Source organism: Streptomyces sp. NPDC033174, from assembly GCF_055577795.1.
The window spans coordinates 140,839-197,090 of sequence record NZ_JBVIPQ010000004.1 but is presented as its reverse complement, the minus strand read 5'-3'; the positions used below and the strand labels follow the sequence as shown (position 1 = coordinate 197,090).

At 69.4% G+C, this 56,252-nt stretch carries 51 protein-coding genes and 1 tRNA gene (1 of these 52 running past the window's edge); 23 read left to right on the top strand and 29 right to left on the bottom strand.

From position 1 onward, the window contains the following. Positions 1 to 358: 358 nt before the first annotated feature. On the top strand, positions 359 to 1,846 hold the full coding sequence (dnaB, locus tag ACZ5VC_RS14425) for a replicative DNA helicase (protein ID WP_468708916.1): 1,488 nt from the start codon (positions 359 to 361) through the stop codon (positions 1,844 to 1,846). Positions 1,847 to 1,967: 121 nt separating this feature from the next. Here the strand turns inward: dnaB and ACZ5VC_RS14420 are convergent, their stop codons facing one another. Continuing rightward, a complete protein-coding gene (locus tag ACZ5VC_RS14420) occupies positions 1,968 to 2,681 on the bottom strand; it encodes an endonuclease/exonuclease/phosphatase family protein (protein WP_469120374.1) in 714 nt (237 codons plus the stop codon). A 312-nt stretch (positions 2,682 to 2,993) separates the two neighbouring features. Between ACZ5VC_RS14420 and ACZ5VC_RS14415 the strand changes: the two genes are divergently transcribed. Next, complete coding sequence (locus tag ACZ5VC_RS14415; RefSeq protein WP_469120373.1) at positions 2,994 to 4,370, top strand: serine hydrolase domain-containing protein; 1,377 nt, start codon at positions 2,994 to 2,996, stop codon at positions 4,368 to 4,370. A 101-nt stretch (positions 4,371 to 4,471) separates the two neighbouring features. Here ACZ5VC_RS14415 and ACZ5VC_RS14410 read toward each other — a convergent pair whose 3' ends face one another. Both ACZ5VC_RS14410 and ACZ5VC_RS14405 read right to left on the bottom strand, forming a co-directional pair. Beyond that, positions 4,472 to 4,924: a GNAT family N-acetyltransferase gene (locus tag ACZ5VC_RS14410; protein ID WP_469120372.1), complete on the bottom strand. Its 453-nt coding sequence runs from the start codon at positions 4,922 to 4,924 to the stop codon at positions 4,472 to 4,474. Between the two features lie 23 nt (positions 4,925 to 4,947). Then, a complete protein-coding gene (locus tag ACZ5VC_RS14405) occupies positions 4,948 to 5,406 on the bottom strand; it encodes a MarR family winged helix-turn-helix transcriptional regulator (RefSeq protein ID WP_469120371.1) in 459 nt (152 codons plus the stop codon). Positions 5,407 to 5,546: 140 nt separating this feature from the next. Between ACZ5VC_RS14405 and ACZ5VC_RS14400 the strand changes: the two genes are divergently transcribed. Then, a complete protein-coding gene (locus tag ACZ5VC_RS14400; RefSeq protein ID WP_469120370.1) occupies positions 5,547 to 6,761 on the top strand; it encodes an MFS transporter in 1,215 nt (404 codons plus the stop codon). Between the two features lie 50 nt (positions 6,762 to 6,811). Continuing rightward, positions 6,812 to 7,243 (top strand): GlcG/HbpS family heme-binding protein, encoded by a 432-nt coding sequence (locus tag ACZ5VC_RS14395; RefSeq protein ID WP_469120369.1) that lies wholly within the window; start codon positions 6,812 to 6,814, stop codon positions 7,241 to 7,243. Positions 7,244 to 7,247: 4 nt separating this feature from the next. Here ACZ5VC_RS14395 and ACZ5VC_RS14390 read toward each other — a convergent pair whose 3' ends face one another. Together ACZ5VC_RS14390 and ACZ5VC_RS14385 are read right to left on the bottom strand one after the other, a co-directional pair. Next, the gene (locus ACZ5VC_RS14390; RefSeq protein WP_469120368.1) at positions 7,248 to 8,135 is read right to left on the bottom strand and encodes a GNAT family N-acetyltransferase; all 888 of its coding nucleotides are present in this window, start codon (positions 8,133 to 8,135) and stop codon (positions 7,248 to 7,250) included. A gap of 5 nt (positions 8,136 to 8,140) precedes the next feature. Further along, positions 8,141 to 8,668 carry a DUF2269 domain-containing protein gene (locus tag ACZ5VC_RS14385; protein WP_469120367.1) on the bottom strand — a complete coding sequence of 176 codons (528 nt, stop codon included), beginning with the start codon at positions 8,666 to 8,668 and terminating at the stop codon, positions 8,141 to 8,143. 77 nt (positions 8,669 to 8,745) lie between these two features. On the opposite strand from ACZ5VC_RS14385, the gene ACZ5VC_RS14380 reads away from it, so the two are divergent. Continuing rightward, positions 8,746 to 9,387: an HAD family hydrolase gene (locus ACZ5VC_RS14380; protein ID WP_469120366.1), complete on the top strand. Its 642-nt coding sequence runs from the start codon at positions 8,746 to 8,748 to the stop codon at positions 9,385 to 9,387. Between the two features lie 205 nt (positions 9,388 to 9,592). Continuing rightward, entirely contained in the window at positions 9,593 to 11,155 is a 1,563-nt protein-coding gene (locus ACZ5VC_RS14375; protein WP_469120365.1) for a globin domain-containing protein, read from the top strand. Here the strand turns inward: ACZ5VC_RS14375 and ACZ5VC_RS14370 are convergent. From ACZ5VC_RS14370 to ACZ5VC_RS14355, 4 genes are all read right to left on the bottom strand, one after another. Then, a complete protein-coding gene (locus ACZ5VC_RS14370) occupies positions 11,152 to 11,631 on the bottom strand; it encodes an NUDIX domain-containing protein (protein ID WP_469120364.1) in 480 nt (159 codons plus the stop codon). The genes ACZ5VC_RS14375 and ACZ5VC_RS14370 overlap by 4 nt on opposite strands. 46 nt (positions 11,632 to 11,677) lie before the next feature. Beyond that, positions 11,678 to 12,571 carry a LysR family transcriptional regulator gene (locus ACZ5VC_RS14365; RefSeq protein WP_469120363.1) on the bottom strand — a complete coding sequence of 298 codons (894 nt, stop codon included), beginning with the start codon at positions 12,569 to 12,571 and terminating at the stop codon, positions 11,678 to 11,680. 212 nt (positions 12,572 to 12,783) lie between these two features. Continuing rightward, positions 12,784 to 13,932: a cystathionine gamma-lyase gene (locus ACZ5VC_RS14360; protein ID WP_469120362.1), complete on the bottom strand. Its 1,149-nt coding sequence runs from the start codon at positions 13,930 to 13,932 to the stop codon at positions 12,784 to 12,786. Positions 13,933 to 13,937: 5 nt separating this feature from the next. Further along, positions 13,938 to 14,318: a phage holin family protein gene (locus ACZ5VC_RS14355; RefSeq protein ID WP_469120361.1), complete on the bottom strand. Its 381-nt coding sequence runs from the start codon at positions 14,316 to 14,318 to the stop codon at positions 13,938 to 13,940. A gap of 52 nt (positions 14,319 to 14,370) precedes the next feature. Between ACZ5VC_RS14355 and ACZ5VC_RS14350 the strand changes: the two genes are divergently transcribed. The 4 genes from ACZ5VC_RS14350 (at position 14,371) to ACZ5VC_RS14335 (ending at position 16,681) form a co-directional block, all read left to right on the top strand. Continuing rightward, positions 14,371 to 14,688 carry a cupin domain-containing protein gene (locus ACZ5VC_RS14350; RefSeq protein WP_469120360.1) on the top strand — a complete coding sequence of 106 codons (318 nt, stop codon included), beginning with the start codon at positions 14,371 to 14,373 and terminating at the stop codon, positions 14,686 to 14,688. 154 nt (positions 14,689 to 14,842) lie between these two features. Then, positions 14,843 to 15,061, top strand: coding sequence for a DUF5326 family protein (locus tag ACZ5VC_RS14345; protein ID WP_468708895.1), 219 nt, complete (start codon positions 14,843 to 14,845; stop codon positions 15,059 to 15,061). 276 nt (positions 15,062 to 15,337) lie between these two features. Further along, entirely contained in the window at positions 15,338 to 16,108 is a 771-nt protein-coding gene (locus ACZ5VC_RS14340) for an IclR family transcriptional regulator (RefSeq protein WP_469120359.1), read from the top strand. Positions 16,109 to 16,246: 138 nt separating this feature from the next. After that, positions 16,247 to 16,681 carry an SsgA family sporulation/cell division regulator gene (locus ACZ5VC_RS14335; RefSeq protein WP_469120803.1) on the top strand — a complete coding sequence of 145 codons (435 nt, stop codon included), beginning with the start codon at positions 16,247 to 16,249 and terminating at the stop codon, positions 16,679 to 16,681. 1 nt (position 16,682) lies between these two features. Here the strand turns inward: ACZ5VC_RS14335 and ACZ5VC_RS14330 are convergent, their stop codons facing one another. Next, positions 16,683 to 17,987: a YibE/F family protein gene (locus tag ACZ5VC_RS14330; RefSeq protein WP_469120358.1), complete on the bottom strand. Its 1,305-nt coding sequence runs from the start codon at positions 17,985 to 17,987 to the stop codon at positions 16,683 to 16,685. Between the two features lie 198 nt (positions 17,988 to 18,185). Here ACZ5VC_RS14330 and thiC point away from each other — a divergent pair, with 198 nt between their 5' ends. Then, positions 18,186 to 19,967 carry a phosphomethylpyrimidine synthase ThiC gene (gene thiC, locus ACZ5VC_RS14325; RefSeq protein WP_469120357.1) on the top strand — a complete coding sequence of 594 codons (1,782 nt, stop codon included), beginning with the start codon at positions 18,186 to 18,188 and terminating at the stop codon, positions 19,965 to 19,967. Between the two features lie 77 nt (positions 19,968 to 20,044). Here the strand turns inward: thiC and ACZ5VC_RS14320 are convergent, their stop codons facing one another. From ACZ5VC_RS14320 to ACZ5VC_RS14305, 4 genes are all read right to left on the bottom strand, one after another. Further along, the gene (locus ACZ5VC_RS14320) at positions 20,045 to 20,608 is read right to left on the bottom strand and encodes a DUF4240 domain-containing protein (protein WP_469120356.1); all 564 of its coding nucleotides are present in this window, start codon (positions 20,606 to 20,608) and stop codon (positions 20,045 to 20,047) included. A 74-nt stretch (positions 20,609 to 20,682) separates the two neighbouring features. Then, entirely contained in the window at positions 20,683 to 21,507 is an 825-nt protein-coding gene (locus ACZ5VC_RS14315) for a hypothetical protein (RefSeq protein WP_469120355.1), read from the bottom strand. Between the two features lie 148 nt (positions 21,508 to 21,655). After that, positions 21,656 to 22,729, bottom strand: a complete 1,074-nt coding sequence (locus tag ACZ5VC_RS14310; RefSeq protein ID WP_469120354.1) for a metallophosphoesterase — start codon at positions 22,727 to 22,729, stop codon at positions 21,656 to 21,658. A 158-nt stretch (positions 22,730 to 22,887) separates the two neighbouring features. Further along, a complete protein-coding gene (locus tag ACZ5VC_RS14305) occupies positions 22,888 to 23,994 on the bottom strand; it encodes a LacI family DNA-binding transcriptional regulator (protein ID WP_468708884.1) in 1,107 nt (368 codons plus the stop codon). A gap of 358 nt (positions 23,995 to 24,352) precedes the next feature. Between ACZ5VC_RS14305 and hisC the strand changes: the two genes are divergently transcribed. Next, on the top strand, positions 24,353 to 25,447 hold the full coding sequence (gene hisC, locus ACZ5VC_RS14300) for a histidinol-phosphate transaminase (RefSeq protein WP_469120353.1): 1,095 nt from the start codon (positions 24,353 to 24,355) through the stop codon (positions 25,445 to 25,447). A gap of 32 nt (positions 25,448 to 25,479) precedes the next feature. Here hisC and ACZ5VC_RS14295 read toward each other — a convergent pair whose 3' ends face one another. Next, positions 25,480 to 25,863 (bottom strand): cyclophilin-like fold protein, encoded by a 384-nt coding sequence (locus tag ACZ5VC_RS14295; protein WP_469120352.1) that lies wholly within the window; start codon positions 25,861 to 25,863, stop codon positions 25,480 to 25,482. Positions 25,864 to 26,066: 203 nt separating this feature from the next. Here ACZ5VC_RS14295 and ACZ5VC_RS14290 point away from each other — a divergent pair, with 203 nt between their 5' ends. From ACZ5VC_RS14290 to ACZ5VC_RS14275, 4 genes are read left to right on the top strand one after another with little or no spacing between them, the layout of a single operon-like run. Continuing rightward, a complete protein-coding gene (locus tag ACZ5VC_RS14290; RefSeq protein WP_469120351.1) occupies positions 26,067 to 27,575 on the top strand; it encodes a cytochrome ubiquinol oxidase subunit I in 1,509 nt (502 codons plus the stop codon). A gap of 18 nt (positions 27,576 to 27,593) precedes the next feature. Then, positions 27,594 to 28,598 carry a cytochrome d ubiquinol oxidase subunit II gene (gene cydB, locus ACZ5VC_RS14285; protein ID WP_469120350.1) on the top strand — a complete coding sequence of 335 codons (1,005 nt, stop codon included), beginning with the start codon at positions 27,594 to 27,596 and terminating at the stop codon, positions 28,596 to 28,598. A gap of 16 nt (positions 28,599 to 28,614) precedes the next feature. Then, positions 28,615 to 32,175 (top strand): thiol reductant ABC exporter subunit CydD, encoded by a 3,561-nt coding sequence (cydD, locus tag ACZ5VC_RS14280; protein ID WP_469120349.1) that lies wholly within the window; start codon positions 28,615 to 28,617, stop codon positions 32,173 to 32,175. A 20-nt stretch (positions 32,176 to 32,195) separates the two neighbouring features. Next, complete coding sequence (locus tag ACZ5VC_RS14275; protein ID WP_469120348.1) at positions 32,196 to 33,902, top strand: sensor histidine kinase; 1,707 nt, start codon at positions 32,196 to 32,198, stop codon at positions 33,900 to 33,902. Positions 33,903 to 33,964: 62 nt separating this feature from the next. Here the strand turns inward: ACZ5VC_RS14275 and ACZ5VC_RS14270 are convergent, their stop codons facing one another. Then, positions 33,965 to 34,813: a Cof-type HAD-IIB family hydrolase gene (locus ACZ5VC_RS14270; RefSeq protein ID WP_469120347.1), complete on the bottom strand. Its 849-nt coding sequence runs from the start codon at positions 34,811 to 34,813 to the stop codon at positions 33,965 to 33,967. Positions 34,814 to 34,992: 179 nt separating this feature from the next. Between ACZ5VC_RS14270 and ACZ5VC_RS14265 the strand changes: the two genes are divergently transcribed. Then, the gene (locus ACZ5VC_RS14265; protein ID WP_469120346.1) at positions 34,993 to 35,889 is read left to right on the top strand and encodes an LLM class flavin-dependent oxidoreductase; all 897 of its coding nucleotides are present in this window, start codon (positions 34,993 to 34,995) and stop codon (positions 35,887 to 35,889) included. On the opposite strand, the gene ACZ5VC_RS14260 is transcribed toward ACZ5VC_RS14265, so the two are convergent. The 6 genes from ACZ5VC_RS14260 to ACZ5VC_RS14235 all read right to left on the bottom strand — a co-directional run bounded on the left by ACZ5VC_RS14260 (position 35,886) and on the right by ACZ5VC_RS14235 (position 41,571). Beyond that, positions 35,886 to 36,344 carry a hypothetical protein gene (locus ACZ5VC_RS14260; protein WP_469120345.1) on the bottom strand — a complete coding sequence of 153 codons (459 nt, stop codon included), beginning with the start codon at positions 36,342 to 36,344 and terminating at the stop codon, positions 35,886 to 35,888. The two genes, ACZ5VC_RS14265 and ACZ5VC_RS14260, sit on opposite strands and share 4 nt — an antisense overlap. An 81-nt stretch (positions 36,345 to 36,425) precedes the next feature. Next, positions 36,426 to 36,968 carry an RNA 2'-phosphotransferase gene (locus ACZ5VC_RS14255; RefSeq protein WP_469120344.1) on the bottom strand — a complete coding sequence of 181 codons (543 nt, stop codon included), beginning with the start codon at positions 36,966 to 36,968 and terminating at the stop codon, positions 36,426 to 36,428. A 123-nt stretch (positions 36,969 to 37,091) separates the two neighbouring features. Further along, complete coding sequence (locus tag ACZ5VC_RS14250) at positions 37,092 to 38,033, bottom strand: MerR family transcriptional regulator (protein ID WP_469120343.1); 942 nt, start codon at positions 38,031 to 38,033, stop codon at positions 37,092 to 37,094. Between the two features lie 12 nt (positions 38,034 to 38,045). Then, positions 38,046 to 38,957 (bottom strand): metal-dependent hydrolase, encoded by a 912-nt coding sequence (locus ACZ5VC_RS14245; protein ID WP_469120342.1) that lies wholly within the window; start codon positions 38,955 to 38,957, stop codon positions 38,046 to 38,048. Beyond that, positions 38,954 to 40,720 (bottom strand): SDR family oxidoreductase, encoded by a 1,767-nt coding sequence (locus ACZ5VC_RS14240; RefSeq protein WP_469120341.1) that lies wholly within the window; start codon positions 40,718 to 40,720, stop codon positions 38,954 to 38,956. The genes ACZ5VC_RS14245 and ACZ5VC_RS14240 overlap by 4 nt, the downstream gene beginning before the upstream one ends. Further along, positions 40,720 to 41,571 carry a M24 family metallopeptidase gene (locus ACZ5VC_RS14235; protein ID WP_469120340.1) on the bottom strand — a complete coding sequence of 284 codons (852 nt, stop codon included), beginning with the start codon at positions 41,569 to 41,571 and terminating at the stop codon, positions 40,720 to 40,722. Before ACZ5VC_RS14235 ends, ACZ5VC_RS14240 begins: the two co-directional genes overlap by 1 nt. Before the next feature lie 240 nt (positions 41,572 to 41,811). On the opposite strand from ACZ5VC_RS14235, the gene ACZ5VC_RS14230 reads away from it, so the two are divergent. Genes ACZ5VC_RS14230 through ACZ5VC_RS14215 form a run of 4 tightly spaced genes read left to right on the top strand, consistent with a single transcriptional unit; the run spans position 41,812 to position 45,305 of the window. After that, positions 41,812 to 42,786, top strand: a complete 975-nt coding sequence (locus tag ACZ5VC_RS14230; RefSeq protein WP_469120802.1) for an ABC transporter ATP-binding protein — start codon at positions 41,812 to 41,814, stop codon at positions 42,784 to 42,786. Beyond that, positions 42,783 to 43,664, top strand: coding sequence for an ABC transporter permease (locus tag ACZ5VC_RS14225; protein WP_469120339.1), 882 nt, complete (start codon positions 42,783 to 42,785; stop codon positions 43,662 to 43,664). Before ACZ5VC_RS14230 ends, ACZ5VC_RS14225 begins: the two co-directional genes overlap by 4 nt. Then, on the top strand, positions 43,661 to 44,572 hold the full coding sequence (locus ACZ5VC_RS14220) for an ABC transporter ATP-binding protein (protein ID WP_469120338.1): 912 nt from the start codon (positions 43,661 to 43,663) through the stop codon (positions 44,570 to 44,572). The genes ACZ5VC_RS14225 and ACZ5VC_RS14220 overlap by 4 nt, the downstream gene beginning before the upstream one ends. A gap of 13 nt (positions 44,573 to 44,585) precedes the next feature. Further along, on the top strand, positions 44,586 to 45,305 hold the full coding sequence (locus tag ACZ5VC_RS14215; protein ID WP_468708863.1) for an ABC transporter permease: 720 nt from the start codon (positions 44,586 to 44,588) through the stop codon (positions 45,303 to 45,305). A 62-nt stretch (positions 45,306 to 45,367) separates the two neighbouring features. Here ACZ5VC_RS14215 and ACZ5VC_RS14210 read toward each other — a convergent pair whose 3' ends face one another. Beyond that, positions 45,368 to 46,600, bottom strand: a complete 1,233-nt coding sequence (locus tag ACZ5VC_RS14210) for a CynX/NimT family MFS transporter (protein ID WP_469120801.1) — start codon at positions 46,598 to 46,600, stop codon at positions 45,368 to 45,370. 81 nt (positions 46,601 to 46,681) lie between these two features. Beyond that, positions 46,682 to 47,362 (bottom strand): FadR/GntR family transcriptional regulator, encoded by a 681-nt coding sequence (locus ACZ5VC_RS14205; protein WP_469120337.1) that lies wholly within the window; start codon positions 47,360 to 47,362, stop codon positions 46,682 to 46,684. Between the two features lie 114 nt (positions 47,363 to 47,476). On the opposite strand from ACZ5VC_RS14205, the gene lpdA reads away from it, so the two are divergent. Both lpdA and ACZ5VC_RS14195 read left to right on the top strand, forming a co-directional pair. Continuing rightward, entirely contained in the window at positions 47,477 to 48,880 is a 1,404-nt protein-coding gene (gene lpdA, locus ACZ5VC_RS14200) for a dihydrolipoyl dehydrogenase (RefSeq protein ID WP_469120336.1), read from the top strand. A gap of 324 nt (positions 48,881 to 49,204) precedes the next feature. Then, positions 49,205 to 49,289 (top strand) — tRNA-Ser (locus ACZ5VC_RS14195). 134 nt (positions 49,290 to 49,423) lie between these two features. On the opposite strand, the gene ACZ5VC_RS14190 is transcribed toward ACZ5VC_RS14195, so the two are convergent. From ACZ5VC_RS14190 to ACZ5VC_RS14170, 5 genes are all read right to left on the bottom strand, one after another. After that, a complete protein-coding gene (locus ACZ5VC_RS14190) occupies positions 49,424 to 50,227 on the bottom strand; it encodes an HAD family hydrolase (protein WP_469120335.1) in 804 nt (267 codons plus the stop codon). Further along, positions 50,224 to 51,501, bottom strand: coding sequence for a serine--tRNA ligase (serS, locus tag ACZ5VC_RS14185; RefSeq protein ID WP_469120334.1), 1,278 nt, complete (start codon positions 51,499 to 51,501; stop codon positions 50,224 to 50,226). Before serS ends, ACZ5VC_RS14190 begins: the two co-directional genes overlap by 4 nt. Positions 51,502 to 52,211: 710 nt before the next feature. Beyond that, positions 52,212 to 53,147: a prephenate dehydratase gene (gene pheA / locus ACZ5VC_RS14180; protein ID WP_469120333.1), complete on the bottom strand. Its 936-nt coding sequence runs from the start codon at positions 53,145 to 53,147 to the stop codon at positions 52,212 to 52,214. 101 nt (positions 53,148 to 53,248) lie between these two features. After that, complete coding sequence (gene efeB / locus ACZ5VC_RS14175) at positions 53,249 to 54,496, bottom strand: iron uptake transporter deferrochelatase/peroxidase subunit (RefSeq protein WP_469120332.1); 1,248 nt, start codon at positions 54,494 to 54,496, stop codon at positions 53,249 to 53,251. A 3-nt stretch (positions 54,497 to 54,499) separates the two neighbouring features. After that, on the bottom strand, positions 54,500 to 56,252 hold the 3' portion of the coding sequence (locus ACZ5VC_RS14170; protein ID WP_469120331.1) for a copper resistance protein CopC. 206 nt of this gene lie beyond the right edge of the window; the window shows 1,753 of its 1,959 coding nt (coding positions 207–1,959); its start codon lies off the right edge, out of view; it ends in the stop codon at positions 54,500 to 54,502.

Here is a 56,252-nt window from a genome sequence, read left to right as displayed (position 1 = left end):
GCGAGGCTTCGGCTGTGCGCCGTTTGTTCTGATCTTGGCCTGGCGGGGAAAGTTTTTCTCCCCCACAGCCGGTGGACGGAAAAACACCAGGTCAGTCTAGGTGGGCGGGGACGGCTATGAGTTTGTCCACATGACTGTCCCCCGGTCCGTGCACAGGTTCCGCGCGGTTCTCCACAGCATCCCGTCCACCATCCACAGGGCCTGTGGATAACCAGATTGGCTGACGGTGCCCGCGGGCCTACCGTGGACCGGCGCCCCACGCCCCAAAAGCGGAGTAGAGCCTCTCGTTTGTCAGAGCCGTGGCGTAAGAAAGAGTCGCACGGTGAGGTCCGCGGAGCGGACGGGAGGAGGTGGCTTGGTGAGCATTCCCGAGCCCTTGGACGACCCCTGGGCCGACAGCGGTCCAGGTGACCGTCTGCCCGCCCGTCAGCGAACCGGCGAGGGTCGCGGCCGGGGGCGAGGCCGGGACGACCAGCATGACAGGGGCAGCGAGAGCGGACCGTGGGACAGCGGATCGGCCGGCTTCGAGCGGGTGCCCCCGCAGGACCTCGACGCCGAGCAGTCCGTGCTCGGCGGCATGCTCCTCTCCAAGGACGCCATCGCGGACGTCGTGGAGATCATCAAGGGCCATGACTTCTACCGTCCGGCGCACGAGACGGTCTTCACCGCGATTCTCGACCTGTACGCCAAGGGCGAGCCGGCCGACCCCATCACGGTGGGTGCGGAGCTGACCAAACGCGGCGAGATCACCCGGGTCGGCGGCGCTTCGTATCTCCACACCCTCGTCCAGTCGGTGCCGACGGCGGCGAACGCGTCGTACTACGCGGAGATCGTCCATGAGAGGGCGGTGCTGCGGCGCCTGGTGGAGGCCGGCACCAAGATCACGCAGATGGGATACGCCGCCGACGGCGACGTCGACGAGATCGTGAACTCGGCGCAGGCGGAGATTTACGCGGTCACCGAGCAGCGCACCAGCGAGGACTATCTGCCGCTCGGCGACATCATGGAGGGCGCGCTCGACGAGATCGAGGCGATCGGCTCCCGCAGCGGTGAGATGACGGGTGTGCCGACCGGCTTCACCGACTTCGACTCGCTGACCAACGGTCTGCACCCGGGCCAGATGATCGTGATCGCGGCCCGCCCCGCCATGGGTAAGTCGACGCTGGCGCTGGACTTCGCCCGGGCGTGCTCGATCAAGAACAATCTGCCGAGCGTGATCTTCTCCCTCGAAATGGGCCGCAACGAGATCGCGATGCGCCTGCTGTCGGCGGAGGCCCGCGTGGCGCTCCACCACATGCGTTCGGGGACGATGACGGACGAGGACTGGACGCGGCTGGCGCGTCGGATGCCGGATGTCTCGCAGGCCCCGCTCTACATCGACGATTCGCCCAACCTGTCGATGATGGAGATCCGTGCCAAGTGCCGCCGCCTCAAGCAGCGGAACAATCTGAAGCTGGTGGTCATCGACTATCTCCAGCTGATGCAGTCCGGCGGTTCGAAGCGTGCCGAGAGCCGCCAGCAGGAAGTCTCGGACATGTCGCGAAACCTCAAGCTGCTGGCGAAGGAGCTGGAGCTTCCGGTGATCGCGCTGTCCCAGCTGAACCGTGGCCCGGAACAGCGCACGGACAAGAAGCCGATGGTCTCCGACCTCCGTGAGTCCGGCTCCATCGAGCAGGACGCGGACATGGTGATCCTGCTGCACCGTGAAGACGCGTACGAGAAGGAGTCCCCGCGCGCGGGCGAGGCGGACCTGATCGTGGCGAAGCACCGAAACGGCCCCACGGCGACGATCACGGTGGCCTTTCAGGGCCACTACTCCCGTTTCGTGGACATGGCCCAGACCTGATCATGAGCGGGGCCAGCGTGTAGGGTCCCAGATTTTGCGGCACAATCTCAGATTCGATCGCACAACGGTGGCACTTATGCCGTCGTCGTGAGACTCGCTGCCCAGGGGCGGGGCCGGTAGCTCACATGGTGACGGTCGCGCGGACCAGATTGTGGTCGGAGAGGCCCTCCGTGCTCTCGACCGTTGCGTTGCTGACAACAGCGCCCCGCACGACCACGTGGTCGATCCACTGCGACTTCGAGCCTGACGTGCTCGGCCGTGTCGGCAGGGCGTCCGGCGGGAGGTCCGCGACGGTGAAGCCCGTACCCAGAGCCGACGTTACGGTGGCACGGTCGGTGTTGAAGTCCCCGAGGAGTACTGCTGCGTATCCCGGGGGAGAGGCAGCCAGTTCGGCCAGGCGTGCCAGCTGGCGCGTGTGCCGCTGATCGCCGCTCACGTGCGTGGCGACTATCAGCGTTCCGGCGGCCTCGACGGCGAGCGCGCCCTTCCCCGGGTCGTCCTCGAAGGACTCGGCAGTGACCTCCCGGCTCGGTCCGTCGACCAGGAGCACGAGGTACTCCTCGGGGTCGCGCAGCGAGCAGGTGCCGTGGCGCGGTGCCGGGACGCGCGGGTACCTCAACGCGTGGATGGTCCGGCCGGTCAGCGCAACTCGGAGGCTGGCCAGTTGGTCACCGCTGACCTCCTGCAGGGCGATGACGTGCTCGTCTCGTCCCGCCAGCAACGCCGTGACCGCGGCGATCCGCTCCGACTCGTCCGGGCAACGCCTCAGGACGTCCTCGCCCCAGTTCTCGGCGTGGACGCGGTGTAGAACGTTCCAGCTGGCAACCGTGATCATGCGTCGTGATGTTAGACGACAATGTCCGAGCCGTGGTCTGGTTCGACAACTGAGCGGCACGGACCATGAGCCCATCGGCTGCCTGTCGAGGAAATGCCACGGATCTGAGACTCAGGCCGCATGACACGGCGTGAGAAAGCGCGAGAACACCCAGCTCACAGCCTCGGCGCACGCTCCGCAGAGATTGAGAGCCTACAAGCGGTCCTCTCAGGTAGGTGAAGGCAGCCGCGCGCCCCTCGCGCCTGCTGCGGGATCGCGGGTGTCGCGCGAAAAGCGGTCGACGGAAGAGGGGCGTGCCGATAGATCTTGTCCATGACCTCACCCTTCGAAGCACTTCTGCCCAGCACGGAACGGGCCCTTCTGCACCGCGTCGCCACCGCCCAGAGCGATGGTCGTGCTCCCTCGGTCGTCGGAGCGGTGGCCAGGGACGGGCGCACCGTCTGGTCGGGAGCGCGCAGTTGTGTGGACGGCCATGCGCCGGATGCCGACACGCAGTACCGGATCGGCTCCATCACCAAGACGTTCACCGCCGTTCTCGTCATGCGGCTGCGTGACGAGGGGCTGCTGGATCTCGGTGATCCGTTGGAGAAGCATCTGCCGGGGACGGGCGTCGGTGAGGTGACCGTCGCTCAACTCCTGGGGCACAGCGCTGGGTTGGCTGCAGAGACGCCTGCTCCTTGGTGGGAGCGGACCCCGGGAACGCTGCGGCCCGAACTTGCCGATGTGCTCGGGGAACGGCCCCTTGTACATCCCGTGGGGCGCCGCCACCACTACTCCAATCCCGGTTACACGCTGCTCGGTTCGCTCGTCGAGGCAGTGCGAGGAGTGTCCTGGGAGGAGGCGTTGCGGGCCGAGATCCTGGAGCCGCTCGGTCTGAGCCGGACGAGTGCGCAGCCGGTGGCCCCTCATGCCGGTGGTTGGGCCGTACACCCGTGGGCCGATGTGATGCTGCCGGAGCCGACCGAGGACCTGGGACTGATGGCCCCGGCGGGCCAGTTGTGGTCGACGGCAGAGGACCTCTGCCGGTTCGCCCTGTTCCTTGCGGAGGGGGACGATCGCGTTCTGAGCGCTCAGTCAGTTCGGGAGATGCGGACGCCGTCGACGCCGTCCGAACCGGGGGACTGGGACGCCGCGTACGGTTTCGGTCTGCAGATCGTCCGGGTGAAGGGGCGCACGCTGATCGGGCACACCGGTTCGTTGCCGGGCTTCGTGGCGGGCCTTTGGGTGAGCGTGGAGGACGGGGTGGCGGCTGTCGCACTCGCCAATGCGACCTCAGGGCCGCTGACCGGGGCCATCGCCGCCGATCTCGTAGGGATCGTGGCGGATGCGGAGCCCCGCTTCCCGGAGCCGTGGCGCCCGCTCCCGGCCGTGGACAAGGACCTGTTGGAGCTCACCGGGCCCTGGTACTGGGGGACATACGCCTATGGCCTGAGGCTGACAGGCGAGGGAGGCCTGGCGCTGGAGCCCCTGCGGGGCAACGGTCGCCGTGCGCGTTTCCAGGCGCGCCCGGATGGCACTTGGGAAGGGTTGAACGGCTACTACGCGGGCGAGACGCTCTCGGTGGTGCGGGGGGAGGACGGATCGGTGACTCATCTCGACCTGGCGTCTTTCGTCTTCACGCGTGAGTCGTACGAGCAGGGGGGCGCCACGCCCGGCGGAGTGGACGAGGGAGGTTGGCGCGGCCTCTAGACGCCTGGAGATCGATGTTTCACGTGAAACCGGGCGCCGAGCACTTCCTCGGCGCCCGGGGCGCTCATTGGGCCCTCAGTTGCCAGGGAAAGCGCGGAGGGTCAGAGAGCGAGCTTGAAACCCACATGCGACGCCACGAAACCGAGCCGCTCGTAGAAGCGGCGGGCGTCGGTGCGAGTGGCGTCGGACGTCAGCTGAACGAGCCGGCAGTTCTGCCGCCGGGACTCGGCGACAGCCCACTCGATCAGCTCGGTTCCCAGGCCCCCGCCGCGCTCGTCGGCATGGATGCGAACTCCCTCGATGAGTCCCCGCGTGGAACCACGGTGGGACAGCCCGGGAATGATCGTCAATTGCAGCGTGCCGACGACCCGCTCTTGTCGTACGGCAACGACCAGATACTGGTTCGGGTCCTGCTCCAGTCGCTTGAAGGCGCTGGTGTACGGGGAGAGGTCGTCCGGCGACTCACGCGTGGCGCCCAGGGGGTCGTCGGCCAGCATGGCCACGATCGCAGGGATGTCGCTCGAGGCTGCGGGCCTGATGTCAAGATCACTCATGCTCCGCAGGCTACGCCGCAGCGTTATGCCGGGACATGGAGCTCTTCGACGACCTTGACCAGGGGCGCCAGCTCCGGGTTCTGCGCGGCCGCGTCCAAGGCCTCTCGAAGAGCGGCGTCATTGGTGGGCCGCGCCTGCGCGAGCAGTGCCAGGCCGGCCTCTGTGACGTCGGTGTAGATGCCGCGCCGGTCCGTGTCGCACAGGTAGCGGGTGAGCAGACCCCGGTCCTCGAGGCGGGTGACCAGGCGCGTCGTGGCGCTCTGGCTGAGGACGACGGCGTCCGCCACCTGCTTCATCTGGAGGTGCCCGCCGGGACCGCTGTGCTGGCGGCTGAGGACATCCAGAAGGGAGTACTCACGCATGCTCAGACCGTGCGCGGCCTCCAGTGCCCGCTCGATGTGAGCCTCGATCTTCCCGTGGAGAAGAGAGAGCGCGCACCACCCCTGCGAGAGGGCGGTGAGTGCCGGGTCGGTCGCTGTCATGGTCTCTCCTCTGTCCCGGAGCGGCTTGTCACCCAGGATAGAGGACGGGCGCAATAGCCCGCGCTTGCAATTAATCGGCGTCTGCAACTATTGTGAACGCCTGTAAGGCGCAGGCGCAATCTTCTGGGAAGGTGAAACCCATGCCACTCGCGCTCCTCGCTCTCGCCATCGGGGCATTCGGTATCGGAACCACCGAGTTCGTGATCATGGGGCTGCTCCCCGAGGTTGCCGACTCGTTCCAGGTCTCCATTCCGACCGCCGGCTACCTGGTCACCGGGTACGCCCTCGGTGTCGTCCTCGGTGCTCCGCTGATGACCGTGCTCGGCACGCGGGTCTCCCGCAAGCGGATGCTCATGCTGCTGATGGGCCTGTTCATCGCGGGCAATGTGCTCTCCGCCGTCGCCCCGTCCTTCGGGCTGATGCTGGCGGGCCGGGTCGTCGCCTCGCTCGCTCACGGCGCGTTCTTCGGTATCGGCTCCGTCGTAGCCGCCGACCTGGTCGCACCCGAGAAGAAGGCCGGCGCCATCGCGATGATGTTCACCGGTCTGACCGTGGCCAATGTCGTCGGAGTACCGCTGGGCACCTTCATCGGCCAGAGCGCCGGGTGGCGGGCCACGTTCCTCATCGTCGCCGGACTGGGCGTTCTCGGCCTCGCGGGCGTCGCCAAGCTGATCCCCGAGCAGCCCAAGCCGGAGGGGGTCCGCCTCCGCCATGAGCTGGCCGCGTTCAAGAACATCCAGGTGCTGCTGGCGATGGCCATGACCGTGCTGGGCTTCGGCGGAGTGTTCGCCGCGATCACCTACATCACGCCGATGATGACCGAGGCCGCCGGTTTCGCCGACTCGTCCGTCACCTGGCTGCTGGTCCTCTTCGGGCTGGGCATGGTCGGCGGCAACCTGATCGGCGGCAAGTTCGCCGACCGGGCGCTCATGCCGCTGCTCTACGTGTCCCTCGGCGCGCTCGCGCTCGTACTGGGTCTGTTCACGGTCACAGCCCACAACCAGATCGCCGCAGCCGTCACCATCGTGCTCATCGGCGCTCTGGGCTTCGCCACCGTGCCGCCGCTCCAGAAGCGCGTCCTCGACCAGGCCTCCGGCGCCCCCACGCTTGCCTCCGCCGTCAACATCGGCGCCTTCAATCTCGGCAACGCGCTCGCCGCCTGGCTCGGCGGCATGGTCATCGCCGCCGGCCTCGGCATCACGGCCCCGAACTGGGTGGGCGCGGCGCTCGCCGTCTCGGCCCTGGCCCTCGCCGTCCTGTCCAGCGCGCTGGAGCGCCGCGACGCCCGACGAGACAGCCGGATCGTGGCCGGTTCGGCCTCGGTCCCGGCGGCCGTGGCCGCCGCCCGGCGCTGACCCGGCCGCTTCCCCTCACCACGCTGAACCGCACGCACCACGGAGTTCTCATGAGCAGCACCGCCCCTACCGCCGTTGCCCCGCTGACCACCCAGGACGCCGAGGCCCTCGTCGAGGCAGCCCGAACCGCCGCCGAAGCAGACGGGGTCACCGTCGCCATTTCCGTCCTGGACGCGGGCGGTCATCTGCTGGCGTTCCGCCGCGACGACCGGGCCGTGCTCATCGCGGGCGAGACGAGTACCCGCAAGGCGTTCACCGCTCTTCAGCTGAACGCGACCACCGCGGACCTGGTCGACCTGGTCCAGCCCGGCGGCCTCTTCCACACACTGCCGACGGCCCTCGACCGCCCGCTCCTGTTCATCGCCGGCGGCGTACCGGTCCACCGCGACGGCTGTCTGATCGGTGCCCTCGGTGTCGGTGGCGGCGCCCCGCATCAGGACCACGGCTTCGCCGCGGCCGCGGTGGAATCACTCGCCTGGTGAACCGTCAGCCCGCCGCCACCGTCAAGGGGGCGAAGCGGCGGGTCCAGTCCCCGGGGAGACCGGGAATCGCATAGGTCATCACCGCGTTGAAGGCGATCGGCTCCAGGCCGTTCGCCTTCAACCATGTCAGCAAGTCTTCATGGCGGACGTCGACATCGGTCCGCATTGGCCGATCGGTGTTCTCGGCCAGGGAGGCCACCAGAGCCTGCGCCGTGGCCGCATCGCGTGCGATCAGTGGACCGACGACATGGGTGTCCATGTTGGGCCATGCCGCCGTGTAGCCGACGATCTCGCCGTGCTCCTCCGCCACGCGGAGCTGGTCGGCGAAGGCAGGGAGGCGAGCGATCATATGCGTCCGGTCGAGGCCGAAGACTTCCGCGTCCAGGCGCAGGATGGCCGGGAGGTCCTCCGCGCTCGCCGGGCGCGTGGGGATGGCGGGGGCCGGTACAGCGAAGCCGAAGTGACCACAGACCATCTCGGCCCGCCCCGTCACTGTGAAGCCCAGCTCCTCGTAGAGCGGGCGGCCGGCCGGGGTGGCGTGGAGGGTGAGAGGGATGTCGCCCGACTGGACCACGACATGCCTCATCAGTCGCCGTCCGATGCCCTGGCGTGCGTAGCGCTCGGCGACCAGGACCATGCCCACGGCGCCGAGGCCGAGGTCGGCGCCGGCGCCCGTACCCGCCCCGTAGGACGTGACCACGCACGCGGTGACGAGACCCTTGCCCGACGGGTCGTCGATGCCGTAGCCGGTGCCGGCAGCGAGAAGCAGTCCCCACTTGTGCTCTTCGCGCGACCATCCGCGGTCTTCGGAGAGGTCGGCGCAGGCGGTGAGGTCGTCCAGGGACAGACGCCTGATCGGAAGCTCGTATACGGCGGGAGGGGGTGTCGGCATGACGATCAGGCTGGCTGACGTGGAGATCGCCCGTCCACTGTTTTACGCGCGGTTGCCAGGGCGCGCAGGCGCCGTCCCCGCCGGGTCGGCCCCCAGGGCTTGAGCACCGAGATCACAGTCATGAAGAGATAGGCCGTCGTGGACACAGAAGGCGCTGCGATCAGGCTGGCGTCGGGCACTCCGGAAGCCGCAGCGTGGTTGATCTCCGGCCGCAGAGCGAAGATCGTCGCTCCCGCCGTGATCAGCGTCAGCCAGAACTTGATCCAGACCCAGTGGTAGCGCGTGAGACCCCACGGTGTGCCGAGGGACAGAACGAGACCGCTGAGCAGGGTCACCAAAGCGATCGGCGCGAGCAGCCAGTCGCCGAACACTTTCATGGCGCGGTAGGCCGCCTCCGTGAGTGACGCGTCTTTGGTCGCGTACGCGGTGATGCCGAGCGTCAGAAGACCCAGAGCGAGCCCCAGCCAGCTCACGGAGACGGCGACATGGACGACGAGGAGGGCCCGGCGGGCGGGACGCGGGAGTTGTTTCACGTGAAACACCGTCCCGCGCGACTGCCTCGTCCGGCGTCTGACGGGAGGAGTAACCGCTCGTACTAGCCTCGGCGTACATGGCGCCCTCTCCCAGACTTCATCTCTTCGATCTCGACGGCACGCTGATCCGGGGCTCCGCGGCTGCCGTGGAGATCTCTCGGCAACTCGGTGTGAGCGCGGAGATCGCTGAGCTGGAGCGCGCCTTCCTTCTCAAGGGGCTGGATCCGGCCGACTTCGCCGAACAGGCCAGGGAACTGTGGGCCGAGCTGACCGAGGCGCACGTGGCGGCGGCCTTTGAAGGGGCGCCCTGGCTCGAGGGCATCCGCGAAGTGTGGGCGGACATCGAGGGGGTCGGCGACTACTGCGCGGTCATCTCGCTGTCGCCGGATTTCTTCGTGGAGAGGCTGCTGACCTGGGGCGCGCACGCAGCTCACGGGTCCCGCTGGCCCGCCGTCCCCTTCACTCAGCCGGTGAATCGCGCCGGTATTCTCAACGCCGCCGCGAAAGTGAAGATCGCGCACCGGCTGCGTGCAGAATTTGAGGTGAGTCTGGACGACTGCGTTGCATACGGTGATTCCATGTCCGACGCGGAGCTCTTCGCGGCGGTCCCTGTAGCGGTCGCGGTGAATGCAGACCATCATGTGTCCGGGCTGGCCACGCACGCTTATACCGGGGGCGATGCGCGAGAGGCCTACGGGCTGGTACGCAGTGACCGGTAACTCGTCAGACACACGACCGGCATATGTCCGGACGCTCTGGACAGAGACATGGAGGGCAGGCAGCTTAACGGGAATGCGGGTGCGAATGCCCGGGATCTCCGCTTTCTGTCCGATGCGAAGGCCCGGAATGGCATGCTGCGAAGACGGCAGGCCTGGGCACTGTCACAAACGGTCCGACTGAAAGATGTTCGAGGCGAGGCACACGATGGACGCTCCGACCACCACGTCGGCCGACAACGGCACTCTCGACAACAATCACGGCAACGGCAGTAACAGCGACGGTGCGAGCAGTACGAGCGCCAGTGGCAGCACCACCAGCACGAACGGTTGGTTCACCCCGCGAAAACCGCCCCGGGCGGCGGAGGGGGAGGCTCAGGACACCCCGCCCCGGATAGCCACCCCGCGTCGTCCCTTCACCGCCATACGGCCGGTGGGGACCGTCGCGGACCGAGGGAACCCCGCACCGGACATCCCCAGACAGGGCGCTCCCGAGCACGGGAGCGCGCCGCACGGTGAGCCCCGCCCCGAGGCAGAGCCCCAGCCCCTGCCGGTCGAACCGCAGGCTTCGGGAGCCGTGCCCCAGCCGCCCCGTGCCGAGTCACTGCCGCCGCAGGCCGGACCCCGCGCCGAGCCGCAGCCCGTCGAGACCGGTTCGCCCGACGCGATTCTCATCCGGCGCTCGCTCGCCGAGGTCGCCCCCGTGGCCGACAAGGTCACCTCGTACTTCTACGCGCTGCTCTTCGTCCGCCACCCCGAGCTGCGGTCCCTCTTCCCGGCCGCCATGGACGCCCAGCGCGACCGGCTCCTCAAGGCGCTGCTGACCGCCGCCGAGCACATGGACAACGCTCCCGTGCTCACCCAGTACCTCGAGCACCTGGGCCGGGGTCATCGCAAGTACGGCACTCAGCCCTCGCACTATCCGGCGGTCGGCGAGGCTCTCATCGGCTCGCTCACCCGGTATGCGACGAGCACCTGGGACGAGGAGACCGAGGCCGCCTGGATCCGTACCTACACGACCATCTCGCAGATCATGATCGACGCCGCCGCGGAGAACGAGCGGCACGCCCCCGCCTGGTGGCACGCCGAGGTCGTCTCGCACGATCTGCGGACCCCCGACATCGCCGTTGTCACCGTCCGGCCCGACCAGCCGTACCCCTTCCTGGCCGGCCAGTACACGACGCTGGAGACCCCCTGGTGGCCCAGGGTCTGGCGGAACTACTCCTTCGCGTCGGCGCCGCGCCCCGACGGGCTGCTGTCCTTCCACGTCAAGGCCGTTCCCGCCGGCTGGGTCTCCAACGCGCTGGTGCATCACGCGCGGCCCGGGGACACCCTGCGCCTGGGACCGCCCGCCGGCTCGATGACCGTGGACCACTCGACCGACAACGGGCTGCTGTGTCTGGGCGGCGGCACCGGTATCGCGCCCATCAAGGCGCTGGTCGAGGACGTCGCCGAGCATGGCGAGCGGCGCCCCGTCGAGGTGTTCTACGGAGCGCGCAGCGATCACGACCTCTACGACATCGACACGATGCTCCGCCTCCAGCAGGCGCACCCCTGGCTCGCAGTGCGCACGGTGATAGACGACCGGGCGCACCAGGGGCAGCTTCCGCACGCCGTGCGCGAATTCGGTCCGTGGGACGAGTTCGACGCGTACCTCTCCGGCCCGGTCGGCATGATCCGCAGCGGGGTCGACGCGCTCAGGGGAATCGGGATGCCGTCCGACCGCATCCGCCACGACTCCCTCGAAGAACTCGTGGCAGCGGCGGATTAACCCAGGTCGGGGGCGTGCATCGCGCGCACGCCCTCGATGTTCCCGTCGAGGTAGTGGCGCAGGGACAGCGGTACGAGGTGGACGGCCGCGATGCCGACGCGGCTGAAGGGCACGCGGACGATCTCGTACTCACCGCACGGTTCCTCGACCTCAGGACCGTGTCGCAGCGACTCGTCCATCGATTCGAGCCTGCAGACGAAGAAGTGCTGCACCTTCACGCCGGACACGCCGCCGTCCACGATGTGCTCGACGGTGTCGACGAAGCACGGCACCACGTCGGTGATCTTGGCGCCGAGCTCTTCGTGGACTTCGCGGTGGAGGGCGTCGACGACGGTCGCGTCCTCGGGCTCGACTCCGCCGCCCGGGGTGAGCCAGTACGGATCGATCCCCGGCTTGGTGCGCTTGATCAGGATGAGGTCGTTGCCGTCGAGGAGGATGGCACGGGCGGTGCGCTTGACCACTGGACGTTCGGTCATGGCAAGAAAATGGCCCGTGGAGCGCCGTCTGAAACCCACTACGCCCTCACCAGTCGGCCGCCGCCCGCAACAGCCACTCATGTGCCCGTGCGATATGCGGCAGGGCCAGCGTTCCTGTGCGAACGACCAGAAAATAGGTGCGCAGGGGCGGGACCGGCGGATCGAGCAAGGCCACCACGCGCCCCCTCTCCAGCGCTTCCTCGCACAGATAACGGGGCAGTACGGCGAGACCCGCGCCCGAGGCCGCGGATTCCAGGACGGCCCGCAGATCGGGGGCGACGACGGTGGCGGCGGCAGCCGGCTTGCTCTCGAAGACCGCGGCCCAGTAGCGGGCGACGAAGGGCAGCGACTCGTGCACCTCGACGACGGGCAGCTGTTCCAGCACGACGGCGCCTCTGCGCAGCAGTACGCCGGGGGCGAGTCGAGCGGCCCAGCGGGGCGAGGCGATCAGGACGTGTTCCTCGTCGCAGAGCGGCGTCGCGGTCAGAAGCCCGCCGCGGGGCCGCCCCGTGGCGATGGCCAGGTCGTGGTGCCCGGCGGCGAGTCCCTCAAGGGCCTCCTCGGTGTTGCCGAGGAAGGAGGTCCGTAACGCCAGGCCCTGGGAGATCAGCGGAGTGAGCGCGGGCAGTGCGCGTAAAGAGGTGAATTCCGGGGGGCCGGCCAGATGCAGGGTGCGGACACCGCTCTCGTCGGCTCCCGCCTCCGCGATTTCGACGAGGGCGTCCAGGTGGGGTGCGGCCCGGTGCGCGAGTTCGTCGCCGATCGTGGTGGGAGTGACGCCGCGGGCGCGGCGGAGGAAGAGCGGACGGCCCAGCTGCCGTTCCAGGGTGCGTATCTGGCTGGTGACGGCCGGCTGGGAGAGACCGAGGAGCGCGGCGGCGCGGGTGAAGGAGCCGGCCCGGTGCACCGTGACGAACGTGCGCAGTAGGGCCAGATCCATGCCCGCCCCTCTCCTGGCTCCACGGTCTGACGACTGACGACGTCTCAGGACGTCCAACTATAAATAAGTCGATAGGTCTCTGTCGCTACCGTGATTGGACACTGACGCACAGTCAACTAGCCTTGGTCAGGCGGCTGTCCGCGCCGACAGCCAGGACGGTCCGAGCCATGAGGGGGGAGGCTCGGACCGTCCCTTCCGCCTTTCCGGGCGCCCTATGACCGGGCTGCGTCGAGAGCGCGCAGCACGTCGGCCACCAGGTCTTGGGGGTCCTCCGCTCCGACCGAGAAGCGGATGAAGCCCTCCGGTACGGCGTCGCCGCCCCAGCGTCCGCGCCGCTCGGCGGTGGAGCGCACTCCTCCGAAGCTGGTCGCGTCGTCCACGAGCCGAAGCCCGTCGAGAAACCGCTCCGCCCTTGCGCGGTCCGCCAGGACGAAGGAGACCACGGAGCCGAAGCGCCGCATCTGCCCCGAGGCCACCTTGTGGGAGGGGTCGTCCGGCAGGCCCGGGTAGCGCAGGCCGGAGACGTCCTCGCGCTCTCTCAAGGCCTCGGCGAGGGTCAGCGCGGTCCCGCACTGCCGGTCGATCCGCAGCTGAAGGGTGGCCAGCGAGCGGTGTGCCAGCCAGGCCTCCATCGGGCCGGGGATCGCGCCGACGACCTTGCGCCAGCGCCGTACCTCCGCCATACGCAGCGGATCGCGGCCGCTGACATGGCCCAGGAGGATGTCGCCGTGCCCCGTCATGCCCTTGGTGTCGCTCGCCACCGAGAAGTCCGCGCCCAGATCCAGCGGACGCTGTCCGAGGGGTGTGGCCAGGGTGTTGTCGACCGCGACCAGTGCGCCGGCGTCATGCGCGACACGGGTCAGCCGCCGGATGTCGCACACGTCGAGACCGGGGTTGGACGGCGTCTCGATCCACAGGAGCCGGGCCCCGTCCAGGACCTCCAGCTGCGCGTCGCCGCCCGTCGGCGCGGTGCGGACCTCCACGCCGTACGCCTCCAGGCGCTCGCGCACCAGGGGAAGGGCCTGATAGCCGTCGGACGGCAGGACGACCGCGTCGCCGGCCCGCAGCTGAGAGAAGAGGACCCCGGAGATCGCGGCCATGCCCGAGGCGAAGGTGACCGTCTCGACCCCTGGCTGCGCGGACGGCTCCCCCGGTGACGTACCCGGGGCCTCCAGCTCGCTGATGGCGCGTTCGAGATGAGTCCAGGTCGGGTTCTCGTCGCGGCCGTAGGTGTAGGGGCCCGTCGGGTCGCCGGGCAGATGGAAGTGGGCGGCGAACACCGGCCCGGGCAGCGTCGGCTCGTACTTGAGGGCCTCGGGCAGCCCGGCCCGGACGGCCCGGGTGCCGTCTCCGATGGTCATGTGGCTCAGTCCTTGGGATCGGGGAGTACGACGTTCATTGCCCACGACACGATCGAGATGATCAGGCCACCGAGCACCGCGGTCCAGAAGCCCTCGACATGGAAGCTCAGGTCGAGCTTCTCGGCGAGCCAGGAGGTGAGCAGCAGCATCAGGGCGTTGACCACGAGAGTGATCAGCCCGAGCGTGAGGATGAACAGCGGCAGCGTGAGCAGTTTCACGAGCGGCTTGACGAGGAAGTTGACCAGGCCGAAGACGAGGGCGACGAGGACGAGCGTCAGCGCCTTCTTGCCGGTGCTGTCACCGGTCAGGGTTATGTCGTCGAGGAGCCAGATCGCCACCGCGAGGGCTGCCGCGTTGGCGATCGTCTTGACTACGAAATTCATCATGTGTCTGATCGTGGCAGACATGATCGGGCCAAGTGCAGGGGGCGGACGGACGATGAAGGCATTCCGACTGGACGAGCTGGAGGCGGAGCGTGCCGCCAACAAGGGCGCTTATCTGCAGTTTCTGCGGGAGCGCAACATGTCGGCGGGTCTCTACGCGCTGAACGCGGGCGAGCTCGACCCGCAGCAGCCGCACACCGAGGACGAGGTGTACCTCGTCATCAGCGGCCGGGCCTCGATCACAGTCGGGACGGAGACGACACAGGTGGGCCGGGGCAGCGTCGTGTACGTACCCGCCGGAGTGCCGCACAAGTTCCACCACGTCACCGAGGATCTCCGGGTGATGGTGGTCTTCTCGCCGCCCGAGAGCTGAGGGTCCGAGCCCCCGAGTCCCTAGGGGGCGCGTCAGGGGAGATCAAGGGCTGCGAGGCCCCCGTCGGCCCCCTGCCGCCCCCTAGCATCGGGAGTGTTCGCTACGGAACAACCGGGCGGAGCACTCGAAGACTCATGGAGACGAGGTAAGGACAATGGCGGTAAAGGAGATTCTCGCGGGGATGCCCTGGTGGGTGAAGTGGGTCGCCATACCCGTCATCGCGCTGGTCGTGTTCGGCGGAATGATCGCCAGCGTGGTCGGTTTCGTCATCGGGTTGCTCTTCAAGGTCCTGGTCTTCGCGGCTCTGGTCGGCGGACTGATCTACGTCGTACGAAAGTTCATGTCGTCGTCGTCCTCCCGCAGCGACTGGTAACGGCCGAGCCGAGGCTGGGCTGCGCGCGACGGGCCGTGCGTGCGGGCGTTAGCCCGGCCGAGGGAAGCCCCCGGATAAACGACGTGGGGAACCGGGGCTCCCAATAGAGTGAAATGGCTCTGCCGCCCTGGTCCAGGGCGTCGACACCTGCCCTGATCAGTGTTTGCACGACGGTCTTGGCAGGTCCTCACCTCGGCCACGGGACGCGGCGGGCGCGCGGGGGCGGCCCCTGCGGGCGGGTGTGTCGCACCCGTCGACACGCCTTGGGGGTGACCTTTGGCCACGGCTCCACAGACCTCTGCCCCTACCCTGATCGGCTCGGTCCAGCGGGCTCTGAGACTCATGGAGGCCGTCGGCTCCCATGAGGACGGGGCCCCCGCCAAACAGCTCGCGCGCGAGGCGGGGCTCCCTCTTCCCACTGCCTACCACCTTCTCCGCACCCTGACTCATGAGGGCTATCTGCGCCGCGAGAAGGGCGTGTTCGTGTTCGGGGACGCGGCGGGCCGACTGGCCGGGGGACAGACCGCGCAGAATCGTCGCACCACGATCGAGGACGCGCTGGCGCACTGGCGCGATGCCATCGGTGTCCCGGTGTACTTCGCGATCTACCGCGACGGTGAGATCGAACTCGTGGCGGTCGCCGACACCCCCACCGCCCCCGCCGTCGATGAGTGGGCCGACTTCCGGGAGACCGGTCACGCCCATGCCATTGGGCAGTGTCTGCTGAGTCAATTGGACGATAAGAGCCGTCAAGACCACCTCAGCCGCCATCCGGTCCAGGCCATCACGCCGTATACGGTGCGTAACCGCCGAGTGCTTTTGGAGCGGTTGGGATCCATGGGGCGAATGGAACCCCTGGTGGAGCGTCAGGAGTACGCGCTCGGCACGGTCTGCGCGGCAATTCCCATTACCGCGGGCTCCACAGCGGCCGCGATGGCCATTTCCCTTCCGCTTCATCAACAAGATCGACTGTTGCCCGCAGTCGATCGGCTGCGCAACGACATCGGAAGACTCTTCAGTTCGTTCGCGTTCTCTATCAGTATCTGAAAAATCACTCCTTGTGATCTGCTAGCGCGTCCAGGACGATTGCGTCAAGAGGGTCATGGGGATCATTCCTGGCCGTTTTGATCAGAGCTTGTAGCAGGGTGTCTTTCCACATCTGCTTCATCTACTGCGGGGTACATGATGCGCGAGTCGGTTCAGGCCGAGGTCCTGATGAGTTTCCTCGTCTCCGAGGAGCTCTCCTTCCGAATCACGGTGGAACTCCGTTACGAGACCCGAGATCCCTATGCGGTGCGCATGACGTTCCACCTTCCCGGCGACGCGCCCGTGACCTGGACCTTCGGCAGAGAACTGCTGGTGGACGGAATCAACGGCCCGAGCGGGGAAGGGGATGTGCACATCGTCCCGACCGGCTCGCGGCCGTTGTCCGACGTCATCATCCGGCTCCGGGTGGGAAGCGACCGGGCCGTGTTCCGGGCCAGCGCTCCTCCGCTGGTGGCCTTCCTGGATCGCACGGACAGGCTGATGCCGTTGGGGCAGGAGCGCGCACTCGGGGACTTCGAGGAGCACTTGGAAGCGGCGCTCGGCCGGATCCTCGCGGAGGAGAACGCCGGCTGAGTCACTTCGCGCGGCGGCGCCTGCCGCCGCGTTTCGCCTGGGCTTCGGCGGCACCCGGCCGGTCGGCGGAAACGACCAGGGCCGCCAGCGCGGTGGTGACGGGCACCGAGGCGACCAGTCCGATCGAGCCCACGAGCGTCCGCACGATCTCCACCGCCACCAACTCGCTGTTGGCGACGGTGCCCACGCTGCTCTGCGCGATCGAGAAGAGCAGCAGGAGGGGCAGGGCGGCACCGGCGTATGCGAGGACGAGCGTGTTGACCACGGACGCGATGTGGTCCCGGCCGATACGGATGCCGGCCCGGTACAGCCCGCGCGGACCCATCGTCGGATCCGCCTGATGAAGCTCCCACACCGCCGATGTCTGAGTGACCGTCACATCGTCGAGCACACCGAGCGATCCGATGATGACGCCGGCGAGGAGCAGACCAGACATGTCGATGTCCGGGTACAGGCCGTGGATCAGGCCGGTGTTGTCATCGGTGTTGCCGGTCAGGGAGGCCCAGCCGATGAACAGCGAGCCGAGCAGCCCGATCAGCAGCAGCGAGATGAGCGTTCCCAGAACGGCGACCGAGGTGCGGGCCGAAAGGCCGTGACACATGTAAAGGGCGATCAGCATGATGGCGCTCGCCCCGACCACCGCCACGACCAGCGGATTCGAGCCCTGGAGGATGGCCGGGAGGATGAAGAGGGTCAGTACGCCGAAGCTCACCGCGAGCGCGATGAGCGCCATCACACCGCGCATCCGGCCCACGACGACGACCGCCACCGCGAAGATCGCGGCGAGCAGCGCCATGGGGAGCTTCCGGTTCACGTCGCTCACGGAGTACTGCAGGTCGCGAGGAGCGTCGGGGGCATAGGCCACTACGACGTCCTGGCCCTCGTGCAGCTGCCTGGGGGCGTCCGGCTGCACGATCTCGATGAACGTACGGCCCTTGTCCTTGCCGGTGGTGACCTCGACGGTCGCCTTCGCGCACTGCCCCTTCTGGGCATTGACCGCCTCGCGCCCCTCCGGGGTCGACGTGTCGCCGGTCGGCGGGACCTGCGCGGCGTTCACGTCCTTGCAGTCGACCCAGTCGACCCGGGTGACCTTCGCCTGCTGGGTCTGCCGGTCGAAGCCGACGCCGGTGCGCTCGTGCGCCGGGGCGCCGCCCGGCCACAGGACGGCGAGCCCTACGAGGACGGCGGTGGCGAAGGGAATCAGCACGGCGGCGATGACCTTGCGCAGATGCCGGGACACAGGCGCCGCGGGGCCGTGGTTGTGCGAGTGGCCGTGGGGTTCTGGGGTCCGCTGCGTGGAAGTCACCAGCCGATCATCGCAAGAACGGAGGGGGCCCACTGTTCAGCACGCCAGGAATGACGCTAGCGTGGTGACACCTTTGCACACGCGGGAGCTCGGAGCACCGGGCTGAGAGGGCGCTGATCACCGTACGTCCGTACGGGAAGAGGCTGCGCCGACCGCCGAACCTGTTACCGGGTAATGCCGGCGTAGGGAGTAGGTCTCATGACCATTCAGGATGCACGCACGCCTGCCACCAGCCAGGACGGCCAGGCAGAGCGCACGCCGGGCTGGCACAAGGGGTATATCGAGGGTTCGCGCCCCGACCTCCGTGTTCCGGTCCGACAGGTGCACCTCACCAACGGCAAGGACGTGACGCTGTACGACACGTCCGGGCCGTACACCGACCCGACCATCGAGACCGATGTCCGCCGCGGCCTTCCGCCGCTGCGGGAGAACTGGATCATCGGTCGCGGCGACACGGAGGAGTACGCGGGCCGGCCGGTCCGCCCCGAGGACGACGGGATCAAGCACACGTCGCCCCGAGGCGGGCTCAAGAACCTGGACGCGGTTTTCCCCGGCCGCCCGCGCCAGCCCCGCCGGGGCCGTGGTGGCCAGGCGGTGACGCAGCTCGCGTACGCCCGTCGGGGCGAGATCACCCCGGAGATGGAGTACGTCGCGATCCGCGAGAACGTCTCCCCCGAGGTCGTGCGCGAGGAGATCGCGGCCGGTCGCGCCGTCCTTCCGGCGAACGTCAATCACCCGGAGATCGAGCCGATGATCATCGGCAAGCGGTTCCTGGTGAAGGTCAACGCCAACATCGGCAACTCCGCCGTCACTTCCTCGATCGAGGAGGAGGTGGAGAAGATGACCTGGGCGACCAAGTGGGGCGCGGACACGGTCATGGACCTTTCCACCGGCCGTAACATCCACACCACGCGCGAGTGGGTGCTGCGCAACTCCCCCGTGCCGATCGGCACCGTGCCCCTCTACCAGGCCCTGGAGAAGGTCGACGGCAAGGCCGAGGAGCTGACCTGGGAGATCTACAAGGACACGGTCATCGAGCAGGCAGAGCAGGGCGTCGACTACATGACGGTCCACGCGGGTGTCCTGCTGCGGTACGTGCCGCTGACGGCGCGCCGTAAGACCGGCATCGTCTCCCGTGGCGGCTCGATCATGGCCGCGTGGTGCCTCGCGCACCACAAGGAGTCGTTCCTGTACGAGAACTTCGAGGAGCTCTGCGAGATCCTCGCCGCCTACGACGTGACGTACTCCCTCGGTGACGGGCTGCGGCCCGGCTCGATCGCGGACGCCAACGACGAGGCGCAGTTCGCCGAGCTGAAGACGCTCGGGGAGCTCAACACGATCGCCAAGCGGTACAACGTGCAGACGATGATCGAGGGTCCGGGCCATGTCCCGATGCACAAGATCAAGGAGAACATCGACCTTCAGCAGGAGATCTGCGAGGAGGCGCCGTTCTACACGCTCGGACCGCTGACCACCGATGTGGCACCCGCCTACGACCACATCACCTCGGGCATCGGTGCCGCGATGATCGCCTGGTGGGGCACCGCGATGCTCTGCTACGTCACGCCCAAGGAGCACCTCGGCCTTCCGAACCGCGACGACGTGAAGACCGGTGTCATCACGTACAAGATCGCGGCGCACGCGGCGGACCTGGCCAAGGGGCACCCCGGGGCGCAGGAGTGGGACGACGCGCTGTCCGACGCGCGCTTCGAGTTCCGGTGGGAGGACCAGTTCAACCTTGCCCTCGACCCGGACACGGCGCGTGAGTTCCATGACGAGACGCTGCCCGCCGAGCCGGCCAAGACGGCGCACTTCTGCTCGATGTGCGGCCCGAAGTTCTGCTCGATGAAGATCTCGCAGGACATCCGGCGCGAACACGGCGGTGACCTCAAGTCCGACGAGATCCAGGCCGGTATGGCGGAGAAGTCCGCCGAATTCGCCGCGTCGGGGAACCGGGTCTATCTGCCGCTGGCCGACTGATCCGACGAATGAGCCGGCTCGCGACCCTCACGGGGGGAGTCGCGAGCCGGCCCCTCGTGCTCAGAGCTCCATCGCGTTCACGGGGCGAGATACAGCCGGGCCAGGCGCGGCAGCCGACGGTGCATCTCATCCGCGTCGTCGAAGTCGAAGTCGTCACCCATGTCCATCGGTTCGGAGTCCTGCGCTGGTGCCGGCCGGTACTGTGCCCAGGCCTTGTAGAAGGCGTCGGCATCTCCAGTAAGGCGTTCGTACGCCTCCGCGGCCACGTAGTTCATCTCTTCGTAGAACAGAGCCTCGTCGCGGTGCACCTTGGCGACCGCCATGACGACAGGGTGCTGAGCGAGACTGTCAGGGTCCGCGGCGGTGCGCTCGTACCACTCGCGGCCGAGCGCGATCACGCCCGCACGGAAGTCGATGAAGCTGTCGTCGGAGCATCCACCGCCGATGAGGTACGCCGCGGCCCACACGTCCCAGCGATACAGGGCGTCGTGCGCCTCGTCGAACCGCTCCGCGTACTCAAGGATCTCCTGCGGTGGTCGGTTGGTGAGCAGGTTCACCAGAGCCTCGTCGAAGGGCTCGCCCTTCGTCGCCGCTGAGACGCGGGCGGATTCGATGATCTGCCAGAACCGGTCGATGTCCATGGGCGGCACTGTGCCAGCCCGGTCTGACAGACGGCCTCGGAATGTTTCACGTGAAACGGTGAACCGAGATTCTGTTACTCGGGCTGGTGCTCGGGGCCGCCGAAGTCCGGGCTGGTGAAGTCCGGGCTGGTGAATCTGGGGCGATTGCCCGAGGCGCCTTCGTTCGGGCTCGAGAAGTCGGGCCCGCTGTAGCCCACCTTGGGGATCCGGCCCGCCGGTCGCGGGGGAGTCGATGAAGCCGGGTCGGAGCTGGGGTCGGTCAATGCGGCTCTCAGAAAGGGCAGGATTCCGCGCTCCAGCAGGGCGTGGCGCCACGCCTCCCTGGCTCTGGAGACCTCCTCGGGCAGCTCGCCGCCTGGTTCCTGGGCGGCCACTTGGGTCGCGCCGTTGCGCAGGGCGGTGACGAGCAGCCCGATCGCCGCCACCAGGATGCCCGCCGCCGTCACCGCACCGAAGAACCAGCCGGCGGTCAGCAGGGTCTCGGCGAAGGACGGCGCCGGGGTGAGGGCCTTCAGGATGTAGCCGACGAGCAGGAATATCAGCGCCGCCGTACCCGAGAGGAGGGGGGCCAGCACGGTGACGACCGCGGCGAGCCCCGCGCCCGTGCCGTCCTTGGCCACGGCGCCCGACGGCGACAGGACGGCGTCCATGACGCTCGCCCCGGACGGCGAGCGCAGCTCCTCGCGGACCTTCACGAAGTGGTCGTACTCGGCGGCGGCCGAGGAGGTGATCAGGGCTGTCGCGTTCAGAGCCATGGTGCGTAGCTGTTCGGTGTTCAGTCGTTCCCCGACCCCAGCGAGATCCGGACGGTCGGGCGCGGTGCGGAGTGCGTCGTCGAGGATGCGCTCGAACTCTGCGCGGTCCTCGGTCAGCAGGTGCGGAGCCACGTTCATGTGCATCCCCCGATGCTCCGTAGGGCCTGTCTGCCAGCGGACAGCGGGCAGTTGGGCGGAAACGGAGGAGAGCCTGCTACGGATACGCCGATGGTAGAGCGGTTCCGGCACGGGGTGACAGGGGGTTTCCGGAAATCGCCTGCGTCGGCTCCGCTCAGTGAGCCAGGGGGAGTTGGACGACGAGCAGCTTTCCGGCCATGGTCACCCCGCCGTCCATCGCGATCGCGAGTCCGTCCGCGTAGACGTGGGGTCCTTCCACGACGGGCCTGGTGGCCTCGCCGTCCGCGTCCTCGGTGCCGACCTCGCCCAGCAGGTAGGGGATGGGACTGTGGCCATGGACCACACGGCCTCCGCCGTAGGTGGAGAGCAGCTCCCGTACGGCCTGCGGGCCGGACTCGTCGCGGAAGGCGAAGCGCTTGGTGAGCTTGCGGAACAGGTCCCAGCACTCGTCGGCGTCGCCCCGGTTGAGGATCTCGTGGACGGTGTCGTTGACGTCCTCGATCGTCGAGCCGTAGTCGAGATACGCCGTGGTGTCGGAGTGCATCAGCAGATGCCCGTCCTCCTCCATCATGGCGTCGAGCCGGGACATCCACTGCAGATGGACGTCCTGGAGGCGGTCCATGTCGTACTTCTGCCCGCCATTGAGCAGCCAGGCGGCCTGGAAGGTGGCGGTGCCGGCGCCGGAGTTCACCGGGGTGTCGGCGAACCGCTTGGCGCCGATCAGCAGCAGCTCGTGGTTGCCCATGAGCGCCTTGCAGTACCCGCCTGCTGCCGCGGCCTCCGCGGACAGCCGCATCACGAGGTCGATGACGCCGATGCCGTCGGGGCCCCGGTCGGTGAAGTCGCCGAGGAACCAGAGGCGGGCGTTGCCCGCCGCCCAGTTGCCCTCGGCGTCGATCAGGCCCTGCTCACGGAGCGCGGCGAGAAGTTCGTCGAGATAGCCGTGGACGTCACCGACGACATAGAGCGGGCCGAGGCCGTCGGCCACGGGCATCTCGGGAGTGTCGACCCGGACCTGCACGGTGTCTCCCCGGTTGATCACGGGGAGGTCCCGTTCGGTGGGGGTGTAGCCCTCTGGAAGTTCGTCGTTCGGCACCGCGTTGCCGGGGTGAGCGGCGTGACCCTGCACGGGCACCCGCGCGTACGGCGGCACGCGGAAGTCACGCAACGTCGCCGTCCGCACCACGGGTTCCTGCCCGGCCCCCTGAGTCATCGACCCCTCCACCACCGTCGCGACGCCCTACACGCGCGGACCGACCTGGTCGGGGAGGTCCACGGTGTCGTGCGCCCATCATAGGAATGAGGCTCCTCCTGTGTGACGCACCAGGGGTGGCGAATCCCGGTCCACCCCTGGTTCACCGGTCGTTTCGCCCCAATTGAGAAGGTCTAGTCCTGCGAGGGCGACCGCGGTGGACTGACCGTCGTCCGGGGAGAGCGCCTCTGGGAGGACGTCCGGACGATGAGTTCGGTCGGTATCACCTGCTCCACAGGGCCGTCCGTTTCCACCCCTTCGATGGCGTCGATGAGGAGTTGGACGACGGCCGTGCCGATCCGGCGCGGTTTGAGCGAGAGCGTGGTGATGGGCGGCTCGGTGGTGGCGTAGACCGTGGATTCGCTGCAGCAGACCAGCAGCAGATCGTCTGGAACGCGCAGCCCGTACCGCCGTGCGGCGGCGAGCAGATCGGTGCCGTTGGGGTCGAAGAGACCGTAGACGGCGTCGGGGCGGTCGGGGCGGGCGAGGAGCCGGTCGGCGGCGACGGCGCCCGCGCACGGGTCGTGGGCGGGATAGGCCTCGTAGACGGGGTCCTGACCCACCCGCTCGCACCAGTTCAGGTACGCGGTGGTGGACAGTCGGGTGTACGTGTCGGTGGTGGTACCGGTGAGCAGACCGATCCGGCGGGCGCCGGCGGCGGCGAGATGGTCGAGAAGATCGAGTACGGCGGCTTCGTGGTCGTTGTCGACCCAGGCGGTCACCGGCAGGGTGCCGGCGGGGCGCCCGTCGGAGACGACGGGCAAGCCCTGGCGGACGAGCTCGGTGACGACCGGATCATGGTCGGAGGGGTCGATGACGACGGTGCCGTCGAGGGCGACGTTCGACCAGACGTCATGGCGTGAGGTGGCGGGCAGGATGACGAGGGCGTAACCGCGGGCGAGCGCCGCGGAGGTCGCCGCTCTCGCCATCTCGGCGAAGTACGCGAATTCGGTGAAGGTGAAAGGTTCATCCCCGTAGGTCGTCACGGTCAGGCCGATGAGTCCCGACTTGCCGGTACGGAGCGTTCGGGCCGCGGCGGATGGGCGGTAGCCCAGCCGGTCGGCGACCTCGCGGACATGGCGGCGGGTGGCGTCCGGGAGCCGGCCCTTGCCGTTGAGCGCGTCGGAGACAGTCGTGATGGAGACTCCGGCTGCGGCGGCCACGTCCCGGATGCCCGCTCGCCCCTGCCGGCTTCCCCGGGTCTGTGCCCGGCTCACCTGGTGCTTCCCTGCTGCTGTCATGGCGAGCCGATAGTAGGGCGAGGGCGGGTGCTTGGGCCGGTCGCATATTCACTCGTTGACAGGCACGTTTCTGCATGATCCAAAACCATTAAACGCCTTGGAAGGTAAGGGAGTTGTGGGCTCTCGCTTGCGACCCACGGTTGTCCACCCATGCGCGCCTGTCGTATGACCGATGTTTCGAAGAGACCTCAACTCACCACTACGGGGGATGCGCGCCACGGCGCTCGCCACCGGCGCGCGCCAGGGAAAGGAGCGCTCCCCCCTTCCCCAGGTCTTCCTGGCGCCAGCCATTCGCAGCGGCGGCGAATCCTCATAAGGTGAGCAGTATTGGTGGTACGCACGGTCGAGGAGGACCACAGTGAGCGAGACGAGCCCGAGCGGGACCAGCCCCAAGCTGCGCACCGAGCTGGACGGCATCCCCACCTACAAGCCGGGCAAGCCCGCGGCGGCCGAGGGCCCGGTCGCGTACAAGCTGTCCTCCAACGAGAACCCGTACCCGCCGCTGCCCGGTGTGATGGAAAGCACACTGGCCGCGGCCGCGGCCTTCAACCGTTACCCCGACATGGCCTGCACCGGCCTGATGAACGAGCTGGCGGAGCGTTTCGGCGTGCCCGTGTCGCATCTGGCGACCGGCACCGGTTCGGTCGGGGTCGCCCAGTCGCTGATCCAGTCGACCTCGGGCCCCGGTGACGAGGTCATCTATGCCTGGCGGTCCTTCGAGGCCTACCCGATCATCACCCAGATCTCCGGTGCCACCTCGGTGAAGGTCCCTCTGACCGAGGGGGACGTGCACGACCTGGACGCGATGGCGGACGCGATCACCGACCGCACCCGGCTGATCTTCGTCTGCAACCCGAACAACCCGACCGGCACGGCGGTGCGCCGGGCCGAGCTGGAGCGCTTCCTGGACCGGGTGCCCTCCGACGTCCTCGTGGTGCTGGACGAGGCGTACCGCGAGTTCGTCCGTGACGCGGACATCCCCGACGGCATCGAGATCTACCGCGACCGCCCGAACGTTGCCGTGCTTCGCACCTTCTCCAAGGCATACGGGCTGGCCGGCCTGCGGGTCGGCTTCGCGATCGCCCATGAGCCGGTGGCCGCGGCACTGCGCAAGACGGCGGTGCCGTTCGGCGTGAGCCAGCTCGCGCAGGACGCGGCGGTGGCCTCGCTGCGTGCCGAGGACGAACTGCTGGGCCGGGTCGGCTCGTTGGTCTGCGAGCGGACCCGGGTGTACGAGGGCCTCGTGGGCCAGGGCTGGACGGTGCCCGACACGCAGGCGAACTTCGTGTGGCTGCGGCTGGGTGAGCGGACCGTCGACTTCGCGGCGGCCTGCGAGCGGGCCGGTGTGGTGGTGCGGCCGTTCGCTGGCGAGGGCGTGCGGGTCACGATCGGTGAGTCCGAGGCCAACGACATCTTCCTGAAGACGGCCGAGAACTTCTTCAAGGAGATGTGAGCCCCGAGGAGCCCGGGCCGGCTGGGAGGGCGCTAGTCGTCCTGGCCGGCGACGAGCTCCACGCGGATCGGGTCCCCGTCACGGACGGTGGCCAGCCGACGCGGGTCGCCGTCGATCCGGCCGAGCAGATTGCACGGGCTCGCGAGGCGGCATTCGTCGCCGCGTGAGATGGGCGTGGGGCCGTAGGGAAGCGCGAGCGCGTCGCCGTCGGTCCAGAAGGCGACCGTGCCCGGTTCCACGACCTGCTGGGCGTCGGCTTCGAGCGCGACGGACACCGGAGTGTCGAAGTACACCTCCTCGCCCCAGGTCCGGGCGGTGGAGATGAGTGGGAGAACCCCTGCGAGCGACTTGCTCGTGGGGGTTTCTTCGAGGGCGGCGGTGAGGTGGCCCGCAGGCCAGGAGATTCGGATCTTCATGGGCCGGATTCAACAATATGTTGAAGTTCTTGGGAAGAGGTACCCGCCGGTAGTGGCACCCCCCTTGCAGGTGCGGATTTCGTATGAGTAATAATGCTTGTGAATGTGAACGCGTTCACAAGCTCGTCTTGATCCTCCCGACATGGGTGGGTTTAACGGGGCAAACGGCCGATGCGACCACGGCGATGTAAGGAGAAGAGGACGTGAACCTAGCTCTGGCGCCGGAAACTCTGGCGCGCTGGCAGTTCGGCATCACCACCGTCTACCACTTTCTCTTCGTCCCCCTGACGATCTCGCTCGCCGCGCTCACCGCCGGCCTGCAGACCGCTTGGGTACGGACGGAGAAGGAGAAGTACCTCAAGGCGACGAAGTTCTGGGGCAAGCTGTTCCTGATCAATATCGCCATGGGCGTGGTCACCGGCATCGTCCAGGAGTTCCAGTTCGGCATGAACTGGTCCGACTACTCGCGGTTCGTGGGTGACATCTTCGGAGCCCCGCTCGCCTTCGAGGCGCTGATCGCGTTCTTCTTCGAGTCCACCTTCATCGGCCTGTGGATCTTCGGCTGGGACAAGCTCCCGAAGAAGATCCACCTGGCCTGCATCTGGATGGTCTCCCTCGGCACCGTCCTGTCGGCGTACTTCATCCTGGCGGCCAACTCCTGGATGCAGCACCCGGTCGGCTACCGCATCAACGCGGAGCGCGGTCGGGCGGAACTCACCGACTTCTGGCTGGTGCTCACGCAGAACACGGCGCTCACCCAGTTCTTCCACACCATCACGGCCGCCTTCCTGGTCGGTGGTGCGTTCATGGTCGGCATCGCGGCCTTCCACCTGGCGCGCAAGAAGCACATCCCGGTGATGCGGACCTCGCTGCGACTCGGCCTGATCACCTTGATCATCGCCGGAATGGGCACCGCCATCAGCGGTGACCTGCTCGGCAAGGTCATGTACAAGCAGCAGCCGATGAAGATGGCCGCCGCCGAGGCGCTCTGGGACGGCGAGGCACCCGCGCCCTTCTCCGTCTTCGCGTACGGCGATGTCGAGAAGGGCCACAACAAGGTCGCCATCGAGGTGCCGGGCCTGCTGTCCTTCCTGGCCAACGACGACTTCACCTCGTTCGTCCCGGGCATCAACGACGTCAACAAGGCCGAGCAGGAGCAGTTCGGTCCCGGTGACTACCGGCCCAACATCCCCGTCGCCTACTGGGGATTCCGGTGGATGATCGGCTTCGGCATGGCGTCCCTCTCGATCGGGATGCTCGGCCTCTGGCTGACCCGGAAGAAGTTCCTGCTGTCGCCCGGTCTGCGGACCGGCGACGACGAGGTCCCGAACCTGGTCCTCTTCAGGCGGAAGGCCCTGAGCCCGAAGTTCACGACTCTCTACTGGATCGTCGCGCTCTGGACCATGGGCTTCCCGCTGATCGCGAACTCATGGGGCTGGATCTTCACGGAGATGGGCCGGCAGCCGTGGGTCGTCTACGGCGTGCTCCGCACCCGCGACGCGGTCTCCCCCGGCGTCTCGCAGGGCGAGGTCATCACCTCGATGGTCATCTTCACGCTGCTCTACGCCGTCCTCGCCGTGATCGAGGTCAGGCTGCTCGTGAAGTACGTCAAGGCCGGACCGCCGGAGCTCACCGACGCCGACCTCAACCCGCCCACCAAGATCGGCGGGGACGACCGTGACCCCGACCGGCCGATGGCCTTCTCGTACTGAGGCTGAGGAGATCGATCGATGGAACTCCACGACGTCTGGTTCGTGCTCATCGCCGTCCTGTGGATCGGCTACTTCTTCTTGGAGGGCTTCGATTTCGGGGTCGGTGTCCTGACCAAGCTGCTGGCCCGTGACCGGGCCGAGAAGCGCGTGCTGATCAACACCATCGGACCCGTCTGGGACGGCAACGAGGTATGGCTGCTCACGGCCGGCGGCGCCACCTTCGCGGCCTTCCCCGAGTGGTACGCCACGCTCTTCTCCGGCTTCTACCTCCCGCTGCTGATCATCCTGGTCTGTCTGATCGTGCGCGGTGTCGCCTTCGAGTACCGGGTGAAGCGGACGGAGGAGAGCTGGCAGCGCAACTGGGAGACGGCGATCTTCTGGACCTCGCTCATCCCCGCCGTGCTGTGGGGCGTGGCCTTCGGCAACATCGTGCGCGGCGTGAAGATCGACGCGCAGATGGAGTACATCGGCAGCCTCGCGGATCTGCTCAACCCCTACGCCCTGCTCGGCGGCCTGATGACGCTCTTCCTCTTCACCTTCCACGGGACGGTGTTCGCGGCGCTCAAGACGGTCGGGGACATCCGCGAGCGGGCTCAGAAGCTCGCTCTCCGGCTGGGGCTCGCCACGGCCGTACTGGCTCTCGGCTTCCTCGCCTGGACCCAGACCTCGAAGGGTGACGGTACGAGCCTGATCGCGATGGCCGTCGCGGTGGTGGCGCTCGTAGGGGCGATCGGGGCGATCAAGGCCGGGCGTGAAGGATGGTCGTTCGCGCTGTCCGGTGTCACGATCGCGGCCGCCGTCGCGATGCTGTTCCTGACGCTCTTCCCGAACGTCATGCCCTCCTCGCTGAACCCCGCGTGGAGCCTCACGGTCACCAACGCGTCGTCGAGTCCGTACACGCTCAAGATCATGACCTGGTGCGCGGCGATCGCCACGCCGTTGGTCCTGCTCTACCAGAGCTGGACGTACTGGGTGTTCCGCAAGCGGATCGGCACCCAGCACATCGCCGAGGCCGCTCACTAGCTGGGGAATGTTTCACGTGAAACCGATCGACCCGCGTCTGCTCCGGTACGCCCGGGCCACCCGCCGCTTTCTGGCGGCGGTGGTCCTGCTCGGCCTTGCCGGGGCGGCGTTGGTCGTCGCCCAGGCGATGCTCATCGCCGAGGTGGTGGTGGGCGCCTTCCAGCGAGGTCTTCCGGTTTCCGAGCTGCGGACGGCGCTCCTGCTGCTGGCGACGGTCGCCGTGGGCCGCGGCCTGGTGTCCTGGCTGACGGAGCTGGCGGCCCATCGGGCGAGCGCGGCGGTCAAGTCCGAGCTGCGAGGGCGGCTGCTGGAACGGGCCGCCGGGCTGGGTCCGGGGTGGCTGAGTGGGCAGCGGGGCGGCTCGCTGGTCGCCCTCGCCACCCGGGGCGTCGACGCCCTCGACGACTACTTCTCGCGCTATCTGCCCCAGCTGGGGCTGGCGGTGGTCGTGCCGGCCGCCGTACTCGCGCGAATCGTCACCGAGGACTGGGTGTCGGCGGCCATCATCGTGGTGACCCTGCCGCTGATCCCGCTCTTCATGGTCCTCATCGGATGGGCCACGCAGTCCCGGATGGACCGCCAGTGGAAGCTGCTGTCCCGCCTCTCCGGCCACTTCCTGGACGTGGTGGCCGGACTGCCGACGCTGAAGGTCTTCGGGCGGGCGAAGGCGCAGGCGGAGTCGATCCGCGCGATCACCTCGGAGTACCGGCAGGCGACGCTGCGGACGCTTCGGATCGCCTTCCTGTCGTCGTTCGCGCTGGAACTCCTGGCGACCCTGTCGGTGGCGCTGGTCGCGGTCGGGATCGGTATGCGTCTGGTCCACGGCGACCTCGACCTGTACACGGGGCTGGTGATTCTGATCCTCGCGCCCGAGGCGTATCTGCCGATCCGGCAGGTCGGGGCGCAGTATCACGCGGCGGCGGAGGGACTCGCGGCCGCCGAGGAGATCTTCGAGGTCCTGGAGATCCCGGTGCGGGAAGGCGGCGCGCGGGAGATTCCGGCGTCGCTCCGGCTGGAGCTCGACGCGGTGACGGTACGCCACGCCGGACGGGCGGAGCCGGCGCTGGACGCGGCCTCCCTGAAGGTCGAGGAGGGCGAGGTCGTCGCCCTGGTCGGGCCGAGCGGTGTCGGGAAGTCGACCCTCCTGGATGTGGTGCTGGGCTTCGCGGAGCCCGACCAGGGGGCGGTACGGGTCGGGGGCGCCGATCTCGCGTCGCTGGACCTGGAGCGGTGGCGGGAGCGGATCGCGTGGGTTCCGCAGCGGCCGTACCTCTTCGGGGACACGATCGCGGAGAACGTCCGCCTGGCCCGGCCGGACGCCTCGGACGAGGCGGTGCTCCGGGCACTCGAGGACGCCGGGGCAAAGGAGTTCGTCGACGCACTGCCGCAGGGGCCACTGACCCGGCTCGCCGAGGACGGCGCGGGTCTGTCGGCCGGCCAGCGTCAGCGGCTGGCGCTGGCCCGGGCCTTCCTCGCCGACCGGCCGCTGCTGCTGCTCGATGAGCCGACGGCGGCGCTGGACGGGACGACCGAGGCGGCTGTCGTGGACGCGGTCCGCCGACTGGCCGTGGGCCGGACCGTGCTGCTGGTGGTCCACCGGCCTGCCCTGATGGCGGTCGCGGACCGGGTGGTGACACTCAGCCCTTCCGGCGCGAACTCCCCCGTGGGCCCGTCCCTCGCAGGAGGGTCCGCGATGGTGCCCGCGTCGAGGGCAGCGCGGCCGGAGGCCTCCGGGTCCGAGGAGCCGCGAGCCACTGACCCGGGTGCTCACACAGGCACGCATGGCGGTGCGCTCGCGCGGGTGCGCGCGCTGGCCGGAGGGCTGAGGGGGCGCCTTGCGCTCGGGCTCCTGCTGGGAAGCCTGGCCCTGGGGTCGGCCGTCGGGCTCATGGCCGTGTCCGGCTGGCTCATTTCGCGTGCCTCCGAACAGCCGCCCGTGTTGTATCTGATGGTCGCCGTCACCGCGACGCGCGCGTTCGGGATCGGGCGGGCCGTCTTCCGGTACGCCGAGCGGCTGGTGTCGCACGACGCCGTGCTGAGGATGCTCGCCGAGCTGCGGGTCGCCGTCTACCGGCGACTGGAGCGCATCGCCCCGGCCGGGCTGCGGCAGGTGCGGCGTGGGGATCTGCTGTCCCGGCTGGTCTCGGACGTGGACGCCCTGCAGGACTACTGGCTGCGGTGGCTGCTCCCCGCCGGGACCGCACTGGTCGTGGGGGGCGCGGCCGTGGGCTTCACCGCGTGGCTGCTCCCCGAGGCCGGCGTCGTCCTCGCCGTCGGGCTTCTGGCCGCCGGCGTGGTCGTTCCCATGGCCGGTGGCGCGCTGGCGCGGCGGGCCGAGCGGCAACTGGCCCCCGCTCGCGGGGCGCTGGCCACTGCCGTCGTCGATCTGCTGCGCGGATGCGCCGAGCTGACGGTGGCCGGCGCGCTCGCCACCCGAATCGGCGAGACGCGCGACGCCGATCGCCGACTCACCCGTATCGCCTCGCGGCAGGCTGCCGCCACCGCCCTCGGCGCCGGACTCTCGGCGCTGGCCTGCGGCGTCACCGTGGCCGCCGCCGCGGTCGCCGGCGTCCAGGCCGTGCGGGACGGGCGGCTGGAGGGCGTCGCCCTCGCGGTCGTCGTCCTTACTCCGCTCGCCGCTTTCGAGGCCGTCACCGGGCTTCCGCTCGCCGTCCAGTACCGGCAGCGGGTCAAGCGCAGTGCCGAGCGTGTCCACGAAGTGCTGGACGCGCCCGCTCCCGTCCAGGAGCCGGAGCACCCGGTCGAGCCGCCGAGCGGCCCCTTCCCCCTGGAGCTGCGGGATCTGTCCGCCCGGTACGCCGGGCAGGAGCGGGACGCGCTCGGCGGTATCGACCTGCGGATCGAGGCGGGGCGGCGCATCGCCGTACTCGGCGCCTCCGGGTCCGGGAAGACCACCCTCGCCCAGGTGCTGCTGCGGTTCCTGGACGCGCGGCAGGGGACGTACCGGCTCGGCGGCGTGGACGCCGCCGAGCTGGAAACCGATGCCGTCCGCCGCTTGGTCGGGCTCTGCGCGCAGGACGCGCACACCTTCGACAGCACCCTCCGGGAAAACCTGCGTCTCGCCCGTACCGGTGCGACCGAGGACGAGCTGCGCAGCGCACTGGCCGGGGCCCGGCTGCTGGAGTGGGTGGACTCGCTGCCCGCCGGCATCGACACCCCCGTCGGCGAGCACGGCGCCCAGCTCTCCGGCGGCCAGCGTCAGCGTCTGGCTCTGGCCCGCGCGCTGCTCGCCGACTTCCCCGTGCTCGTCCTCGACGAGCCGGCCGAACACCTCGACCTGGCCACGGCGGACGCGCTCACCGACGATCTGCTGCGGGCCACCGAGGGCCGGACGACCGTGCTCATCACCCATCGGCTCCACGGGCTCGACGCGGTCGACGAGGTGGTCGTGCTCGACGGGGGCCGGACCGTGCAGCGGGGCCCGTACGAGGAGCTCGCGGCCGAGGACGGGCCGCTGCGGCGGATGCTGGAGCGGGAGCAGGAGAGCGACCTGCTCGGCGCGGCTGCCACTCCCGGTGAGGCTGGAAAGCGACAGCCGACTTTCCTCGCCAAATAGGACTTACTAGTCTCAAGGGCATGACAGTGCCCGAACGCAAGGATGCCGTCGAAGCCACGAGACGGGCGACCCACAGCCTCCAGGGCCTGTCGACCGAACTGACCGCGCGCGTCCCCCAACTCCTGGAAGCCATGCGCTCGGTCGGCACAGGACTCGAACTGCACGCGACGCTCGATCGGATCTGCGAGACCGCCGCCGAGCTGACCGGCGCGCGCTACGCCGCGATCGGCGTGGCCGACGCGGAGGGCCAGGGTCTCTCCGACTTCGTCACCTACGGGGTCTCCGAGGAGATCGCCCGGTCGATCGGACGGCGGCCGGACGGGCGGGCGGGGCTGCTAGGCGCGCTGACCCACCATCCCGAGCCGATGCGGTTCACCGATCTGACGAAGGACCCGCGCGCGGTCGGATTCCCGGCCGGGCATCCCTCGATGCGGACCTTCCTCGGAGTTCCCATCCGGGTCCAGGGCGAGATCTTCGGCAATCTCTATCTCTCCGAGAAGATCAACGGCGGCGAGTTCAGCGACGACGATCTGCACATGGTGAGGGTGCTCGCCACCGAGGCCGGGATCGCCATCGGCAACGCCCGTCTCTACGAGGCGGCGCGGCAGCGCGAGCGCTGGATCGACGGCTCCGTCGCGGTCACCACCGCCCTGCTGTCCGGCGGAGACGCCGACGACGCGCTCGCCGTCGTCGCCGAACAGGCCCGCCGGCTCGCCGACTCGGCCGCCGGCATCGTCCTGCTGCCGGCGCGGGAGGGAGGTCTTGAGATCGTCGCCGTCTCCTCCGACCAGCCGTCGGAGTCGCTCGGGATCGTCATGCCCCCGGAGAGCCCGGTCGTCCAACGGGTGCTCGGGGGAGAGCCCGTCTTCGTCTCCGACGCGGCCACCGACCTCCGGATGCTCACCAGGCTGGCGGAGCGGTACGGGCCGAGCATGATCCTTCCGCTGCACAGTGGCGGGCGGGTGCTGGGAGCCTTGGCCACGCCCCGCGCGCGTGGTGGCAGACCGTTCCCCGAGACCGAGCGCACGCTGGCCACCCAGTTCGCCTCGCAGGCCGCGCTCGCGCTGATGATGGCGGACGCCCAGCGGGACCGGGAACGCCTCGCCGTCTTCGAGGACCGCGACCGGATCGCCCGTGATCTCCATGACCTGGTCATCCAGCGGCTGTTCGCCACCGGGATGATGTTGGAGAGCGCGCAGCGGACCTCGGTCGTCCCTGCCGTCCAGGAGGGTGTCGGCAAGGCCGTGGACGAACTGGACGTGACCATCCAGGAGATCCGCACGGCCGTTTTCGCGCTTCAGCAGGGGCCGGCCGAGGCGCCGTCCGGACTCCGGACCCGCATCCTGCGGGAGATCAACATGGCGTCCGTGCCCCTTGGCTTCAAGCCCACGCACCGCTTCGTCGGACCGATCGACGCGACCGTCGGCGACCTCTCCGGCAAGAACCTCATCGCGGCCCTGCGCGAGGCGCTGTCCAATGCCTTCCGGCACGCGGGAGCGAGCCGTATCGAGGTCGCCGTCGACGCGACCGCGCGGCTCCCCGACGGCACCGAGGCGGTCCGGCTGTCGGTGGCGGACGATGGGGTGGGCATCCCGGAGGGCGGCCGGCGCAGCGGACTGCGCAATCTGGCGCGGCGGGCCGAGTCGCTGGGCGGGTCGAGCTGGTGCGGCCCAGGCCTCGGGAAGGACGGCGCAGGCACCACCGTCTTCTGGCAGGCCCCGCTGTAGCCCTTGGCGCGGTCGCTCCCCTACGGCTCCGTCCCCCCGCGTCTTCTCGGAGTCCCCGCTTCTCAGAAGTCCTGGAGGATGCGCTCGATGACGACCGCGACGCCGTCCTCGTTGTTGGCGACGGTACGGCCGGACGCTGCGGCGAGCACGTCCGGATGTGCGTTGCCCATCGCGTACGAGGTGCCCGCCCAGGTCAGCATCTCCACGTCGTTGGGCATGTCTCCGAAGGCGACGACCTCTTCGGCGGAGATACCGCGCTCGGCACAGCAGAGCGCGAGCGTCGACGCCTTGGAGATGCCCAGGCCGCTGACCTCGAGCAGGGCCGTGGGGCTGGAGCGGGTGATGGAGGCATGCTCGCCCGCTGCCGTACGGGCCAGGGCGAGGAAGTCGTCCGGCACCAGCTCGGGGTGGTGGGCGAGCAGCTTCAGTACGGGGGTGCCGGCTCCCGGCTCCTCCTCGTACAGCAGCTTCTCGGCGGTGGCGACGGTCGCGCCCGGGTCCAGATGGAAGGGCGGGTAGTGCGGCTCGTAGTGGATACCGGTCGCCAGCTCGACCGCGAACGAGGTGCCGGGGGCCGAGGCGCGCAGGGTCCGCACGACGTGCAGGGCGGTGTCCCGGTGCAGCGGGCGTACCTCGATCAGCTTGCCGCCCGCGTGCAGATCGACGACCGCGGCGCCGTTGGCGCAGATCGCGAGGCCGTGGCCGTGGACATGGTCGCTGACGACATCCATCCAGCGGGCCGGCCGGCCCGTGACGAAGAAGACCTCGATCCCCGCCTTCTCCGCGGCGGCGAGGGCGGCGATCGTGCGCTCCGACACGGACTTGTCGTCGCGCAGCAGGGTGCCGTCCAGGTCGGTGGCGATCAGCCGGGGCTTAGGGGCAGGGGGACGCGGAGAGCGGGATGAGGTCACGAGTTCATTCTCCCGTACGGAGCGCACGGGCGTGCGGGAGGGCGCACATTTGAGTGCACGGATGCTCGCTGTGCGTGCCCGGGGCGTGGAGCGGTCGTGCGGTGACCGCGGACGGCCGGGACCGACGGGTGCTGGATGGGCGGACGCACGTTGTCAGGGGGGCAGCGTAGGGTCGGTCCATGCGCCTGAGCACCGTGATTCTCCCGTCCCGCCGTTGGCACGCTGGTGGCCGCGACGAGTGGGTCCGAGCCGAGCGGCTCGGTTTCCACGCCGCGTACACCTATGACCACCTGTCGTGGCGGACCTTCCGCGACGGCCCGTGGTTCGGTGCCGTCCCGACCCTGACCGCCGCGGCAGCCGCCACCGAGCGGATGCGTCTCGGCACGCTGGTGACCTCGCCGAACTTCCGGCACCCGGTCACGCTCGCCAAGGAACTGATCTCGCTGGACGACATCTCCGGCGGCCGGATCACGCTGGGCATTGGCGCGGGCGGCATCGGCTTCGACGCGACGGCCCTGGGACAGGAGCCGTGGACGCCGCGGGAGCGCGCGGACCGGTTCGCCGAGTTCGTGTCGTTGCTCGACCGGCTGCTGAGTGAGGACACCGTCTCCGAGCGCGGAACGTTCTACTCGGCGGAGGAGGCGCAGAACATCCCCGGGTGTGTGCAGCGTCCGCGACTGCCGTTCGCCGTGGCCGCCACCGGCCCGCGCGGTCTGAAGCTGGCGGCGCGGCACGGCCAGGCATGGGTGACGACGGGGGATCCGAAGCTGTTCGAGTCCGGGACGCCCGAGGAGTCGCGCGAGGCGATCCGGGGGCAGATCGAGAAGCTCGGCAAGGCGTGCGCGGATGTGGGCCGGGACGTGGCCGAGCTGGACAAGATCCTGCTTACCGGGTTCACCCCGGACCGTCCGCTGGAGTCCTTCGACGCGTTCGTCGACTTCGCGGGCCGTCACTACGAGCTGGGCTTCGACGAGATCGTGCTGCACGCTCCGATCGCGGATTCGGTCTTCGCCGCGGACCAGGCGGTCTTCGAGCGGATCGCCACGGAGGGGCTTGCCCAGCTGGGCGGCTGCTAGCGGCGCACCCGGCTGCTGAGCCAGCGGGTGAGTGTGCCGGTCAGGACGAGTTCCTTGTACGTCTCGTCTCCGGGCAGCGGCACGATCAGCCACCACCCGGGCGGGAAGAATCGGCCCTTCACATGGGCGAGGCCTCCGTAGACGGAGCGGAGGAACGCGGGGACGGAGTCCCGGGGTACGTCGTCGAACTCCGCGCCGTCGACCTCGATCTTCGCGTCGTCCTCCGGGAAGAGCCGGACGGTGAGCCGGGGTGAGCCACCGAGCTCGATGAACGCCTCGTGCGGAAGGGTGCCGTCCGGGTCGAGGACCGTGAAGGCCCCGGCCGATGTGCGCCGGGAGGTCCGGTCGGCCCCGATGTCATCGGTGACGACCATCTCCCGCCCGTGCTCCTCGGCGATCTCGCGGATCGCGCGGACGGCGGACTCGGTGGTCGGCAGATGCGGGTGGTGTCCCATAGGGACGATCATGCCCCACGGCCCGCTCCTGCCCGTGGGTTCGCGAGGCGGTACGGGGGAGGACCGAGCCCGGCTCCCGGCTCAGCCCGGGAAGCGAAGGTACTTTGGCGGTACGACGTCGGTGAGCCAGACGCCGTTGGCGCTGACCCGGAAGACATGGCCCGCGCGGTACATCGCTCCGGCGTCCACGGACAGCACGATCGGGCGGCCCCGGCGGGCCCCCACGCGCGTGGCGGTCTCTCGGTCCGGGGAGAGGTGAACGTGGTGCCGGGCCATCGGGCGCAGGCCCTCGGCGCGGATCGCGTCCAGCGAGCGGGCGACCGTACCGTGGTAGAGGTACGCGGGCGGTTCGGCCGGTGGCAGGTCCAGGTCCACATCGACCGTATGGCCCTGGTTGGCGCGGATGCGGTCTTTGTCGATCGTGAACCGTTGCTTGTCGTTCGTGGTGACGACATGGTCCAGCTCGTCGCGGGTGATCACGAAGCCGTGCGCGGCCGTCGCCCGCAGGAGCTCGTCGATCCGCACCCAGCCGTTCGGGTCGAGGACGAGTCCGATGCGCTCGGGCTGGTGCCGCAGGTGTTTCGAGAGGTATTTGGACACCTTCACGGTGCGTCGCTCGTCCATCGGGTCAGGATGCCCGACGCCGGCTCGACGGACGATTCATTTTGGAGCCGGATGTTTGATCCACAACCAAGTCGGGTTATCCACAGGGGAATTGGCGATTCTGTGGACAACAGGCCATGTATTTCAAGCCTTTTGGCCAAGTTGACTGTCATGAACGCGGTTTGAGGCAAGTGCGTCCAATGTCCTTGCTTGGACTTCTCGTTCCGTGGCGGCGGTGATGAACGCGGACGCGTTCGCCCGCCCAACCAGGCTGTCCACCGCGCGGATCGTGCCCGCGGGGAGTGTCACCTGGCGTGGCTCGTCGTCCCGGGGTGCCACCGGGTCGGACGTCAGGTGCTGCTGAAGGTGCCGGGTGGCGAACAGCCGCATGGCGCGGGCGAGTTCGGCGTCCACAGTCTGCTGGGCGAGCGGCCGGAGCCGCCGCACCATCGACGCCGCCTCGGCGGCGTCCGCGTCGGTCGGAGGCCGATGCTCCAGATAGCGGGCGAAGACATGCTCGGTGGTGAACTCCAGGAAGCGCGAAGCGATGTGCTCCACTTGGCCGCGAAGCTCCTTGAGGTGCCCGGAGATTGCCATCAGCGGAACGCCCGCCGCGTACAACTCGGCTGCCACCGCCAGCTCCTGCGGGCTGGGCACCAGGAACTCGTCGTCCTTTCCGGGAATCCGCTCCAGAACACCGAGCTCGACGGCCTCCCGCACGGCGTCCTCGTCCGGCGTGCCGCCGAAGGTCGCGTCGAGCTCCGTGCGGGAGATACGGTCCGCCTTCTCGTCGGTCCAGGGACCGTCGACCTCGGCCACCAGGCCGAGGACACCGCCGAGGCCGCGTCCGGCATCCCAGGCCTCCAGCAGCTCCTTGATGGAGGCCAGGGTGTAGCCCCGGTCGAGGAGATCGGCGATCTGGCGCAGCCGCGCCAGATGCGAGTCCCCGTACACATTCGCCCGGCCGCGCCGCTCCGGCTTGGGCAGCAGCCCGCGGTCCTGGTAGGCGCGGATCGTCCGGACCGTGGCGCCACTGTGGTGTGCCAGGTCCTCGATCCGGTATTCGGCTGTCGTCTGGTCGGACAAGACCGCTCCCTACTACCCCATCGCGGCACGGCCCACCACGCCCGCCGCGGTCCGGGCCGCGGGCGAGGACGCGAGGTACTCGACGGCCTTGCGCAGCGAACCCTCCTGCGAGGGATGGTACGACCGCCGCAGGTAGCGGGGTATGGCCGCACCGATCTCGCGCCAGCTCGGCAGCAGGCCCTTGGCGACCGCCCTGTTGTGTTCACGGAGCGAATAGCGCAGCCGGCCGGCCAGTTGGGGGTCGTGCCGGATCAGGTACGAGGCGCCCCAGGCCCACAACCACAGCAGGACGGGAGCGGTGACGGCCATGCCCTCGACGCGCCGGGCGTAGCGCGACAGCCCCGTGCCGCCGCAGTGCTGGTACATGTCGAAGGCCACGGCCCGGTGCTCGACCTCCTCCGCGCCGTGCCAGCGCAGCAGGTCCAGCATGATCTCGTCAGTGCCGGACCGGTCGAGTGCCTCGGCGTGCAGCACCCAGTTCCCGAGGACCGCCGTGAACTGCTCGATCGCGGCGATCAGCGAGAGCCGGAAGCGCAGCCACTCCTGCGTCGGTATCGGGGCGCCGAAGGGCGGTGTCTCGCCGAGCAGTTTCTCGAAGAGGAAGTCGACGTGCTTCGTGTACGCGGCGGTGTCGAGCCGCTGCGCGGCCAGGTGGTCCAGCACATACGCGTGCTGGACGCTGTGCGTCGCCTCCTGGCCCATGAAGCCCTTGACGTCCTTGAGCAGCTCCGGGTCGTCGACCAGTGGCAGAGCCTCCTTGAAGACCTTGACGAACCACCGCTCCCCGGCCGGGAGTAGCAGATGCAGCACGTTGATGACATGGGTGGCGGTGGGCTCGCCCGGTATCCAGTGCAGTGGGGTCGCGTCCCAGTCGAAGGACACCCGGCGAGGTGAGATCGCGTGGCGCTCCCGCTCCCCGCTCATGCCGGCGGCTCCAACCGCGCTATGGCACGCAGGGCCCTGGGTGTGAAGCGGGACAGCAGATGGGCGCCGCGAGCCTCCGGGGTCACGGGGACGACCGCCTGGTTCCTCACGACCGCGCGAAGGATCGCGTCGGCGACTCTCTCCGGCGGATAGTTGCGCAGCCCGTACAGCCGGGAGGCCTGCTTCTGCTTGCGCTTCTGCTCCTGTTCGTCGGTCCCGGCGAACCGCGCGGTAGCGGTGATGTTGGTGTTGACGATTCCGGGACAGATCGCGCTCACGCCGATGCCCTGGCCGGCCAGCTCGGCCCGCAGGCACTCGCTCAGCATGAGCACTGCCGCCTTGGAGGTGGCGTAGGCGGGAAGCGCGCGTGAGGGCTGGAAGGCGGCGGCGGAGGCTGTGTTGACGATGTGGCCGCCCTGGCCGCGATCGGCCATCTGCTTGCCGAAGATCCGGCAGCCGTGGATGACGCCCCAGAGGTTCACGTCGAGGACGCGCTTCCAGTCCTCGCTGGTCGTCTCGAAGAAGGAGCCGGTCAGGCCGATACCGGCGTTGTTCACCAGGACGTCGACAATGCCGTATTCGGTGGCGACCTTCTCGGCGAGCTTCTCCATCGCCTGCTCGTCGCTGACGTCGACGGCCTCGCCCCACGCCTCCGGGGAGCCGATCAGCCGGGACATCTCGGCCGTACGGGCGGCCCCCTCTGCGTCCCGGTCCACGGCGACGATCCGCGCGCCCGCCTCGGCGAACGCGAAGGCCGTGGCCCGGCCGATTCCGCTGGCGGCGCCCGTGACCAGGACCAGCTGCCCGGCGAAACGGTCGGCGTGCCTGCCCTTCGGGGGTGCGGCGGGTGCCCTGGCCGCCGGGTCCTCGTGCGTCGTGACGAAGTCGGTGATCCAGGCGGACAGCTGGTCCGGGCGGGTGCGCGGCACCCAGTGCTTGGCGGGCAGCGACCGGCGCGTCAGCTCGGGCGCCCAGTGCGCCAGGTCGTCGTAGAGGCGCTCGGACAGGAAGGCGTCACCGGTCGGTGTGATCAGCTGGACCGGTGCGTGCGCGTAGGCGTCGGCGCGGGGCCGGCGCAGCCGGGCCCGGACGTTGTCGCGGTACAGCCAGGCGCCGTGGGCGGCGTCCGTCGGCAGCGACGGCGTCGGGTAGTCACCGGCGGGCACCTTCTCGATCCGTTGGAGAATCGCGGGCCACCGCTTGCCGAGCGGCCCGCGCCAGGCGAGCTCCGGCAATACCGGCGTGTGCAGCATGTACACGTACCAGGACTTGGCGCCCTGGCCGAGCAGCTGGCCGATCCTGCGCGGTGTCGGCCGGGTCATCCGCTGCTTGATCCAGTGCCCGAAGTGGTCGAGCGAAGGCCCGGACATCGAGGTGAACGAGGCGATGCGGCCCTCGGTGCGGGGGACCGTGACGAATTCCCAGGCCTGTACGGATCCCCAGTCGTGCCCGACCAGGTGGACCGGCTTGTCCGGGCTGACCGCCTCGGCCACCGCCAGGAAGTCGTCGGTGAGCTTCTCCAGGGTGAAGCCGCCGCGCAGTGGGGTCGGCGCGGTGGAGCGGCCGTGTCCCCGGACGTCGTACAGCACCACATGGAACCGCTCGGCGAGTCGGGTGGCGACCTCCGACCAGACCTCCTTGGAGTCCGGGTAGCCGTGCACCAGCATCACGGTCGGCCGGCTCTCGTCCCCCAGCTCCGCGACGCACAACTCGATGCCGCCCGTACGCACCCAGCGCTCCCGCGCCCCCGTCAGCCCCGCCATCACACGCCCTCCGCCCAGCGCCGCACATGCGGCAGATCGTCGTCCAGCCAGAACGCGCCCTGTTCCGGGTCCTTGGAGTCGGTGACCACCAGGATCTCCTCGAACTTCGCGCCCGTACCCCGGAATCCGAGGTGCGGCTCGACCGCCCAGAGCCCCGGCCGGGGCGGGTGGTCGGAGAACTTGTACGGCGACCAGAGCGGCGACCAGCCGTCCCGGTGACCGTGGACCGCGTCGCTCGCGAGGCCCTTGAGCGACTGGGTGCCGAAGCCGAACAGCGTCGGTGACCAACGGCGCTCCTTCACCCGGTCGATCTTGTGAGCGATGACGCCGAAGGGGTACGCGCGGTGTCGGTTGGCGTACCCCTGGCGGACCATGAGCCGGTCCACGTCCTCGTAGATCTCCCGCAGCGTGCGGCGCTCGCGCACCTCGCGCAGGATCAGCTCCCGGTGCGCCTGGAGATCGGCGAGCAGCTTGTCGTGCACCGGGTTGAGGCCGAGGCAGCCCGAGTACCCGATGTCGGCGGTGTAGCCCTTGTGGACCGGGGCCATGTCGAGGATGAAGGGCATCCCCGCCTCCAGCTTCCGGTTCGTCGGGAAGAACTGCAGCGGTATCCGGAAGTTCACGAACGCCGTGCGGTCCCCGAACCAGGCGAACGGCATGTGGAACCAGTCCCGCACGCCCCGCTCCCGCAGCCAGTCGCGCTGCATCCGAGCCGCCTCGCGCTCGGTCACGCCCGGCTTGAGCTGCGCCGCGACGGCCTCCGCGCAGGCATAGGCGAGGCGCTGCACTTCTCTGAACCCTCGCAGCTCCGCGTCGAGTTCGGTGTTCAAAGCTGAGACCGCTGAGGCCATGCCACCCGTCCGTCCCGTGTGTGCGGTACGCGTTCGTAACTTGACACTGATGAATGTGACAATGCCCGGCGGCTACGTCAAGGGGCGTGCGCGGGCCTGTGGAAAACGCGCTGCGTGACGAGGCGGCCAACGACTTTGGTCGCGACTCCCTTACGGGTCTGTACGCCTGGAGTCGGACACGGGTCGAGCCGTTGGGCTGACGACCGGTGTGTTCCGCGCCACTACCGTCGAAGCGTGACTGTGATCGCTACCGAAAGCCTCAGCAAGCGGTTCCCCCGGGTGACCGCTCTTGACCGGCTCTCCCTGGACATCGGGCCCGGTGTGACCGGACTGGTGGGTGCCAACGGAGCCGGCAAGTCAACCATGATCAAGATCCTGCTGGGTCTGTCCCCCGCCACGGAGGGCCGCGCCGAAGTGCTCGGCCTCGACGTCGCCACCTCCGGCGCCGCCATCCGGGAGCGGGTCGGGTACATGCCCGAGCACGACTGCCTGCCGCCCGACGTCTCGGCCACCGAGTTCGTCGTCCACATGGCGCGGATGTCCGGACTGCCCCCCACCGCCGCACGCGAGCGGACCGCCGACACCCTGCGCCACGTCGGTCTCTACGAGGAGCGCTACCGCCCCATCGGCGGCTACTCGACGGGTATGAAGCAGCGCGTGAAGCTGGCCCAGGCGCTGGTCCACGACCCGCAGCTGGTCCTCCTCGACGAACCCACCAACGGTCTCGACCCCGTCGGCCGGGACGAGATGCTCGGCCTGATCCGCCGCGTCTGGACCGACTTCGGGATCTCGGTCCTCGTCACGTCCCACCTGCTCGGCGAGCTCGAGCGCACCTGTGACCATGTCGTCGTCATCGACGGCGGCACGCTGCTGCGCTCCAGCTCCACCAGCGACTTCACCCAGACGACGGCGACGCTCGCGGTCGAGGTCACCGACACCGACGCCCGGCCCGACGGCACCGGGGCCCTGCGCGAGGCTCTCGCCGCGGCCGGGATCACGCTCCACGCGGGGGTGGAGGAGGGGCTGCCCGGCGCGGGCCACATCCTGCTCCTCGAAGCCACCGGCGAGGAGACCTACGACATCGTCCGGGACACCGTGGCCGACCTCGGCCTCGGGCTCGTACGGATGGAGCAGCGCCGTCACCACATCGCCGAGGTCTTCCGCCCCGAGGCGGACCAGGCAGCGGCCCAGGCCATGGAGGTGCGGGCGCGATGAGCACCGAGACCACCCAGATCCACAACATCGGCTACCGCACCTACGACGGGCCCCGCCTCGGCCGCGCCTACGCGCGCCGGTCGCTCTTCTCGCAGTCACTGCGCGGCGCGTACGGCCTCGGCCGCTCGGCCAAGTCCAAGGTGCTGCCGATGATTCTCTTCGCCGTCATGTGCGTGCCGGCGGCGATCATCGTCGCCATCGCGGTCGCCATGAAGAGCAACAGCCTTCCGGTGGACTACACGCGGTACGCGATCCTCACCCAGGCGGTCATCGGCCTCTACCTCGCCGCGCAGGCACCCCAGTCGGTCTCTCGCGACCTGCGGTTCAAGACGGTTCCGCTGTACTTCTCGCGCCCGATCGAGCGCATGGACTACGTCCTCGCGAAGTACGGCGCGATGACCTCCGCGCTGTTCATCCTCACCGCGGCGCCGCTGATCATCCTCTACATCGGTTCGATGCTCGCGAAGATGGACTTCGGCGACCAGACCGAGGGATTCGGCCAGGGCCTGGTCTCGGTGGCGCTGCTCTCCCTCCTCTTCGGCGGGATCGGGCTGGTGATGGCTGCGCTGACCCCCCGGCGGGGCTTCGGCGTCGCCGCCGTCATCGCCACGCTGACGATCTCGTACGGCGCCGTCACCACCCTGCAGGGGATCGCGTACGGGACGGACAACGTCTCGGCCATCAAGTGGCTGGGGCTGTTCTCGCCGATCACCCTCATCGACGGCGTACAGACCGCCTTCCTCGGCGCCGACTCCGCGTTCCCCGGCGGAGCCGGACCGGGCGCGGGCCCCGGCGCGGTCTATCTGCTGGTCGTCCTCGCGCTCATCCTCGGCTCGTACGCCGTCCTGATGCGCCGCTACCGAAAGGTCGGGCTGTGACCACGCTCAACATCGACCACACCTCACGGTGGTTCGGGAACGTCGTGGCCGTCAACGACGTGACCATGACCATCGGCCCGGGCGTGACCGGGCTCCTCGGTCCCAACGGCGCCGGGAAGTCCACCCTGATCAACATGATGGGCGGCTTCCTCGCTCCCTCGACCGGAAGCGTCACGCTCGACGGACAGACGATCTGGCGCAACGAGTCCGTCTACCGGCAGATCGGTGTCGTGCCCGAGCGGGAGGCGATGTACGACTTCCTCACCGGATACGAATTCGTCGTCGCCAACGCGGAATTGCACGGCCTGGGCAAGAAGGAGGCCCAGCGGGCGCTCGCCACGGTCGAGATGGAATACGCGCAGGACCGCAAGATCGCCACGTACAGCAAGGGCATGCGGCAGCGCGTGAAGATGGCGTCCGCGCTGGTCCACGACCCGTCCGTGCTGCTGCTCGACGAGCCCTTCAACGGCATGGATCCGCGCCAGCGGATGCAGCTCATGGATCTGCTGCGGCGCATGGGCGCGGCGGGGCGCACGGTGCTCTTCTCCTCCCACATCCTGGAAGAAGTCGAGCAACTGGCCTCGCACATCGAGGTGATCGTGGCAGGACGGCACGCCGCGTCCGGAGACTTCCGCAGGATCCGCCGTCTGATGACGGACCGGCCGCACCGCTATCTCGTACGGTCCTCCGACGACCGGGCGCTCGCCGCCGCGCTGATCGCCGACCCGTCCACGGCCGGTATCGAGGTCGACCTCGCCGAAGGCGCCCTGCGCATCCAGGCGGTGGACTTCGGCCGGTTCACGGAGCTGCTGCCGCAGGTCGCCCGGGCGCACTCGATTCGGTTGCTGACGGTCTCGCCCTCCGACGAGTCCCTCGAATCCGTCTTCTCCTACCTCGTAGCGGCCTGAAAGGAGCTTCGCGATGTACAACCCGACAGTCGCCCGGCTCACCTACCGGGCCCTCCTCGGCCGCCGACGCGCCGCGATCATGTTCGCGCTGCCCGGACTTCTGCTGCTGATCGCGGCGGCGGTGCGCGCGTTCAACGGTGCGGACGACCAGATCGCCGCCGACGTCCTCGGCGGCTTCGCGCTCGCCACGATGGTGCCGCTGATCGGTGTCATCGCCGGTACGGGCGCGATCGGACCGGAGATCGACGACGGCTCGATCGTCTATCTGCTGGCCAAGCCCGTGAAGCGGTCGACGATCATCTTCACGAAGCTCATCGTGGCCATCGCGGTCACCATGGTCTTCTCGGCCCTGCCCACCTTCGTCGCGGGCATGATCCTCAATGGCAACGGGCAGCAGGTCGCGGTGGCATACACCGTCGCGGCGCTGGTCGCCTCGATCGCGTACAGCGCGCTGTTCCTGCTGCTCGGCACGGTCAGCCGGCACGCCGTCGTCATCGGCCTCGTCTACGCCCTGGTGTGGGAGGCGCTCTTCGGCAGCCTCATCGCCGGCGCGCGCACATTGAGCGTTCAGCAGTGGTCGCTCGCCGTGGCCGAGAAGGTCGCGGGCGAGGGACTGGTCGCCTCCGACGTGGGGCTGCCGGTCGCGACCGCGCTGCTTGCGGCCGTCACGGTCGTGGCGACCTGGTACGCGGGACAGAAGCTGCGGACGCTGACGCTGGCCGGGGACGAGTAGCCCGGCGGGGGACGGCGGAGGGACGGTGGAGGGGCGGGGTGATTCCCCGTCCCTCGTTCGTCTCAGACCTTGCGGTCCCCGGCCGCCGGCAGGCCGACCCCCAGGGCCGTCGCACAGACGCACAGCACGAGGGCGAGGGGGACCGTCCAACTGCCCGTCGCCTGGTGGACCGCGCCGGCCGCGAGAGGGCCGGCCGCCGCCAGGAGGTAGCCGACGGTCTGAGCCATTCCGGAGAGGCGGGCCGCCGTCGGGGCGTCGGGGCTGCGCAGCACGATCAGCGTGAGGGCCAGGCCGACCGCTCCGCCCTGGCCGATGCCGAGCACGGCCGCCCAGAGCCAGGCCCCGGACACGGGCGCGATCATCAGGCCCGCGTAACCGCTTGCCACCAGGGTGGTGACGAGCACGACCAGCGGCCGCTGGCTGCGCATACGGCCTGCCAGCAGGGGGACGGCGAAGGCGCCCGCGACCTGGATGAGGTTGTTGAGGGCGAAGATGACGCCCGCGGTGGAGCGGCTCATTCCGTGGTCGGTGAAGATCGTCGGCATCCAGGCGATCAGGACGTACGACCACAGGGACTGCAGGCCCATGAAGAGCGTCACCTGCCAGGCAAGCGCGGAGCGCCAGATGTTGCGGGCGGGCGCCGGGGCGGCCGGGACGGTGAAGCCGGGACCGCTCCGCGCGTTCCGTACCTGCGGCAGCCAGGCCACCGCCGCCACGACGGCGAGCAGGGACCAGGAGGCGAGCGAGGCCTCCCAGCTCCCGCCGAACGCCTTCTCCAGCGGCACGGACGTGGCCGCCACCACCGTCGCCCCTGCGATCATGGCACCGGTGTAGACGGAGGTCATGGAGGCCGCCCGGTCCGGGAAGTCACGCTTGATCAGACCGGGCATCAGGACGTTGAGCAGGGCGATCGACGTGCCGACGAGCACACCGCCGCCGTACAGCGCCCACACCGACGGCAGGACGCGCACCAGGATGCCGACGGCGAGCAGCAACAGCGCGCCGAACAGCACCCGTTCGCTGCCGAGGCGGCGCCCCAGCCAGGGCGCGGCCAGGGCCCCGAGACCGAGGAAGAGCACCGGTACCGAGGTGACCAGCGAGGTCGCCGTCGACGACAGACCGAACGCGGCGCCGATCTCGCTCACCAGGGGCGACACACTCGCCAGCGCCGCCCGCATGTTCAGTGAGGCCAGCACGATCCCGGCCAGCAGCAGCGCGGGCCGGGCCGGCAAGGCCCGTCGTACGACCGGCCCCCGGGTGCTCGTCAGCGGCAACCGGCCTGCGCGGTCGGCGATGTCCGGGCGTGACACGGCGGTCACCTTTCTCACGAGGGCGGGCCACGGGGCCCACGAGCGGGAAGGAAGGGGCGGGAGGCGTCAGCGGGTGGTGGCGGACAGCGCGCTCACGGTCTCGATCGGGACGCGCAGCAACTCACGCGCCGCCGCCTCGGCCGCGTCCGGGTCGCCCGCCTCGACCGCCGCCACCAGCGCCTCGTGTGCGTCGATGTCGACCGGCGGCATCTCCTGGTCGCCCAGGGCCTCCACCAGCACCTCGTGCACCTGGGTCGAGAAGAAGCGGTAGACCTCGGTGAAGGCGCGGTTGTGCGTGGCCTCCACCACCCCGAGGTGGAAGGCCATGTCCGCGTCCGCGTCCCGGTCGCCCTCCTCGCGGAGCGTCGCCAGCGCCGCCCGCAGCCGCAGCAGGTCGTGCGTGTCCCGCCGCACGGCCGCCAGGCGCGCCGCCTCCGCCTCCAGGGCCACCCGCAACTCCAGTACGTCGAGCGCGCCGGCGTGACGCATCCCGCGCAGGACGGCGGACGGGTCGGCCGTCGACCGGACGAACGTGCCGTTGCCCTGTCGCGACTCCAGGAGCCCCGCATGGACCAGCACGCGGATCGCCTCGCGGACGGTGTTGCGGCCGACGCCGAGCTGCTCCGCGAGCTCGTGCTCGGTCGGAATGCGGTCGCCCACGGCCCATTCCCCGTCCGTGAGCTGGGCGCGGAGCTGGTCCCCGACGGAATCCACCAGGGAGGTCCGTCCCGCTGCCTTCAGCGCCATGCCAGCCACTCCTCTATTCGCCCGGTTGCCCAGTCATCCTACAACTCGCCCGCCCGATTAATGTGGGCACGTGTGCGGCTACACCCACCACACTTACAACTTGGGGAGTCAGTCATGTCAGACCGCTTCGACGTTGTTGTGCTCGGAGCAGGCCCCGGCGGCTATGTCGCCGCCATTCGCGCCGCCCAGCTGGGCAAGCGGGTCGCGGTCGTGGAGGAGAAGTACTGGGGCGGTGTCTGCCTGAACGTCGGCTGCATCCCCACCAAGGCGCTGCTGCGCAACGCCGAGCTGGCGCACCTCTTCACCCACGAGGCCAAGACGTACGGCATCAAGGTCGAGGGCGAGGTCTCGTTCGACTACGGCGAGGCGTTCCGGCGCAGCCGCACGGTCGCGGAGGGACGCGTCAAGGGCGTCCACTTCCTGATGAAGAAGAACAAGATCACCGAGTTCACCGGCCGGGGCACCTTCCTGGACGCGAACACCATGCAGGTGGCGCTCTCGGACGGCACCTCGCAGACCATCACCTTCGACAACTGCATCATCGCCACCGGCGCCACCCCGCGTCTGCTGCCCGGCACCAGCCTCAGCGAGCGCGTGGTGTCCTACGAGGAGCAGATCCTCGCCGAGGACGTGCCGCGCTCCATCGTGATCGCCGGCGCGGGCGCGATCGGCATCGAGTTCGCGTACGTCCTGCACAACTACGGTGTGAAGGTCACGATCGTCGAGTTCCTGGACCGGATCGCGCCGCTGGAGGACGCGGACGTCTCGGCCGAGCTGGCGAAGCAGTACCGCAAGCTGGGCATCGACGTCCTGACCTCCACCCGGGTCGAGTCGATCGACGAGTCCGGGCCGCAGGTCCGGGTCACCGTCACCGCCAAGGACGGCACCCAGCGGGTCCTGGAGGCCGACAAGGTCCTGCAGGCGATCGGGTTCGCGCCCAATGTGACCGGCTACGGCCTGGAAGCCACCGGCGTGGCGCTCACGGAGCGCGGCGCGATCGACGTCGACGGCCGCAGCCGTACGTCCGTGCCGCACATCTACGCCATCGGTGACGTGACGGCGAAGCTGATGCTCGCGCACACCGCCGAGGCGATGGGTGTCGTCGCCGCCGAGACGATCGCGGGCGCCGAGACCATGGAGCTCGACTACCCGATGATCCCGCGCGCCACGTACTGCCAGCCGCAGATCGCCAGCTTCGGCTGGACCGAGGCGCAGGCGAAGGAGAAGGGGTTCGACGTCAAGGTCGCCAAGTTCCCCTTCATGGCGAACGGCAAGGCGCACGGTCTCGGTGACACGACCGGATTCGTCAAGATCATCAGCGATGCGAAGTACGGCGAGATCATCGGCGCGCACCTCATCGGGCCCGATGTCACCGAGCTGCTCCCCGAGCTGACGCTGGCCCAGCAGTGGGACCTGACGGTCCACGAGGTGGCGCGGAACGTGCACGCGCACCCGACCCTGGGCGAGGCCGTCAAGGAGGCCGTGCACGGCCTCGCGGGACACATGATCAATTTCTGAGGTCATACGACGCACGGGCGTGAGGTCTCCGCGGGGGACCCCACGCCCGTGCGCTCGGCTCCATGCCCTGCGCTCGGGCGCACGCGCCTGCGGTCGGCCTCATTCCCTGTCCTCGGGCGTACGCGCCGAAAACCGGTGGCGGTCGAACACCGGTCCGATGCACAGTGGTTGAGGCCACACCGCGACACGGCGGTGGGCAGACCGGGGAGGAGTGGGACGTTGACCGAGAAGAGTCCGAGTCCGTCGCGCTCCCAGCAGGGCGGTGTGTGAGAACCGCCCGGGCGGCCGCTTCGAGCGCGCGGTGATCTGCGCGGGCCGCCCCCCGGAGGATTGGCCGAGTGGTAAGGCACCGGCTTGCTAAGCCGTGGTCGGGGTCAGCCCCGCGCGCGTTCGATCCGCGCATCCTCCGCGTAACCCTGAGCGGGCGGCAGACCCGCTTCGACGCACCAACCCGTCACCGGAACCCGTCACCGGACCGGTCACAGAACCGGTCACCGCAACCCGTCCAGGACGGCGGCCCGGACGGCCCGCACCCGCCCGGGCTCAGCCCCGGAGCAGCCGCTCCAGCACCACCGCGATGCCGTCCGCGTCGTTCGATGTCGTGACCTCGTCGGCCACGGCCTTCAGGTCGTCATGGGCATTGGCCATGGCCACGCCGTGCGCCGCCCACCCGAACATGGGGATGTCGTTCGGCATGTCGCCGAACGCGATCGTCTCCGCCGCCTTCACGCCGAGACGGCGCGCCGCCAGGGAGAGGCCCGTCGCCTTGCTCAGGCCCAGCGGCAGGATCTCGACCACCCCGGCGCCCGCCATGACCACGTCGACGAGGCTGCCCACCGTCTCGCGCACCACCTGGGCCAGGGCGTCGTCGCTCAGGTCGGGGTGCTGGATGTAGACCTTGTTGAGCGGAGCCGCCCACAGCTCGGCCGGGTCCTCCATCGGCCGGGTCGGCAGGGTGCCCTCCAGGAGGCGGTAGCCGGGGCCGACCAGGACCTCGCCGTCCAGCCCGTCGCGGCTCGCGGCGAGGGCCAGCGGTCCGATTTCCGCCTCGACCTTGGACAGCGCCAGCCCGGCGAGCTGGCGGTCCAGGGTCACGGACGTCAGCAGCCTGTGCTCGCCCGCGTGGTAGACCTGCGCGCCCTGGCCGCACACCGCGAGACCGTCGTAGCCGAGGTCGTCGAGGATGTGCCGGGTCCAGGGCACGGCCCGTCCGGTCACGACGATGTGGGCCGCGCCCGCCTCCGTGGCGGCGGCGAGCGCGTCACGCGTCCGGGCCGAGACGGACTCGTCGGCCCGCAGCAGCGTGCCGTCGAGGTCCGTCGCGACGAGACGGTACGGAAACCTCACTTGGCGATCGGCTCCAGCACCTCACGGCCGCCCAGGTACGGGCGGAGCATCTCCGGCACCCGCACCGAGCCGTCGGCGAGCTGGTGGTTCTCCAGGATCGCCACGATCGTCCGCGGTACGGCGCACAGCGTGCCGTTCAGCGTCGCCAGGGGCTGGACCTTCTTGCCGTCCCGCATACGGACGGACAGGCGGCGCGCCTGGAAGCCGTCGCAGTTGGACGCGGAGGTCAGCTCGCGGTACTTGCCCTGCGTCGGGATCCAGGCCTCGCAGTCGAACTTCCGCGAGGCGGACGCCCCGAGGTCGCCGGTCGCGACGTCGATGACCTGGAACGGCAGCTCGAGGCCGGTCAGCCACTGCTTCTCCCAGTCCAGGAGCCGCTTGTGCTCGTTCTCCGCGTCGGCCGGGTCGACGTACGAGAACATCTCGACCTTGTCGAACTGGTGGACCCGGAAGATGCCCCGGGTGTCCTTGCCGTACGTGCCGGCCTCGCGGCGGAAGCAGGGCGAGAAGCCCGCGTACCGCAGCGGCAGCTTGTCGGCGTCGATGATCTCGTCCATGTGGTACGCGGCGAGCGGCACCTCGGACGTACCGACCAGGTAGAAGTCGTCCTTCTCCAGGTGGTACACGTTCTCCGCCGCCTGGCCCAGGAAGCCGGTGCCCTCCATGGCGCGCGGGCGGACCAGCGCCGGGGTGAGCATCGGGATGAAGCCGGCCTCGGTGGCCTGCGCGATCGCCGCGTTCACGAGCGCGAGCTCGAGAAGGGCGCCGACGCCCGTCAGGTAGTAGAAGCGCGAGCCCGACACCTTGGCGCCGCGCTCGACGTCGATGGCGCCCAGCGCCTCGCCGAGCTCCAGGTGGTCCTTGGGCTCGAAGCCCTCGGCGGCGAAGTCACGGATGGTGCCGTGCGTCTCCAGGACGACGAAGTCCTCCTCGCCGCCGACCGGAACGTCCGTGTGGACGATGTTGCCGAGCTGGAGGAGCAGAGCCCTGGCGGCCTCGTCGGCCTCGTTCTGCTCGGCCTCGGCGGCCTTCACGTCGGCCTTGAGCTGCTCGGCCTTCTTGAGCAGTTCGGCGCGCTCCTCGGGAGAGGCCTTGGGAATGAGCTTGCCGAGCGACTTCTGCTCGGAGCGGAGCTCGTCGAAGCGGACGCCGGACGACCTGCGCCGTTCATCGGCGGAGAGCAGGGCATCGACGAGCGCGACGTCCTCTCCACGGGCGCGCTGGGAGGCGCGAACACGGTCGGGGTCCTCACGGAGCAGGCGAAGGTCAATCACCCCACCAGGCTACCGGTGCGGGCTCGCGCCACCCCAACCGATATCGGCCCACGTGTCGCTTTGCCCCAATTGCCGGAGTTAACGAATGGTGGCGGTGAATCGACCGGAATCCCGCCCGGTCATCTGTCAATAAGTCGACCGCTATTCCCTGAAATGGGGCGGAAGGCTGGCGTGATCTTGACCGCCCGACCCTGCGAACGGGCCGTACACGCCTCAGCCGTGGAGTGCTTGTCCACAGATGTGTTCGGCTCGGCAGAGTTATCCACAGGCTGTGTGGAAGAGTTGGGGTCCCTGGAATAGATCATTCCGAAAGCCGTGGAAGATCGCATGAGGGACGATGGATTCCCCGGCCAAACGTGCTTCGCGCACTCATTGGAGTGGGAATTCATCGCTCTAAAGAGTTGATCGACGGAATGGGGTGGACATGCGGTGACGTGGGGCTTCGTACCGCGCTGTGGACGGATGTAGGACGACTGGAGCGATTTGTCGACGATGTCGGCTCGGGTTGTCGACTTGTCCCCAGGTCGAGAAGCGGCCTGTGGATAACTGCTGTGGGTAACGAAAAGTGTGCTGGTAGGGCTGGTCGCGCCCCTGGGGATGACCGCCCGCGACGCCCAGGCCACCCTCGACGCCCCGTGCCCTCGACGCCCCGCTGCCCTCGACGCCCGGCTGCCCCGCCGTCACCGCGCGCCCAGCCACGACGTGAAGCGTCAGGCCCTGCCGTCCTGGCAGCGCGCCAGCCAGTCAGAGGCGGCGGTGAAGTCGGCATCCGACGTGCCGGCCCGCAGCTGTCGCACGTCCTCCACCGCCACACCCGCCCGTGGGTACGACCCCAGGAACCGCACGTTCGGGCAGATCCGCTTCAGCCCCATCAGCGCCTCGCCCACCCGGCGGTCCGAGATATGGCCCTCGGCGTCCACGGCGAAGCAGTAATTACCAATACCCGCGCCCGTGGGCCGCGACTGGATCAGCATCAGGTTGACGCCACGCACCGCGAACTCCTGAAGCAGTTCGAGCAGTGCACCCGGATGGTCGTCGCCCAGCCAGAGGACGACGGAGGTCTTGTCCGCCCCGGTGGGGGCGGCGGGCCGGGCGGGCCTGCCGACGAGGACGAACCGCGTCTCGGCGTTCTCCGCGTCGTGGATCTCGGTGACCAGCGCTTCCAGGCCGTAGGTCGCCGCGGCGAACTCGCCCGCGAAGGCCGCGTCGAAACGGCCCTCCTGGACCAGCCGCGCCCCGTCCGCGTTCGACGCGGCCGACTCCCACACCGCGTCCGGCAGATGTGCCCGCAGCCAGTTCCGGACCTGCGGCTGGGCGACCGGGTGGCCGGTGACCGTCTTGATCTCGGACAGCTTGGTGCCCGGCCGCACGAGCAGCGCGAACGCGATCGGCAGCAGTACCTCGCGGTAGATCATCAACGGCTCGCCGGAGGCCAGCTCGTCGATGGTCGCGGTGACCCCGCCCTCCACCGAGTTCTCGATCGGGACGAGAGCGGCGGCGGCCTCACCATTGCGCACCGCGTCCAGCGCGGCCGGCACGGAGAGCATCGGAACGAGCTCCCGGGTGGCGGCTTCCGGGAGCGTCCGCAGGGCGGCCTCCGTGAAGGTGCCCTCGGGGCCGAGATAGGTGTAGCGCGTGGCCGACATACCGTCACCCTAATGGGCCCGCGACGTGACGGGCCCGACTCTCCTACGACTCCAGGGTCCCGCCCCCGGGCCCGCGGCGCGAGCGCCGCCCTTTGCCGTTCTTACGACTCCAGGAGCCGCTGGCCGACGTACTCGCCCTCCGCCGGGCCTCCCGGAACCGCGAACAGCCCGCTGGCCTCGTGGCGGAGGAACGGCGAGAGCGCGTCGCCCCGGTCGAGCTTCCGCTGCACCGGGACGAAGCCCTTGAGGGGATCGGCCTGCCAGCAGATGAAGAGAAGACCCGCGTCCGGCGTACCGTCCGGGCCGATTCCGTCGTGGAAGGAGAAGGGCCGGCGCAGCATCGCCGCCCCGCCGTTCTGTTCGGGGGCGGAGATCCGGGCATGGGCGTTGCCGGGGATGACGAGCTTCCCGTCCGGTCCGGTCTTGTCCAGATCCGGCTCGGTGGTCTCGGTTCCGCCCGTCAGCGGGGCGCCGTCCGACTTCCGGCGGCCGATGACCTGCTCCTGCTTGTTCAGCGGCAGCTTCTCCCAGTCGTCCAGAAGCATCCGGATGCGGCGGACCACGGCGTACGAACCGTCCGCCATCCACGCCGGCGCCCCGCCCGAAGGGACGAAGATCCGGCGGTCGAAGTCCGGATCGGACGGCTTCGGATTGCCCGTGCCGTCGACCTGGCCCATCAGATTGCGGGCGGTCATCGGCCGCGGGGTGGCACCGAGTGAACGGTTGAAGCCGTTCATCTGCCAGCGCACCCGCGCCGCGTCGCCCGCGTCCTTCTGCAGGGCCCGCAGCGCATGGAACGCGACCAGCGCGTCGTCCGCACCGATCTGCGCCCACAGGTCGCCGTTCGACCGCTTGGCATCCAGGGCGTCGGCGGAGAACGCGGGCAACGCGTCCAACTGCGCCGGGCGCTGTGCCGTCAGGCCCGTACGGCCGAAGAAGGAGTGTCCGAAGCCGAAGGTCACGGTCAGCGAGGACGGACCGGCGTCCAGTGCGACACCGGTGTCGTCGGCGGTCGGCTCCCCCGCCATCAGCGCCTTCGCCGTGACCGACCAGCGCCGCAGCAGGGCGGCCGCCTCCTTGCGGCCCGCGCCGGGCACGAGGTCGAAGGCGATCAGATGTCCCCTGGCCTGAAGCGGAGTGGTGATCCCCGCTTGATGTTTCCCGTGAAACATCACCTCCGAGGAACCGACGCCGGCCAGGGCCGGGGACCCTTCGGAGCCCGCGGACTCGCCCGAGACCGCCGCGTACACCCCCGCGCCGCCGGCCGCGCCGAGCGCCAGCCCTGCCGCGCCCGCCGCGCCGACGGTGCCGAGCATCCGCCGCCGCGAGATTTCGAGGTTCTCAGTCACGGGTCAGCCGATCTTCACGTTCTTGTCGATGGTCGTCTGGTCGATGTCCGAGGTGCGTACGGTCACCTGGATCTGCCACTCCCCGGGCATCGGGATCTGCACGTTGCTCGCGCTCCAGTGTCCGGTCTGGATGCGGTCGGGGAGGGCGGGCAGAGGCCCGATCTCCTTCGCCTTGAGGGTGAAGGAGACCTTGATCTCGGGAACGTCGAGGGGCCGCCCATTGGGCCGGTCCACAAAGATGTGCAGCGCGTTGCCGCCGGAGCGGCCCGGGTCGAGGGTGAGCCGTACGGTGCCCTTTCCGTCCCGGCCGCCGGTGTCGAAGGGCATCCGGATGTCGACAGGGCGGTCGGGCACGGCGGTGGCGGTCGTCGAGGACTGGGCCCTGGCTGCCTCCTCCTCCGTACGGCCCGGCTCCGTCGAGGTCAGCACGGTCGTCACGGCCAGCAGGACCACGGCGACACCGGCTTCGGCCATGACCGAGCGGCGCAGGCCGGTGCGGCAGGGGTCGGCGTCGCGAATCCGCTTCTTGCGAGCCGTGGCCATGGCGGCCTTCTGACGGGCGAGCTGAGCGGCCCTCTCCGGATCCTCGGGAACGGTGACCTTCTCGGCCTCCGCCTCTTCCGCCTCCTCGGCCTCCTCGGCATCCCGCTCGGGCTCGTCCGCCTCTTCGGCCTCTTCGCCTTCGGTGTCCGCCGTGGCCGTGGCTGTTGCCGCCAGCCGCTGCGTCCAGCGCCGGGAGATCCACGCGATGCCGACCAGTACGACGACCAGCCCCACCTTGAGCAGCAGCAGCTGTCCGTACGAGGTGCCCGTCAGCGCCGACCAGGAGCCGACCTGCCGCCAGGACTGGTAGACGCCGGTCGCCGAGATCACGACCACCGACCAGAAGGCGACCGCGGAGAACCGCCGTACGGCCGTCCCCTCGATCGTCGGCGCCCGGTGCAGCGCGACCAGCAGCGCGGCCAGGCCGCCGAGCCAGGTGCCGACGGCCAGCAGGTGCAGGATGTCGACGGGCATCGCGACGCCGGGCTGCAGGCCGGTCGAGGCGTGTTCGGCGAGCGCCCAGGTCCCGGCGATCCCGGCGGCGACCACGGTTCCGCCGACGGCGAGCCCGAAGGTGAGGTCCTTCTTCTCCTTCTCGTCCTCGCGCTTCGCGTACGCACCGAAGAGAACGGCGACGAAGAGGGCGGCCGCCCCGAGCAGCAGCAGCCGGGAGACCAGCGACGCGCCGGTCTTGGTCTCCAGTACCGACTTGAGGCCGCCGAGGTCGAACGCGTCCGCGAGATTTCCCGAGTCCGTGTAGGGATGGCGCAGCAGCAGCATGGCCAGGGTGCCGGCCGTCAGGGCCAGCCAGCCGCGCACGACCAACCGCTGCACGGGCCGTACGGACGCGCCGCGCGGCCAGCAGGTGAGGACGAACGCGGCGCCGCCGACGAGCACGATGAAGCCGGCGTACGAGAGATAGCGCGCGATGTCGTAGAGCAGGCCGACGAGACCGCCGCCGGCCTCTTCCTTCGGCAGGGCGACCGCGGTCGGGGAGGGGGCGCCGACTGAGAAGGTGAAGGCGCCGGAAATGGGGTGGCTGTCGGCGGAGACCAGCCGCCAGGCCACCGTGTACGTGCCGTTCGGGAGCCCTGAGTGGAGGGCGACGGCGTACTTCACGACGGATCCGCTGCACAGATCGCGCAGTTCACCGGTGTCGGCGCGCTTGCCGCTGGGGTCCATGACGCGGATGGCGTCGTCTCCCAGGGCGACC

Coding starts and splice junctions, on each gene's coding strand:
- cydB (WP_469120350.1), top strand. CDS start 27,594: ATGGAACTCCACGACGTCTGGTTCGTGCTCATCGCCGTCCTGTGGATC.
- ACZ5VC_RS14350 (WP_469120360.1), top strand. CDS start 14,371: ATGAAGGCATTCCGACTGGACGAGCTGGAGGCGGAGCGTGCCGCCAAC.
- ACZ5VC_RS14370 (WP_469120364.1), bottom strand. CDS start 11,631: ATGACCGAACGTCCAGTGGTCAAGCGCACCGCCCGTGCCATCCTCCTC.
- ACZ5VC_RS14235 (WP_469120340.1), bottom strand. CDS start 41,571: ATGGCCTCAGCGGTCTCAGCTTTGAACACCGAACTCGACGCGGAGCTG.
- ACZ5VC_RS14375 (WP_469120365.1), top strand. CDS start 9,593: ATGGACGCTCCGACCACCACGTCGGCCGACAACGGCACTCTCGACAAC.
- ACZ5VC_RS14265 (WP_469120346.1), top strand. CDS start 34,993: ATGCGCCTGAGCACCGTGATTCTCCCGTCCCGCCGTTGGCACGCTGGT.
- ACZ5VC_RS14400 (WP_469120370.1), top strand. CDS start 5,547: ATGCCACTCGCGCTCCTCGCTCTCGCCATCGGGGCATTCGGTATCGGA.
- ACZ5VC_RS14390 (WP_469120368.1), bottom strand. CDS start 8,135: ATGCCGACACCCCCTCCCGCCGTATACGAGCTTCCGATCAGGCGTCTG.
- thiC (WP_469120357.1), top strand. CDS start 18,186: ATGACCATTCAGGATGCACGCACGCCTGCCACCAGCCAGGACGGCCAG.
- ACZ5VC_RS14295 (WP_469120352.1), bottom strand. CDS start 25,863: ATGAAGATCCGAATCTCCTGGCCTGCGGGCCACCTCACCGCCGCCCTC.
- ACZ5VC_RS14395 (WP_469120369.1), top strand. CDS start 6,812: ATGAGCAGCACCGCCCCTACCGCCGTTGCCCCGCTGACCACCCAGGAC.
- ACZ5VC_RS14405 (WP_469120371.1), bottom strand. CDS start 5,406: ATGACAGCGACCGACCCGGCACTCACCGCCCTCTCGCAGGGGTGGTGC.
- ACZ5VC_RS14320 (WP_469120356.1), bottom strand. CDS start 20,608: ATGGACATCGACCGGTTCTGGCAGATCATCGAATCCGCCCGCGTCTCA.
- pheA (WP_469120333.1), bottom strand. CDS start 53,147: ATGTCGGCCACGCGCTACACCTATCTCGGCCCCGAGGGCACCTTCACG.
- ACZ5VC_RS14240 (WP_469120341.1), bottom strand. CDS start 40,720: ATGGCGGGGCTGACGGGGGCGCGGGAGCGCTGGGTGCGTACGGGCGGC.
- ACZ5VC_RS14275 (WP_469120348.1), top strand. CDS start 32,196: ATGACAGTGCCCGAACGCAAGGATGCCGTCGAAGCCACGAGACGGGCG.
- ACZ5VC_RS14205 (WP_469120337.1), bottom strand. CDS start 47,362: ATGGCGCTGAAGGCAGCGGGACGGACCTCCCTGGTGGATTCCGTCGGG.
- ACZ5VC_RS14260 (WP_469120345.1), bottom strand. CDS start 36,344: ATGGGACACCACCCGCATCTGCCGACCACCGAGTCCGCCGTCCGCGCG.
- ACZ5VC_RS14355 (WP_469120361.1), bottom strand. CDS start 14,318: ATGATGAATTTCGTAGTCAAGACGATCGCCAACGCGGCAGCCCTCGCG.
- ACZ5VC_RS14420 (WP_469120374.1), bottom strand. CDS start 2,681: ATGATCACGGTTGCCAGCTGGAACGTTCTACACCGCGTCCACGCCGAG.
- ACZ5VC_RS14380 (WP_469120366.1), top strand. CDS start 8,746: ATGGCGCCCTCTCCCAGACTTCATCTCTTCGATCTCGACGGCACGCTG.
- ACZ5VC_RS14255 (WP_469120344.1), bottom strand. CDS start 36,968: ATGGACGAGCGACGCACCGTGAAGGTGTCCAAATACCTCTCGAAACAC.
- ACZ5VC_RS14345 (WP_468708895.1), top strand. CDS start 14,843: ATGGCGGTAAAGGAGATTCTCGCGGGGATGCCCTGGTGGGTGAAGTGG.
- ACZ5VC_RS14415 (WP_469120373.1), top strand. CDS start 2,994: ATGACCTCACCCTTCGAAGCACTTCTGCCCAGCACGGAACGGGCCCTT.
- ACZ5VC_RS14410 (WP_469120372.1), bottom strand. CDS start 4,924: ATGAGTGATCTTGACATCAGGCCCGCAGCCTCGAGCGACATCCCTGCG.
- ACZ5VC_RS14315 (WP_469120355.1), bottom strand. CDS start 21,507: ATGCACATGAACGTGGCTCCGCACCTGCTGACCGAGGACCGCGCAGAG.
- ACZ5VC_RS14225 (WP_469120339.1), top strand. CDS start 42,783: ATGAGCACCGAGACCACCCAGATCCACAACATCGGCTACCGCACCTAC.
- lpdA (WP_469120336.1), top strand. CDS start 47,477: ATGTCAGACCGCTTCGACGTTGTTGTGCTCGGAGCAGGCCCCGGCGGC.
- ACZ5VC_RS14305 (WP_468708884.1), bottom strand. CDS start 23,994: ATGACAGCAGCAGGGAAGCACCAGGTGAGCCGGGCACAGACCCGGGGA.
- ACZ5VC_RS14335 (WP_469120803.1), top strand. CDS start 16,247: ATGCGCGAGTCGGTTCAGGCCGAGGTCCTGATGAGTTTCCTCGTCTCC.
- ACZ5VC_RS14365 (WP_469120363.1), bottom strand. CDS start 12,571: ATGGATCTGGCCCTACTGCGCACGTTCGTCACGGTGCACCGGGCCGGC.
- ACZ5VC_RS14215 (WP_468708863.1), top strand. CDS start 44,586: ATGTACAACCCGACAGTCGCCCGGCTCACCTACCGGGCCCTCCTCGGC.
- ACZ5VC_RS14245 (WP_469120342.1), bottom strand. CDS start 38,957: ATGAGCGGGGAGCGGGAGCGCCACGCGATCTCACCTCGCCGGGTGTCC.
- ACZ5VC_RS14360 (WP_469120362.1), bottom strand. CDS start 13,932: ATGACCATCGGAGACGGCACCCGGGCCGTCCGGGCCGGGCTGCCCGAG.